Source organism: Fusicatenibacter saccharivorans, assembly GCF_027667425.1.
GTDB lineage: Bacteria > Bacillota > Clostridia > Lachnospirales > Lachnospiraceae > Fusicatenibacter > Fusicatenibacter saccharivorans.
This window is the reverse complement of record NZ_JAQEGR010000004.1, coordinates 1-57,671: the sequence shown is the minus strand read 5'-3', so window position 1 is coordinate 57,671 and position 57,671 is coordinate 1. Positions and strand designations below refer to the sequence as shown.

Genomic DNA, 57,671 nt, shown 5'->3' with positions numbered 1-57,671 from the left:
TGCAGGCACACTGGATGAAATGCAGACCGTTATAATCTCTCCACGCCTTGATATCATCCTCGCGCACCAGATACAGCGGGCGGATCAGCTCCATGCCCTCGAAGTGGATGCTGTGAAGCTTCGGCATCATCGTCTGCACCTGCGCACCGTAGAGCATTCCCATGAGGATCGTCTCGATGACATCATCGTAATGATGGCCGAGTGCAATCTTGTTGCAGCCGAGCTGCTGTGCAAAATGATACAGATGGCCGCGGCGCATTCTCGCGCAGAGGTAACACGGCGAATTTTCGACATGGTAAACCGAATCGAAAATATCGGTCTCGAAAATTGTGATCGGAATATGGAGGCTCTTTGCGTTATCCTCGATCACCTTGCGGTTCTCCGGGCTGTATCCCGGGTCCATGACAACGAATTTTACTTCGAAATCAAATTTATTGTGAAGCTTTAACTCCTGAAAGCATTTCGCCATCAACATCGAATCTTTTCCGCCGGAAATACAGACAGCAATTTTATCGCCCGGTTTTACCAGCTCGTATGTGTTGATCGCTTTCGTAAATTTGGACCAGATCGACTTTTTGAATTTTTTGCGGAGACTCTTCTCCACGTCTGCCGCCTTGTCCTGCTCCTCCGGCGCGCTCATCACATCCATCAGCCAGGCGATGTAACCGCCCTCCAGGCTCACAGCGTCCCAGCCCTTTTCCTGTAATTCTTCCGCCGCTGCGACACTGAACCGGCCGCGGCTGCAGCAGATAATCGTCTTTTTGCTCCGGTCAATCGCATCATTTGTCTCGATTTCTTCTGTCTTCATCACAAGCGCTCCCGGAATCGCGCCGTGGGAGATCTCTACCGCATCGCGGATATCGACGATCTGATAGCTTGACGGATCGAGCTCTTTTAGTTCTTTTATTGAAATACTGGTACTCATGTAATTTTTCCTTTTCTAATTTAAAATGCCTTACTTTTCTTCATTCTTTCATTGTATCGTTTTTTCTGTGACTGTCAAGAAAAAACGCGCAAAAACGGGGAGTCTCTGAACATTCGTTTCAAATCCTCCCCCACTTTTTTATTTTTTCCGAATATCCGCCATCGTCTTCAGCAGAAGTTCTTTCTTCCAGAAGACCAGCCCTGCACTTGCGAGCAGAATCGCGTAACGCAGGATTCTGTACGGGAAAATAAGATTGCAGATGATGCTTGCTCCAATCAGAAAAACGGAGCACGCCACAAGAAATCCTGGACTCATCAGATTTTCCTGGATTCCTTCGTTCACCAGAATCCGTTTGCTCACAATATAATGGCCGACCGAATACAGCATATAGCATGCCAGCGTCGTGTAACCGGCCGCGATGTAACCGAACAGGCGGATAAAAATAAAGTTCAGCACCACATTCGCTCCAGCCGCCGCCATGGATGCAGCCATCAGAAACTGTGTTTTTTCATAATAAAACTGCGGCATCGAGAGAATATTATAAATGAAGATAAAGAACACACTCGCTGCCACCGGCGGAATGACGTACACCGCCTCGCGGTACTTCGGTGATCCGAAAATCAGCACCAGCTCCGGGCTGATCAGCATCAGCGCCACGGCTATACCGACCACTACAACACTAAGAAGCTGCAGCACCTTCCGCATTGAACGGATGTCGCCCTTTTTGATCTTGCTGTACATCCACGGTGTCAATGCACTGTTCATACCGCTGATGAAAAGCTGCACCAGCATACCAATGCTGTACGCCAGCCCGTACAGCGCAACTTCCGTCTTTCCGACCATCTTGTCAATCATGATGCGATCGCCCTGATTCAGGATAATACCGGACAGATAATGCGGCACAATCGGAATTCCGATCCGCAGTGCGTAGCCCCAGTATTCCTTCGAAAAGAACTCTTTTCCTTTGCAGAACTGGAACACAATAATCGGCACGCAGATACAGATCTGCACTCCGACGATACCCAGGATCCTCATCATGGCCGTACCGCCGTTGATGCGGATCAGCACCAGGCTTGCAATCGGGTTCATCAGCGCCTGCAGAATCGTCACACAGACCAGAATCCGGTACCGATACTCAAACCGCTGCCGCCCCGACCAGTAAGAAAGCGCCGGACTCAGCAGCGCTTCCAAAAACATCAGCAAAATCATGGATTTCGGCAGATTTAAAATCTTCTCCCAGAAACCCGATGTAAAACAATACAATGCAAAAACCGCACCCGTAATCACAAGCGTCAGTCCCTGCATTGCAGATGTATATTCATCCCGCTGCTTCTCGTACTTTGCCATCGCATTGTCATAAACACCATTAAATAAATACAGCGATGTCATAATCGTCAAAATCTGCAGCCAAGACAGATAAACCGTATAGGTTCCGTACTCCTCGGTGCTCATCAGACGCGTGAAAATCGGAACTGTGATGAACGAAATGCCCTTCTGTAAGAAACTGCAGATCGTAAACCAAAGCGCCGCCTTCGCCTGGACGGAGAGAGAACGGTATTTTGAAGTAATGTTCATGTAAAATAGAACTCCTTGCTGTTGGTTATTTGCGTGTTTTATGTTAACACAAAATGGGGGGGACTGCAAGAGGAACATCCATTAAAAGCCCCCATGGTTGAACGCTTCCATTCAACCATGGGGGATTCTCACTGCTTTATGTGTTTCGATTCCCAAATGTCATAGGTATCCCTTCTTATTTTTAAATCTTTAATGGATACCCATTCATTTCCAGCCAGCATCGCTTCTTTCACACGATTCTCCAGAACCGTATACAATTCATACTCCGTTCCGCTGAACTCATCGCCTTCATCGGCCCCGTATGTATCAATCCCGGACTCATCCTGCTGTGGTTCCATGGGTTTAATATCGCCCGTCGGCAATGTAACATCCTCATTTTCGTCCGCAAACGCCTTTTGCGGCATCACAAAAATGGATGCCGCAAGCAGAAACAAAAATGCTGTCAGTTTAACGATTCTCTTTTTTCTCCTCTCCATGCGCTTTTCCTCCCTGCAATTCTTCTAAATACAGTTTTGCATCTTTTAAGAAGCTGACCGCAATCATCACGATCACAATGCCGATCGGAAATGCCGCTACGATACTGACAGACTGCAGACTGTTCATGGAACTCTCTGCAAAAAGAAGTGCAATCGGAAGCAGGATCAGCAGGATACACCACATCAGCTGAATTCCTTTTGCCGGCTCTTCGCCGTCTTCCAGTTTCCGGTAGCTGTAGCACGATGCCGTCAATGCGATCGAGTCGAACGATGTCGCATAAAATGCAACCATCGTAACTAATACAACAACCATAATCAGCGGTGCACACGGCATGGTTTTGATCATCGACACGATCAGATGATATAAATCTCCACTTTCATTATACTGCGAAATGAAATCAATTGCACCTGAAATCTGCTTTCCCATCGAATAATTTCCAAGAATAATAAAGCTGACAAGCGTGGAACCCACACCAAAACCGTATCCGCCGAGAATCGTCTGGCGCACGGTTCTTCCGCGGGAAATGCTGCCAATGAAGAACGGTGCTGCCACACACCATACCATCCAGTATGCCCAGTAATAAATGGTCCAGTTCTGTGGGAAGTTTGTCGTACGCATCGGGTCCGTATACGTTGATAAGCCGATAAAGTTCTGAATCATTTTTCCAAGAGAAGAAAATCCAGTTTCAATAATATACCGCGTCTCTCCCCCAAACAGCAGGACGAAGGCAAGGAGTCCGAAAAACAGATAAATGCACACCTTGGCCAGAATGCTGATTCCTTTGAATCCATGCAGAAGAGAATAGGTATAAACACAGCAGGTGATCAGAAGAATGATAATATTAATCACAGTTCTGCTGACTTCCATATGGAACAGCTCGCCGATGATTTCCGCCATCAGAGGAGTTGCCACACTAAAAGTGGTAGCAGTTCCGGCCAGCAATGCAAAGACAGCCAGAAGGTCAATCAGACGGCCGCCAATTCCATCTGTCTGTTTTCCCAGAATCGGACGGCACGCCTCGCTGTATTTCTGACGGTTTCGTTTTCTTACATGAAGCATAAAGCCAAACGCAACAGCCAGTACCAGATAGAATCCCCACGGGATAAAGCTCCAGTGAAACAGTGGAAATACGCCTGCCCAGTCCTGAATGCTGCCAAGTTCTGCGATGTGAGGATCTGTTGCGTACAAAATCCACTCAGAGAACGAATAAAACAGAATATCTGCTGCCAGACCACAGGTAAACATCATGCATCCCCATGCAAAAAAGGAATATTTTGGCTTCTCATCCGGCTTTCCAAGCACAATATTTCCGTATTTGGAGCCTGCCAGAAACAGAGACAGAAAGAAAATGCCAAGTCCGATGACCAGGTAATACGTTCCAAAGGTGTCTCCAAACAGAAATCGAATCTGGCCAAGTACCTGATTCGACTGCTCCGGTGCAAAGAAAAATACGATACATAGAGCAACGATCAGCGCCAGAGGCACCAGCGTAATCATCCAGTCGATTTCTTTTTTCTTCTGTTGGTTCTTACTGTTCATTTTCTTCCCTTTCTGCGTAATCCGCATACGATGCATCGAGTGCAACAAGCTCGCTGAAATTGTCTACTTCTATGATATCCTCTGCCTTCATTGGCCGGATGCCAAGCTGATACTCTTTCGGGTAGCAGAACATTGCCACATCGTCCCAGTAAATCTGACGGTTTTTCTTTACTTCAAACTCCTGCTCCAGATGGCCTTTTAACCGCTTTCCATCTTCTGCTGTCCATCGGGAAATGCTGTAGAGCTGCCAGCCGCCCTTTCCGCCGGTTCTGCTGCAGCCTGTCACAATGCCGTTTTCCACGGTCTGCAGCCACTCGTCGGTCTCATCATCCGTCCACACGCTGTTGTAACCGGATCGCTCAAACTCCGGTGCCAGAATTTCCGGATGATAGATGATCTGGTCACCGTCAAGAATAAACGCATTTTCCAGATGTTCCCGCGCCACATACAGCGATGCGATGTTGTTGCAGGTATCGTACCACGGATTGTCGATCAGCTTCAGACCCGGGTACTCCTCTTCCAGTGTCTGGAACTGTTCCTTGAGGTAACCGACTACCACGTAAATTTCTGTGATTCCGTTTTTGTGCAGTCCATCGATGACGGTATCAATCATCCGCACACCGTTTACCCGGACCAGCGGTTTTGGTGTTTTTAACGTTACCGGCTTCATCCGGTTTCCGAGGCCTGCCGCCATAATAATGGCGCGCTCTACTTTGTACATATTTCTTTTCCTTCCTCTCCCAGTTCCTGCTGGACAATTTTGTAATAATCTTTTGCGTAACGGTACTGCCGCAGGGAATATTCTCCGAATTCCACGCCTAATTTCCGTTTATATTCGCACCAGTTGCTCCAGAGCAGACCGCAGACTGCGATGTAGCAGTAGATTTTTATGCGTGTTCTGTCGTCACAGTTTCCTTCAAAATAAAGATCAATCAGATGGTCCACCTGCTCTTTTTTGTAGAGAGAATAGATACAGAACATCGCAATATCCACATGCGGATCCTGCATTCCGGCGTATTCCCAGTCGATCAGGCGGATCTCCTCTTTTCCGTTTTCTTCCACAAACAGAAAATTGTCCGGCACGGCATCAATGTGAGTGAGCACCCACTCTCCGGCATTTGCTTCGATGTAATCCTTTAACTGAAGCACATGCGCTTTCGTCTTTTCGTAATCTTTATATGCTGACGGAGTTCCTTCCCAGAGGCTTTCATAGTATTCCATCTGTCCGAACAGGTCGAAGGAATGGTCTACTCTTAATTTCTGCCCGTGAAACTCCCGCAGTTTCTTCATGCATTTCTGAAGATCTTCCTCATTTTCTGCATCGCAGACCCGCGCACCTTCGAGATATTCTGTGATTTTGTAGCCGTTCTCCGGGTTAATATAGGCAATCTCATCACAGATCCTGCGGCCGGCGATCGTCTGATATACAGCGGCTTCCTGCCTGCGGTTGATCAACTGATCGGTTCCCTCTCCCGGAATTCGCATAATGTATTTTTTATCTTTACAGGAGAATAAAAAGGATCGGTTTGTCATTCCTTTTTTCAGAACTGTAATGTTTGTCACTTCGTTCTGCTGTGCTCCAAGTGCTTCACAGATTACCTGAATCGCATCCGTCTGCAGCTGGCTGGAATCGCTGTCAATCTCACGCAGCTGCTCATAGGTATTGATTTCTACGGCATCGGCAGCATGTACAACACGGGCCGTCACAATCATTCTGTCTTTCCGGTATAAGGTTTCCTCCCAGAACGCTCCGTCGTATCGGGAATCTCTTCCCAGTTCTTCCAGACGCTCCCGCACGATCTCCGCTTCTGTTTCCAGCAGATAACAGATGCCGATCATCGCGTTTCCGCCTGCCTGTTCTTTCTGTACGACCAGCTCCTGCTTCCGGTTTACGCGGACGGTACTGTCATCATCCACCAGATCGCTGACCATGTACCAGGAATATAATTCGTTTCTGCTGTATGGATTCTTTTCACACCAGATATCACAGGGAATGATGTAGCTGTTTGATAAATGGGCTGCCGCCGTTTTCAGGGAATGCAGATTGTTTTTCGACACATAGTCCGGAGCGACGATCAATTCTACGCCGTATTCATCGATCAGATATTCATACTGCTCTTTCATAAATCCGACAACGACGTAAATCTCTGTAATGCCGACTTCATGAAGCTGACGGATTGTGCGCTCTATCAGCCGCTCTCCCTTGATTTCCAGAAGTCCTTTCGGTGTCTCTGTATTAATCGGAACCATCCGCATACCAAATCCGGCGGCAAGGATAATGGCGTTTTTCGGCGCTTTCTCTTTTGCCTCACGCAGTGTCTTTTCCGTCGGACGGATCTCTTCATCCAGGTAACCTTCTGAAATCAGTTCCTTGATCGAACGATTGACGATTCCAAGCGAATGGCCGGTCTGTGCGGCAAGGATACGCTGATTGATGAAGGGTTCTTTTATCAGGTTGTTCAATATATCTTGTTTTGAGTTGTTCATATACTTCCTTCTTTCATTTTTCATGAACTTTTGTTTTCGATTATACCATAACTTTATGACTTTTTCAATCCCCTGTGTGTTAGGATAGTTGTCAGTGAAAGATAATTACTTTTGTGGTAGTATATATGTGAACTTCCTATAAAATTAACTCTCATAAAATTCCTTTTAAAGTATGCTACAACTGGCTTAAAGCAAGAACATGTCGAAACGAGAGTTAATATTTCAGGAAGTTCACATAAAAAGGTCCAAATAATTAACATTATTTGGACCACCTGTCAAAGGAAGCCTTTTTCCTTTTCGCCGTCATCAGGACTTCTTTGCGCTTCCATTCATAAATTTTTCTTAAAATTTACCTTTATTTTACCACACTACTCCCAAAACTACAATATATCTCCATTTTTCATTTTTTTTACATAGAACCTTTCTGGCCTAATACAATCAGTACAGTTTTAAACAAAATCTTAATATCCAGCATAAAGGACCATTCTGAAATGTACTTCGTATCCAGTTTTACAACCTCTTCAAAATCTGTAATCTCGCTTCGTCCGCTTACCTGCCACATACCAGTCAGTCCCGGCTTGATTGCCAGTCTTGCTCTGTGATGGAGCTCATATTTCTCCCACTCATCCACTGTCGGCGGACGGGTTCCTACAAGGCTCATGTCGCCTTTTAACACATTGAAGAACTGCGGGAATTCATCCAGCGAGGTTTTGCGGATAAAGTTTCCGATTCCTTTGCCTGGTCCTTTTTCGCTTCCGATGACACGCGGGTCATTCTCCATTTTGAACATCAGACCATCGCTGACGCGGTTCTGTTTCATCAGTTCTTTTTTCCGCTCTTCCGCATCCATGTACATGCTACGGAACTTGTAAATTTTGAATTTTCTTCCGTTCTTTCCGACACGGTACTGTGAGAAGAAGATCGGGCCCGGAGACTTGATATAAATCGCAGGGGCAACGAACAGGAAGATGATTCCGGTCAGAATACATCCGGCAAGACCGCCGCAGATGTCCATGATTCGTTTCAGCACAAGCTGTCCTGCGCTTGCCATATTGATGCAGGTGGTGACCACGGTATAGTTGCCCATGCGCTCTACAGTCTGATTTTTTCCCTGCATTTCGTTCACGTCCGCAATTTTTACGTGGATCGTAATGCCCATCTCGGCGAATGCGTCGAATACTTTCTGCGGGATTTCTCTGCCTTCCGGCAGAACGATCAGCACTTCGTCGAACCACTCACGGCAGACATACTCAGCTGCATCTGCAAGGTTCGATACCACCGGTACGCCGTGGATTTTGTGTCCGGTTCTGTCCTGGTCTACGAGAACAACGCCAGTCGGACGAACGCCGATGTAATCGAAATCCAGCATGCTCTTTACAACGGACTGTGACTGTTTTTCGGTCGTGATGATCAGAAGCGAACGGCCGCTGTGTTCCCCGCTGCTGCGTTTCTTTACCACAGCCTTCCATCCGATGCGCATCAGATAGGAAAGCATTCCGTACAGAGCACCGGTCAGCATAATGGTTGCTCTGGAGAACTGATCTCCCTCCTGAATCAGGAACAGGTAGAATACACCAAGAACGATGATGTATACCATATTTTTTACAGTCATTCCGATTTCCACGAGGTATCCGCGCTTCATGACGTTTTTGAAGGAATCGTCAAAAAACATGATCATCAGCTGGATCAGAGCGAATACGATAGCCTCATTTCGGTAAATTGGGCTTCCATATGGCTTAAAACTGTGATGTCTTAAGAAATAACCCATGACGAAAGCCAGCTGAAGACAGATAATATCAAGAACCATAAAATCCAGATGCTTCAGCCATCCTGTGGATGATTTTTTGTACATACCTTTCTCCCCTGTCGTATTTTTTTCGCCGTACTCGTAACATTCTCTTGTTTCGCATAGTTTTTCTAGCTTTTATATTACCATTTTCACTAAAACCTTCTCATTTTTTCTGGTACTATGCATTTGCAATATCTTCTGTGACGAATACAGAACCATTTTTTTCTTTATTCCAAATATTCTATCCCATTTCTACTTATTTGTAAAGGTGTGGACACACTTTTGGACATAATTATTTCACATTTTTGCAAATTATTACATTTTATATTATTTCATCACATCCAGAATCTGTAATGTTTTCATCTTCTTTTCGACATAGCGATGGAGATATGCACGCAGCAATCGTTCCAGTTCGTCCAGGATCTCTTCATTTACGGTAAAACCATACAGCTTCGCGAGCGGTGCCGCAATGATATAGCGGCATGCCAGCACGGTGCCCGGCTGCAGCGGCCATGGATCTCTGATGGTTTTTCCACAGTTTGGGCAGTAGATGGCGCTGTCGCGCAGGGAGAAAACGGTCAGATTCTCTTTCGTGCCGCACTCCATGCAGGAGAACATCTGCGGTGCTTCTCCGCTGATTGTGATCGTCCGCAGTTCGAAGATGCACCGGATCAGGCGGAGGTCCTGTTTTCCGCTGCGGATGGCGTTCATCGTCACGTACAGAAGGTTCAGCATCTGGGTTTCATCGTTTCCTTCCTGGCCGAAATATTCGGCCAGTTCCAGAAAATAAAAGCCGTAATAAACGCCGGGCTGCATCTGCGCCAGGTCGAGGAAGTATTCTTTAATGTTTGCGCCGGAGAGGGTGTAGCTGTCACGGCCCTCGTAAACCTGAAACTCGCCGAAGACGAACGGATTGGAGACGGCCATCAGCGGGCTTTTCATGCGGCGGGCGCCGCGCGCGAAGGCGGTGATTTTGCCGAGCTCCCGGGTCAGGATCACGACGCGCTTGTCATACTCTCCGACCGGGGAGGCGGATAATACCATTCCGCTTACATTGATTGGTTCTCGCATGTTTCTTCCTTATTATAATGCAATATTATAAATCGAGTTTCTTTTTATCATATCCGAAGTTCTTCACGAGGAAATCGCTGTCGCGCCAGTCTTTTTTGACTTTGACCCAGAGCTTCAGGTTGACTTTCTGCTCCAGCATCTGCTCCAGCTCATACCGCGCGTTGCTTCCGATCTTCTTGAGCATCGCGCCCTGTTTTCCGATGATGATGCCCTTGTGGGAATCGCGCTCGCAGATGATGGTCGCATCAATATCAACGATTTTTCCGTTCGGGCGGTCTTTCATCTGGTCGATCACAACGGCGATGCCGTGCGGGATCTCTTCGTTTAAGGCGTACAGTGCTTTCTCGCGGATGATCTCAGCCACGATCTGGCGCATCGGCTGATCGGTGATGGTGTCCTCATCGTAGAACTGCGGGCCGTACGGCAGATATTTGAAGATGCTCGGAATGATGTCATCGGTGTTCTGATGGCGGAGTGCCGAGCACGGAATGATCTCGGCAAACTGGAACAGCTTGCGGTACGTATCGATGAATTCCAGGATTTTGTCTTTCTCCACGGTATCGGTCTTGTTGATAATGAGGAGGACCGGCGCATTGACTTTCTCCAGGATCTCTGCGATATGGCGCTCTCCTGCTCCGATGAAGTTGCTCGGCTCTACCAGCCAGAGAATCACATCGACTTCTTTTAACGTTTTCTCGGCTACATCGACCATGTACTCGCCGAGCTTATTTTTCGCCTTGTGGATACCCGGTGTGTCGAGGAACACGATCTGTCCCTCGTCACACGTATAAACGGTCTGGATGCGGTTGCGGGTGGTCTGCGGTTTCTTGGATGTAATCGCAATCTTCTGTCCGATCAGGTGGTTCATCAGCGTGGATTTTCCCACGTTCGGACGGCCGATCAGGGCTACAAAGCCGGATTTATAATTTGCATTGTTTTCCATTGCTGTCTCTTCTCCTCATTTATAAGTTCTCTACGTTCTTAAACAGTTCTTTCTCTTTCTGAATGGCTGCTTCGCTTCCGACAACGCAGATGTTGTTCTGTTTTAAGGCTGCATCTACAAGGTCTGCCAGTGCATGAATGTCATCCAGGGTTGCATCGAGGATCTGATCTCTCTCCTGCTGGAAGTCTGCTTCGGTGATGCCGTTGAACCATGCGCTCTCGGAGGTCTGGCCTTTTGCGGACGGGTTCATCGGGACGTCGAGTTCGCTGATCGTTCCGATGATGTATTTGGTCATCTGGCGCTCGTCTGCTTCGAAATTGCGCACGTAATCGCCGATACCGCGGTATACTTCAAGGGTTCTTCCGACGTTCGGGTCACGGTAGGAAGAAATGCACGCGTTTCCGCCTCTTCCGAAAGCTCCGCCGCAGCCGTAAGCGCCGCCTTTGACACGGATGTTGATCCACAGATAGTCATAGCTCAGCATGACACGCAGGATGCGCAGGGCTCCTGTGTAGTCGTAGCCTTCGCGCTCGAAGTTTCCACAGAGTGCCACGTACTGTACCTGGCCGGAGGTCTGGAAGGCTTCGTTTTTCTGTTCAAAGTCATACACAATGCTGCCCGGCTCCACTTCGTCGGTGTACAGATTCTCTTTGAATGCTGCGATTTTTTCTTCCAGCGGTGCGTAGCCTGTCTCGTCTGCGGTATAGGAGACGGTCAGATTCTCTTTGCGGAAGATGTATTTCATCAGGATCTGCAGATTTTTAATCAGTTCTGCTTTTTTCTCATCGAAGTTCTCGTCCAGATCTTTTAAGAGCTGGCAGAAGCCGATGCCTGCGATGCGGTCCTGGAAATTGCTCATCGGGGAGTAATAGGAAGCTGCACGCATCACAGCCGTTGCATTTCCGGCGGAAGACAGGCGGTTCTGCAGGCCGGATTTCATGCTGGAGATGATCTCGTGAAGACGTTTCTCGTCATCCAGGCGGGAGGTATTCAGGATTTCCTCGATCATTTTCATGACGAAATCCAGTTTGTCGTACAGGAATTTCGCGCGGATGCCGAACATTCTGCGGCAGTCGTCATCATTTTCCGGAATGCGGAATACCTGCAGTCCGCAGTTGATGCCGCCGGTCTGTGCATTGATCTCGTTGAACAGTTCGCCGTAGGTGTAGTGTTCGGTGTCCACATAGCCGAGAACGGATTTTAATACGCCCATGTACGGGATCAGATCGTTCGGCACATTTTTCGTATCAAACAGCAAGCTTAAGTAACCGATGCCGTTCGTGAATACGTTGTGATGAAGAACCGTCGTTCCATCGACTTCATGCTCGTCATTGTAAAGTTTGACAGACTCACGTTTGATATCGCTTCGTTTCAGGAGCGGAATCGTCTCGAGTGCTTCCTCGCTCTCCTCTTCTTCCTGATATGCTGCCAGCTCTTTGGTGTCAGCAATGATTTTCTCGATCTCTTCTTTTGACAGGCTCTCTTTGTATTTCTGCAGTTTTTCTGCGGTCTTTGCATCATTTTCTGCGGCAAGACCGGTCTTTGGAATGAGGGTCACGATGGAGGCATGGGTGTTGTCCAGCAGATACGTCTGGATCAGGTTTTCGAAATAGCCTTCTTTTGCCAGTTTTTTCAGCTCATCGTAGATCGCAAGCTGCTGCAGGTAGGCGAACGGTTTGTTCTCGTCATACAGCCAGCTGTCGAAGACGTCAATGCCGTACATCAGGCCCTTCGGGAAGCTGGAGAAGTCCGCCTCACGGAAACGGAATTCGAAATAGTTGATGCCTGCCTCGATGGCTTTCTGATCCATGCCGTTTTTCACGATATCCTCGAGGGTGCCGCGGATGATGGACAGGAATTTCTCTTTCTCATTTTCATCAGCGTTCTTGGCTACGATGGAGAAGAATGGCTGCAGGATGCCGTCCTCGTAGGAACCGTAAACATCTTTTCCGATGTGTGCGTCAAGGAGTGCCTGTTTGACCGGGGCTCCCGGTGCGTCAAGGAGTGCATACTCCAGAACGGAAAATGCCACGTTTAATTTTACATCCAGACCGCTGCCGATGACCATGTTGTAGGACAGGTACGCATTGTTTTCAAGCGGATCGCCATCGAGTACCGGGTACTCGTGTACAATGTCGAGGGTCTCTGCAAATGGTTTCTGATACGGAATTTCGGATTTTACTTCTTTTGCATTAAAATGGGACAGGTATTTTTCATCCATCCATGCCAGTTTTTCTTCCATATCCATGTTTCCGTACAGGTAGATATAGCTGTTGGACGGATGGTAATAGGTCTGATGGAAATTCAGGAAGTTTTCGTAGGTCAGGTTCGGGATGCAGGACGGATCTCCGCCGGATTCTACGCCGTACGGAGTGTCCGGGAACAGGGTGTTGAAGGTTTCACGCTCCAGGACATCGTCTGCGGAGGAGAAGGCTCCTTTCATCTCGTTGTATACAACACCGTTGTAGGTCAGCGGGCCGTCTTCGCTTTCCAGATGATAGCTCCAGCCTTCCTGCCGGAAGATTTCGTCGTGTTTGTAAATGTTCGGGTAGAATACGGCGTCCATGTAGACATGCATCAGGTTCTGGAAGTCGGCATCGTTGGTGCTGGCTACCGGGTACATGGTTTTATCCGGGTAGGTCATAGCATTTAAGAAGGTGTTCAGGGATCCTTTGACGAGTTCTACGAAGGGATCCTTTAACGGGAATTCGCGGGAGCCGCAGAGGACGCTGTGCTCGAGGATGTGGGCTACGCCGGTGCTGTCGGCCGGCGGGGTACGGAACGCGATGTTGAATACTTTGTTGTCATCCTCCGTCTCGAGAAGCAGCACGCGGGCTCCGCTTTTGTTGTGGCGAAGGAGGTAGCCATGTGCGTGGATATCATCAATCTGCTGTTCCTGCAGCAGGGTATAGGCTTTGCAATGTTCTGCGTTCATTTTTGTATATCCTTTCTTGTTTTTCTTTATTATTTCCGGTTTTATGCAGTCAAAAACGGACCGCAGTGCCCGTTTACTGGGATTTTCTGCGGCCCTGTCGGTTTTTATTCTTCGTGGTCTGTTTCTGCGTCGGTAGTTTCCGCCTCATCCACATGATCTTTTACTTCGTCATTTGCAGCATTGTTCTGCGCATTTCTCTGCGCCTGAGCTGCGGCAGCCTGTGCCATCATCGCCTCGAGATTCGGGCGGACACTCTGCGCCTGGGCTCCCATGATTCTCTGGAGCTGTTCTCTGGTCAACAGAAGGTTGAAGCCGGACGGGTTGATGACGAAGCCTTTGGCCTGTTTCATCAGGTACGGCAGAAGGTGCTGGAACGGGATGGCTGCCAGACGGAGTTTTGCCTGCGGATCCGGACGGAATTTCTGGAATTCACCAATATCGGAAAACAGCGGCTGAAAGATGTCTTCGTTCTGGTTTTTGATGTACGGGATGCGCACATCCGGTCCCGGGTTGGCCGGATCGAATTCGCCCTGTACCTGGGAGATGTCGATGGCAAGGATGAATTTACTTCGCATCAGATTGACGAGCATTTCCTCTTCCAGTTCACGCAGGTGCTGCATGCGTTCGGCATCGTCTCTTTTCTGATTTGGTTTGCGGAGCTCCTGCAGGAAATAGACTACAGTGAGCTGTACGCCAGGGTTGAGGACCGGAAGATGCTGTTTGTTCATTTTTTCCATGTCCGGTTTCGGGAAGATCTGCTCCAGCTCGATGCGGCGGGTCTGACCGCCTTCGTGGAAGATGACCATGTTGACACCTTCTGCGTAGAGGCCCATATAGAAGTTCGGCATCTGCTTGCGCAGTACTTTTACGGTAAGCAGCGGGGTGTTCTTCTCTACATAGGATTTTGCAAATTCTTTGGCTGCTTCTTCTTCGGTAAACATATATACCTGATCGTCAAAGGTTTCCGGATCACACTCTACGTATGGGAGTTTCGTGATCTGGGAAAATGTGACATAGATGATTTCCATGCTCTGAAATTTCTTCATTGTGAAGCTGTTGTCTACTGTCATTTGTGGTTGAGTCCTTTCTTCGCTCTTAGAGGATATGGTATCCCTAAAATATCTATGTGACATTATATCATACTTTTGGTGGGTTGCCAAAGGTTTTCTTTTGGGGTGACGGACCGCGCAGACCAAAGCTGTCGAAACGGGGCCTGACTTTGCATGACGGCGGGAGAGGGCTTTTTGTAGTCTGTAATTGGGGCGTGCAGACTACGGAAATGTTTTTTAACACATTCTAGTTAATCGCTTTGGCATTGGGGTAGATTTTTTCCATTCGGACGTCCGGGAAATGGGCATCTATGGTCTGCTCGATGGCATTAGCTGCAGGCTTTTGGTGGGCGCGTTCGTCGTATCGGGCGAGAGCAAGGGTAGATACGAGCATGTTGGCCACCATGAACACGATCAGGATCCAAGTGATGATTTTTCCGAATTTCATCGGGATTTTTTCAATCCAGCGCGAAATGACAGGATAGAATTTTTTGAGCCAGACGACGGCGGCTATTCCCCAGAAGAAACAGTACAGGAGGTTGATACGGCCTCCGAGGTTGAAGGGAATGTCGCTGTAGTCCCAGAAGACTTTTCCGAATACGATTTCGGTGAACACACTGCAGATGTATTCGTAGGCTCCGCCGAGGAAGGTACCAAAGGCAAACAGGAATCCATCGGAGCGGTCGCGGTAGTTGTAGAGGAACCAGGTAGCGAGGGCGATGGCCAGGCCCCAGACGATGCTGAACGGGCCCCAGACAAGGCTGCTGCGGCTCATCCAGACACCGGCGGTGATGCGGCAGAATATGGTTTCTGTAATATCGCCCAAAAATGCGCCGATGATGAAGAGAAGAACGATTTTGTAAAAGCTGCATCCTTCGGCAAATACGCCGGTTTCTGTTTTCTCTTTTTTCTCCGGAACTGGCTGTACGGCCGGATAGGCACGTTCCACACGACGCTCCAGATAGCGGTAAACACGGACAGAAAGGCGTCTGGTGAAGGCGTCGATCTGATCGTTCATAGCGCTGATCCGCGGCATTTTTTTCGTGATGTGGTGCAGAACAGCATAGGAACCGACGGCATCTACTACCAATATACCAAAGAGAATCCAGGATGTGATATGCAGGAAACCGGCCGGAATTAAATGAAGAACTGTAAAGCAGAGGCGATTGCCGATTTTCATGGCAAGCAGTCCTAAAATTCCCCATAGTACAGAATACTGAAGGCAGATATAGCCGTCCATGTTCCATTTTTTATTGGAATAGTCCCACCATTTGCCATGGCCAATGCGTTCCAGCGCGTGACCGGCCAGCCACTCGGCTGCGGTAGCGATAATCATACAGCCAAGGAACAAAAAGACGGGGCTTGACTGCAGTTCATACAGATAACGTGTCATAAAGACAGCTGTGATTCCATAGATGGCGCAGAGCGGACCATTTAAGAATCCTCTGTTTACCATATGTTTTTTCCGGATCGCGGCCACAGAAGTTTCCAGAAGCCATCCAAGGAAGGCGTAAAAGAAAAACAGGCCGAGATAGTCATAAATTGTATAGTTCATGTTCTTCTCTCTATTCTTTCATTATTTTTGCTATTTTAAGGATTTTATTTTCCACTGAATCCCTTGTATACTCTCCAGTATTTTGTTTTTATTTTTATCCTGCAAATAAGATGGATTTAATTTTGCTTTTTTATACTGCAAATATGTTCCTTCTGTTTTCTGAATCAGCAATTTTGTAAAATATTGTTCCCAGCTAAAAAACTCTGTGCTGTCGATATAATCTTCTGGATTTTCCAGAATTTTACGAACCTCTTTGTCCTGTAAAAGATCTGAATTTAAAATCAGCCATTCAAAAGACTCCGGTAAATATAAATGTACGTTCTGTTTTTCCTCTATTTTATTGCTGAGAAGATTCATTTCTGCTCCAATTGCAGCACCGTCCGCAATAATACAGGTTTCTTCTGTTCCTGCCTTGCCGATCATTTCCGGTATTTTTGTTTTTCCACCAGCGCTTTCACATGTAATATTCCTTTCTGCACATACATTTTCAAAAAATTGATACCCAGAATTGGAATCTTCCGTAATTATTTTTTGTACTCTAACAGGAAGCCGTGCTGTTTTGGGATAGATCTGATACATTTTCTGATATATTTTTCTGGTATCTCTGTATTTTCCGGAAACATGCAATCCATAAATCTCTTCTACACTATACGGCAAATTATATAAGTTTTCTCTCGTAATCAATACAAAATAATTTTCTGAACCCCGTATGGCAGAAGCAAATTCTTCTGTTTTTATAAAATAATTCTCCTCGTCTATGAAAAAGATGCTTTCCCGGCTGTTTTCCAAAATAATTTTCCAATTAACACCTTCCAGCACTCTGCACGGTACTTCACAGGAAACGTTGATTCCGCTGGACTCCCCTAAATTTTCTGCCTGCCGGATCATATTTACCAGTGTTGTTTTTCCTGATGCACTATCCCCCTGGATGATTGTAATATTACGCTTTATCACAAATTCATAATGAACTCTGTTATTTTGAATAATAACTCTTTTCTTTCCCTTCATACATCCACCTATACATAAGCCTCGGCAACATCTACAAATTCGGACATATTCCGCACAATAGTCCCTGTATTTAAAATCAGGATTTCAAAAGGATCTTTGCCAAACCGCATCACATGACGCAGATTAATCGTCAGATCCTTTTGCTCTCCTAATTTTAAAATCCATTTTGCACAATTATCTCCACATACGGAGGCATTAAAGATCTTTCCGTCTGTATCGTATGCCATCAGCAGCAACGTTTTGATTCCTCCGGATAAATCTTTCGGTGGAATCGGACCAAGCACCGGGCTGTCAATCAGATGCGCACTGATTACCTCCGAGCGATCCACATCGCGGATCATTTCTTTTGCCAGTGGCGTGGTCAGCCATTCATCTTCATAACAATTATCAAAATAGGTTGGCGGATGATAGATTGCACCTTTCATTTCTCCAAGATATATTTTCAACATAATAAAATTCCTCTCGCTAACGCTCATTATATCGTGATACGCACATTATACCATATCTCAAAGCCTTCTTGCGCAAAAATGTATCGTTTGTCAACATTTTCCGGGATAAAAATGTTGACAAACGATACAAAACTATTGCCAAATGTCGCTAATTCATTTTTTCTCCCAAAAAGAAAGAAGCCATACTCTCTCAAGTATGACTTCTCTCCTTTTTCAAATTCTTTTTAAGGAAAAAGAATTACTCTTCTTCTGCGCCGTACAGTTTTACGAGTTTGTTCAGGTAAGTGTAACGGTCTTTTGCTTCCTGCTCGTTCTTGCCGAACAGTCTTTCTGCTTTCGCCGGGTTTGCACGTTTCAGAGAGTTGTAACGTACCTCGCCGTTCAGGAATTCCTGATAATCTCCTGACGGAGCCTTGGAATCCAGTGTGAATGCGCTCTTGCCTTCTGCAGCGAGTGCCGGGTTGAAGCGGAAGCAATGCCAGTATCCGGTCTGAACAGCGAGCTGCTCCTCGGTCTGTGCTTTGCTCATACCTTTCTTGATACCATGGTTGATACACGGAGCGTAAGCGATAATGAGGGACGGTCCCGGATATGCCTCTGCCTCTGCGATTGCTTTGACTGCCTGATTGTAATCAGCGCCCATAGCGATCTGTGCTACGTATACATAGCCATAACTCATTGCGATGCTTGCCATATCTTTCTTCTTGGTTTCTTTACCGCCTGCTGCGAACTGTGCAACTGCACCGGTCGGAGTAGCTTTGGAGGACTGTCCGCCTGTGTTGGAGTAAACCTCGGTATCGAATACCATTACGTTGATATCTTTTCCGCTGGCAAGTACGTGGTCTACGCCGCCGAATCCGATATCGTAAGCCCATCCGTCACCACCGAAGATCCACTGGGATTTCTTAGCGAGGAAGTCTTTGTTCTTAACGATGTCTCTGCAAACGTCGCAGTCAGCGTCTTTGATTGCTTCTACAAGTTTCTCGGTTGCAGTTCCGTTGGTTGCGCCGCATTCAAAGGTATCCAGATACTCTTTGCATGCTGCTTTTACTTCTTCCGGAGCTTTCTCAGAGTTCATAACAGCTTCAACTTTGGCTTTCAGGCCGCCGCGGATTGCTTTCTGAGCAAGAAGCATACCATAACCGAACTCTGCGTTGTCCTCGAACAGGGAGTTGGACCATGCCGGGCCCTGTCCTTTCTCGTTTACGGTGTAAGGAGTGGACGGTGAGGAGTTGCCCCAGATAGAAGAGCATCCTGTTGCGTTTGCGATGTACATTCTGTCACCGAACAGCTGGGTGATCAGTTTTGCGTAAGGAGTCTCGCCGCAGCCTGCGCATGCGCCGGAGAACTCAAGCAGCGGTTTCTTGAACTGGCTGCCCTTTACGGTATTTTCTTTGAATTTTGCTACAACGTCGGTCTTCTCCGGGAGAGCTGCTGCATAGTCGAAGTATTTCTGCTCTGCTTCGTGTGCTGCAAGGCTTTCCATAGCCAGCGCTTTCACACCCTTCTTGCCCGGGCATACGTTTGCACAGGAACCACATCCGGTACAGTCAAGCTGGGAAATAGCCATTGTGAAGGTGTAGTCCGGCATACCGGTCATCGGCATGGTCTGGATGCCTTCCGGAGCTGCTGCTGCTTCTTCTGCGGTCATGGCAACCGGACGGATAACAGCGTGTGGGCAGACGAAGGAACATCTGTTACACTGGATACAGTTTTCCGGATTCCATACAGGTACGTTTACGGCGATACCACGTTTCTCGTATGCGGATGTGCCGGACGGAGTTGTTCCGTCTACGTAGTCTGCAAATGCGGATACAGGCAGGTTGTTTCCTTCCTGGGAAGTTACTTTTGCCTGGATGGTATTTACGAATTTAACAGCGTCAGCGCGGCCGCTCTCTGCATGAGTTGTGGTCAAACCTTCGTCTTCTGCATTTTTCCAGCTTTCCGGAACTGCAACTTCTTTGATCTGTTTTGCACCCTCATCGATAGCTGCCCAGTTCTTTGCTACGACATCATCACCTTTACGGCCATAGGTAGCTTTTGCTGCTGCTTTCATGAGTTCGATGGCTTTTTCTTCCGGAATGATCTTCGCAAGCTTGAAGAATGCAGACTGAAGAATGGTGTTGATACGGGTCGGTCCCATGCCGGTCTCGATACCGATCTTAACGCCGTCGATCACATAGAATTTGATGTTATGGTTTGCGATGAATGCTTTTACCTGACCTGGCAGATGCTCTTCCAGTCCTGCTTCATCCCATGGACAGTTCAGAAGGAAGGTTCCTCCGTCTACCAGCTCTTCTACCATGTGATATTTGTTCACATAGGAAGGATTGTGGCATGCAACAAAGTTTGCTTTGTGGATCAGGTATGTAGATTTGATCGGTTTCTTTCCGAAACGCAGGTGAGACATGGTTACACCGCCGGACTTTTTGGAGTCATAGTCGAAGTAAGCCTGTGCGTACATGTCTGTGTTGTCACCGATGATCTTGATGGAGTTCTTGTTTGCACCTACGGTACCGTCTGCGCCAAGTCCCCAGAATTTGCAGTTGATGGTTCCTTCCGGAGTTGTTACCAGAGGAGCGCCAACCGGCAGAGACAGATTGGTAACATCGTCTACGATACCAATGGTAAATCTCTGTTTCTCTGTATTTTCATATACAGCAACGATCTGAGCCGGTGTGGTGTCCTTGGAACCAAGTCCGTAACGACCTGTGAATACCGGTGTGCTCTCGAATCTGCTGCCTTTTAATGCTGCTACTACGTCCAGGTACAGAGGCTCGCCAAGAGATCCCGGCTCTTTTGTTCTGTCCAGAACGGAAATCTGTTTTACAGTCTCCGGAATTGCATTGATGAGTGCTTCTGCGGAGAACGGACGGTACAGACGTACCTTTACAACGCCGACTTTCTTGCCTGCTGCTACGAGGTAATCGATGGTCTCCTCGATGGTATCGCAGACAGAACCCATAGCGATGATTACGTGCTCAGCGTCTGCTGCTCCATAATAGTTGAACAGTTTGTAATCGGTTCCGATTTTCTCGTTTACTTTGTCCATGTACTCCTGTACGATTGCCGGAAGAGCATCATAGTACGGGTTACATGCTTCTCTTGCCTGGAAGAAGATATCCGGGTTCTGTGCGGATCCTCTCTGGCACGGATGGTTCGGGTTCAGGGCATGTTTACGGAATGCATCTACTGCATCCATATCTACCATGTCTTTCAGATCTTCGTAATCCCATGTCTCGATTTTCTGAATCTCGTGGGAGGTACGGAATCCGTCGAAGAAGTTGATAAATGGAACTTTGCCTTTCAGTGCTGCACAGTGTGCAACCGGTGTCAGGTCCATAACCTCCTGTACGCTGGATTCGCAGAGCATTGCGACTCCGGTCTGACGACAGGCGTAAACGTCTGAATGATCTCCGAAGATGGAAAGTGCGTGGCTTGCAAGGGCACGAGCGGATACGTTGAATACGCCCGGGAGCTGCTCGCCGGCAATTTTATAAAGGTTCGGGATCATCAGAAGAAGTCCCTGGGATGCGGTGTAGGTTGTAGTAAGAGCTCCGGCTGCCAGTGATCCGTGTACTGCACCTGCTGCTCCTGCCTCAGACTGCATCTCAGTTACCTGAACTTCCTGTCCGAAAATGTTCTTTCTTCCCTGGGTTGCCCACTCATCGGTATGCTCCGCCATAACGGATGAAGGGGTAATTGGGTAAATAGCTGCTACGTCGGTATACGCATAAGACGCATGTGCTGCAGCCTGGTTACCATCCATGGTTTTCATCTTTCTAGCCATTTGATTTTATCCTCCTTAAAAAATGATGACCAAAAATTACTTTGGCTTTTCTCAGGTTGGTGTTCTGCCGGGTTTCGGTTGCCTCCGCGCTTCGAAAAACCCGGATAAGGGCATGGCAATGCCACTATGTCCAGTGTTTGAATTATAACACCGATTGGGCATTCTGTCCAGATTTTCTGTGGGTGTTCAGGGAAAAATACAAGTTTTTTACAACTTCTGGTAATTCCGCGTCGAATTTCTCGATAAAAAAAAGAAGGAACGGCCCGCATATTTTTTCTCTTCTGCGGACAGTTCCTTTGCTTCTTTTATTTCTGATTCTGCGCCTCAATCTGTTCTGCGAGGTCGGTGAGATAAACCCATCTCTCGGTTTTTTCTTCCAGAGCAGCTTCGGTCCTCTCTTTTTCCGCCATCAGTTCGGCGAGCTTTGCAGAGTTGGTGGCGTTTTTGAGCATCTGATCGTCAAGCGATGCAATCTTTTCCTCGAGTGCGGCGATATCGTCATCGATGGTCTCGTACTCGCGCTGTTCTTTGAACGTAAATTTCAGGCGGGTCGGACGGTTCTGCTTCCAGTCATTGTTCTTTGACTTTGCAGGTTCGTCCGCGGACGTTTTGGACGGCGCTGCTTTTGCCGTTTCTTCCGCACTTCCGCCGAAACGGCGTTCTTTTGCTTCGAGGTAATCGGTGTAGCCGCCCTCGTACTGCAGAAGATTTCCGTTTCCGTCGAATTCAAAGATGCGGTCCACGACGTTATCCAGGAAATAGCGGTCGTGGGAAACGGTGATGACGATGCCGACGAACGTGTTCAGGAAATCCTCAAGCACGGTCAGGGTCGGGATATCAACGTTGTTGGACGGCTCGTCGAGGATCAGAACATTGGCGCCGCTCACCAGGACGGATAAGAGATACAGTCTCCGTTTTTCGCCTCCGGAGAGTTTGGAAATCGGGGTGTACTGCATATCCGGTGTGAACAGGAAGCGTTCGAGCATCTGCGATGCGCTGATGCGGCCGTCACGGGTCTGGACATACTCAGCGATATCTTTCACGTAGTCGATCACGCGCTGATTCGTATCCATGTCCGGCTCTTCCTGTGCCAGATAGCCGATGCGGATCGTGTCGCCGATTTCGATGGTTCCCGCATCCGGCAGGACTTCTCCGGTGATCATCCGCAGCATTGTGGATTTTCCGCAGCCGTTCGGGCCAATGATGCCGACACTCTGGTTCCGCAGGAAGATGTATTCGAAATCTTTCATCAGCGTTTTATCGCCGAAGGCTTTGCTGACGTTATGGAATTCAATCGTTTTCTTTCCCATGCGGGTCTCGACAGCATCCATCTCCACGACAGCGTCTGCGGTCGGTGCCGTGCCATTTTTGAGTACTTCGAGACGTTCGAGTCTTGCGCGCTGTTTTGTGCTTCTTGCGCGGCAGCCGCGTTTCGCCCATTCGAGTTCCATGCGCAGGATGCTCTGGCGTTTCCGTTCAGAGGCGAGTTCCATCTCCTCGCGCTCAGCTTTCAGTTCCAGAAAACGGGAATAGTTGGAATCGTAGCTGTACATTTTTCCGTGGCTGATTTCGAGGATGCGGTTCGACACTTTATCCAGGAAATAACGGTCATGGGTGACCATAAAGACGGTTCCGCGGTAATTTTTCAGGTAATTCTCGAGCCAGGAGAGCATCGCATTGTCGAGATGGTTTGTCGGCTCGTCGAGGATCAGGACGTCAAAATCGGACGCAAGCACTTTTGCCAGGGCAACCTTGCGGCGCTGGCCGCCCGAGAGAGTGTCGAGTTTTGCGTCGTATTCGGTGATACCGAGCTGTACAAGGTTGCTCTGCACCTGCCATTCCTCCTCATCACCGGAAAGGGCGTAGGACAGCACGGTGGCATCCTTTGGAAATTCCGGTGTCTGCGGAAGATAGGCCATTTTGAGGTTGTTCTGGCGGATAATCTGGCCGGAATCCGGGGTCTCCTCTCCTGCTGCCATGCGCAGCAGCGTGGATTTTCCGGTTCCGTTGATTCCGACGATGCCGACCTTGTCGCCCTCCTGCAGGCCGAAGGAAGCATCGTCAAAAATCAGTTTATCGCCGAACAGTTTGCTGATGTGTTCGATGTTGATGATATTCATTTGCACAGTTCTGCAACGGTCTGGTTGATGACTTTTCCGTCTGCTTTACCTTTCATATCTGCCATAACGGCCTTCATGATGGCACCTTTGTTCTTGGTTGCCAGAACGTCTGCGAATTTCTCCTGGATGTAGGCTTTGACTTCGTCTGCACTCATCTGTTTCGGTGCATACTCGCTGATGACGTCATAGCGGAACTGATACTCTGCTTTTAAGTCCTCACGGGATGCCGGGCAGGTATCGATCTGCTCTTTTACGGTCTTCAGCTCTTTTAAGATGACGCGGTCTACCAGCTCCGGTTTGATGTCATCGCGGCAGCCCTCGTCGATGGCTACTTTCTTTGCTGCGGAGATCAGGGAAGAGATGGCCTCTTTTCTCGCTTTGTCTTTGGCTTTCATTGCTGCTATCATATCACTTCTTAAAGTTTCTAATTCCATGGTGTTGTTCCTCCTGTACTAAATTTTGTCCGGTTTCAAGTATAACACTTCTCTTTTTGCTTTTCCAGTCACTTTGTAGGATAGCTCCCTTATTTTTCCCACGGCAGACGGTGTTTCTTTACCTGGATTGCCTGATGCGGGCACATTTCCTGACAGCAGAAACAGCGGATGCACTTTTTATAATCGTAGACCGGCGGATTTCTGAGGCCGTTATCAAAGCGGACGGCTTTCCCTTCCACCGGGCAGCTCTCGACGCAGACGCCGCATTTTTTACATTTTTCTTCTATGATATAGGGGCGGCTCTGGAAGACCCCGAGGATCTCGAGCAGGTCGAGGGCTCCTTTTTTGCGGGCTTTGCGGCGGTCGACGTTGAAGTTTGGATTTCCGTACTTTCTTTTCAGTTCTTTCTCGGATATGGTGCCATCCGCTGTCACGATTTCGATGCGGTCGTCGTGCCACGTTCCAAGGCCGAGCGTTTCCCCGTAGAGATTTGTCGGCACATACGACGGATCGAGGTTCACCAGATGGCAGAACACGGTATCCAGCGCGATCGGATCGGTGGACATAAGAAGAACTCCCATCGAAACCGGATCGCCGGAAGTCGGACCATTGCCTTCCATTGCTACGATTCCGTCGCAGATATAGAGGCGCGGGGCGACTTTCTGGTTCAGCTCGATCAGCATGTGTGCGAAGCTCTCATCGTTCGGATACTGCGTGTGGCCGAGTTTTTTGTAGACGCCGCTGATGCAGCCGTACTGGTTCTTGACAGCTCCGGTGATGCGTTCCAGCGCGTGGGTTTTCATTTTACTGACGCTGATGAGGGCGTCGCAATCGAGTGCATCTTTCGCAATCATCAGAAATTTGCCATCGGCGGTTTCTACGCGCTCGCTCGTAAGGAAATCCTTCAGCGGAACGTTGTGTTTTTCCAGCACCTCTTTCAGCCCGGCTTCCTTTGCAATGCCCTCCGGGGTGCCAAGGCCGCAGGAATCGCCGCAGGAAATATTCTCATAGCCATTTTCCTGCAAAATCGTGATCAGGGCATCCATAACTTCCGGGTCGGTCACGACGGCGCGTTCGCGTTTTGCGGAGCGGACGAGGTTTGGTTTTAATAAGATATTCTCTTCTTTTCCGATCAGAGATTCCAGGCCGCCAATTGCTTCCAATCCCTTTTGCAGGCTTTCCTTTACGTGCGCCGGCTCATAGTCGGGACAGGCAACCACTGCCACTTTGCTTTTTTTCATATTCACCTCATGTTTTTCTATATTTCAAAAGAAGCTGCGATCCCCTTACCGGTTCTCACAGCTTCTTCGTATATTCACACAGAATATGTTTTTACTTATGCTACTTTGCTTTTTGCAAGCTCAGCCAGTGTTGCAAATCCTTCTGCATCGTTAACTGCCATGTCAGCCAGAACTTTACGGTTCAGCTCAACGCCTGCCAGTTTCAGACCATACATAAATTTGCTGTAGGACAGACCGTTCATTCTTGCTGCTGCGTTGATACGAGCGATCCACAGCTGACGGAACTGACGTTTTTTCTGTTTTCTTCCTGCGTAGGAGCTGGTCAGTGCGCGCATTACGGACTGTTTTGCTACTCTATACTGTTTGCTTCTGGCTCCTCTGTAACCTTTAGCCAGTTTTAATACTCTGTTATGTTTTTTCTTAGCGTTCATGCCGCCTTTAATTCTTGCCATTTCTTATTTTCCTCCTTGATCTGTTGGGCGTAACTCTACCTTGCAAAAATTACATGTAAGGTAAGATTTTCTTCATGTTCTTTACGTTTGTTGCATCAACAGTAGTCTGTTTTCTCAGGTTTCTTTTTCTCTTCTGAGATTTCTTGGTTAAGATATGGCTCTTGTAAGCTTTATTTCTTACTAATTTTCCTGTTCCTGTTGTTTTAAAACGCTTTGCAGCTGCTCTGCTTGTTTTTACCTTTGGCATTTTAATTTCCTCCTTGATATTGATTCAAATGTATTTTAACGTTTAGCCGTCAAAAACATGGTCATGCTTCTGCCTTCCACCTTCGGCGCTTTGTCAACCGTTGCAATATCGGACAGACTCTCTGCAAATTCATCGAGGATGTATTTGCTGCTGTTCATATGTGCCATCTCACGGCCGCGGAAACGAAGTGTTACTTTTACTTTGTCTCCCTTTGTAATGAACTTGCGGGCTGCACCTACTTTGGTATTAAGATCATTGGTGTCAATGTTTGGAGAAAGGCGAACTTCCTTGATTTCAATTGTTTTCTGTTTTTTCTTTGCTTCTTTTTCCTTGCGGGCCAGTTCATATCTGTACTTTCCGTAGTCGATAATTTTGCAAACCGGCGGTTTCGCTGTCGGAGCAATTTTCACAAGATCCAGACCTGCTTCCTGTGCTTTCAGGTACGCATCTCTGGCAGACATAATTCCAAGCTGTTCTCCGTTCTGACCGATCAGACGAATTTCTCTGTCTCTGATCTGCTCATTAATCATTAATTCGCTAATTGTAGTGCACCTCCATCATTATAAAAGACTGTGTTCCCGCTTTTGCGGTGTAACGAAATCAAACTCGGCTCACCGGACCGGATTTGACTGATAACGCAAGAAAAGTGGATAGACAGACTATCCACTTAACATTGTACATAAATCTCTACACAAAGAGAACTTAAGATCAATATTGGACCGTAGTCGCGTGTTTGCGCTAGGGTGAGAGTGGATACTCTACTTTCTTTTTCTCAGACTATTGCAGTATAGCACTCTCCCATCCTGTTGTCAATACTGATTTTCGCATTTTTTCGTATTTATCTCCCGCAGCTACAGCGGAAGGAGCTGCACTCGGTTTCCTGGCAGCTGCATGCGCTGTCTCCGGCGATATGGATGTCTCCGGCTTCGCATTTACAGTTGTCGTTAAAGGTACAGTTCTGCGCCTTGCAGTCGACACCGATTTTCGTACAGCCGCAGCCGGTGGAGTTGGACATCGTGCCCTCACCGCGCTCCTTGAAGCTCTCGCAGCACGTTTCCATGGAGCTTTTGGCTTCGCTTCCGCCTACGCGGATATCTCCTTTGGAACAGAGCTCGTTCTGGTTGTAAACACAGGTCATAGCGGAACAACTTAATGCTGGCATAATAAATTACCTCCTGAAATTTAGTTTTCTGCGGTTTCGCCCGCATAGAAACCATTATTTCCAAGAGGTAATTTTTTATGCTTTATTTATTTGATAATACCAGTGTCCAAAGTTTGGAAATCCGACGCAAGCAAAGCTTGCACGAGGATTTTTAAATTTTGGACACGCCAAAACATGAGTAAGTAGCCATTTTTCGAAGAAAAATGAGCGGAGTACGAATGTTTTGAAGATTGCGGGAGTACGAAGTACGGAGCAATCTGGTATCATAGGTGTCAATTTTTTTGACACCTACCTTATTTATTTTCTTTTGTTTCAACAGTAACCGGGCGGTTAACGCGGCCTGCGATTTCTTCTTTGATATCTGCGATAAACTGCTCCAGGCTTCTCTGGCCTTCATCACCTGCAAAACGGCTTCTGACAGATACAAGACCTGCCTCTTCCTCTTTTGCTCCGGCGATCAGCATGTATGGAATCTTCTGTCCCTGTGCCTCACGGATCTTATATCCAATCTTCTCGGAACGGGTATCCATCTCTGCGCGGATGCCTGCCTCGTGAAGGGCGTCCAGAACCTTCTTGCCGTAATCTGCGTATTTGTCGGAGATTGGCAGAACCTTTACCTGTACCGGTGCAAGCCAGGTTGGGAATGCACCTGCAAAGTGCTCGATCAGGATACCGATGAAACGCTCAACAGAACCGTAAACAACACGGTGGATCATAATCGGACGATGTTTCTCTCCGTCTGCTCCTGTGTATTCCAGTTCGAATCTCTGCGGCAGCTGGAAGTCAAGCTGGATGGTACCGCACTGCCACGTTCTTCCGATGGAGTCTTCCAGATGGAAGTCGATCTTCGGGCCATAGAATGCGCCGTCGCCTTCGTTGACTACATAGTCAAGGCCAAGATCATCGAGTGCGCCACGGAGACCTTCGGTTGCTACCTCCCAGTCCTCATCGCTTCCCATGCTGTCTTCCGGACGGGTGGACAGCTCTACGTGATATTTGAATCCGAACAGTTTGTAAACCTGGTCAATCAGGTTTGCAACGCCTTTGATTTCGTCTTTGATCTGCTCCGGTGTCATGAAGATATGGGCATCGTCCTGGTTGAAGCAGCGTACACGCATCAGGCCGTGCAGCTGGCCGGATTTCTCATGACGATGTACCAGACCAACCTCTGCCAGACGCAGCGGCAGATCACGGTAGGAACGAGGCTCGGATTTGTAAACGAGAACGCCGCCCGGGCAGTTCATCGGTTTGATTGCATAATCTTCCTCGTCGATGACGGTGGTATACATGTTTTCTTTGTAGTGATCCCAATGACCGGAGGTCTCCCACAGGCGACGGTTCAGGATGATCGGAGTGGAGATTTCTACGTATCCTGCTTTTCTGTGGATTTCACGCCAGTAATCCATCAGCGCATTTTTCAGATCCATTCCTTTTGGAAGGAAGAACGGGAATCCCGGGCCGTCCTCACTCATCATAAACAGGCCGAGCTCTTTTCCGAGTTTTCTGTGGTCACGCTTCTTTGCTTCCTCGATCATGTGGAGGTACTCTTCAAGCTCTGCTTTCTTTGTGAATGCAGTTCCGTAGATTCTCTGCAGCATCTTGTTTTTCTCGCTGCCTCTCCAGTATGCGCCTGCAAGGCTGGTCAGTTTGAAGGCTTTGACCGGCTTTGTGCTCATCAGATGAGGGCCTGCGCACAGGTCCGTGAATTCGCCCTGGCGATAGAAGCTGATGACTGCGTCTTCCGGCAGATCTTCGATCAGTTCTACTTTATATGGCTCTTCTTTTTCTTTCATGAAGGCGATGGCTTCTGCTCTCGGCAGTTCGAAGCGCTCCAGTTTCAGATCCTCTTTTACGATTTTCTTCATCTCTGCTTCGATTTTTTCAAGGTCTTCGCTGGTGAGCGGAGTCTCTCTGTCTACATCATAGTAGAATCCGTCTGCGATGGACGGTCCGATTGCAAGCTTGGTCTCCGGGTACAGTCTCTTGATTGCCTGTGCCATGATATGGGATGTGGTGTGACGGAATGCTGCTTTTCCACCTTCATCGTTGAAGGTCAGAATGGAAAGATTGCAATCTTTGTCGATCACGGTACGAAGGTCTTCTACTTCTCCGTTTACTTCACCTGCACAGGCCATTCTTGCAAGGCCTTCGCTGATGTCTGCTGCGATCTCAATGATGGATTTCGGTTCGGAGTACTCTTTGGCACTTCCATCTTTCAGTGTGATGATCATTTGCTTTTACCTCTTTCTTTGTATATTTTTTCTTAAGCGCATCTGTGGGATAACTGTTCCGAGCTACATCTCGATGTGGCTTCTCGCCATATGAAATTCAGGAAAAAAGCGCTCACTCATGCAAGCATGCTTCGCGATTTTTTCTTCCCTTTTGCATGGCTCTGAATTGTCACAAAAAAAGTCCCTTTTGACACGCCTGTGCTGTCAAAAGGGACGATGTATTTTCATTCACCGCGGTTCCACCCATTTTGTTTTTTCAAACCACTTCATTTGACGATAACGGAATCACCGGGCCGGATTGGGGCCGCTCAGAGCTGGTCTTCGATCACGTTCCTGCGAAAACCCTTGCACCACCAGATGGGGTTTCTCTCTGTCACATTCGCTGTGATTTACTCGTCTCTTCTACGCTTTGTTTTTTTGCTTCGATTGCTTTTTCGGCTCTCGATATTTTTAGATTATACCACCCATTTAGTGGTTGTCAAGTCCTGCATTGGCTGAAACTTTATTTTTCCGGCGTTTTTTGTACCTCCGTCTGCATGGCGAGTTTCTCTTTTGCCTTCTCCGGCATTTCCAGCAGCCCGAACGCGTAAAAAATCCCGTAGATATACGTAATTCCGCGGATATCCCCCAGATCCTTCGGGCGATCGACAACTGGTCTTGCACTTTCTTCCTGCAGTTCCAGCACCTTATGATACGCAGCCCGGACGGAACTCCAGACAAGGCTTTTACTTTTCTCCCGGCGGTCGATCCAGAGTTCTTTGGTGTAGGTGCCGCTTCTTCCATATTTCATATGGTAGGAATACGGCAGACCGGAATACGTATGGAATTCAAACTCCTGGAACGCGACAACGCAGTCCCACAGGGCTTCTTCTGTCCGTTCCTCATGAAGCCTCCAAAGAGCCTGTTCTCTTTTTTCCTGTAAATTTTCCTGTGATTCTTTGTTCTCTTCCATCTTTTTTGTCTTCTCCGTCGTATCCTTTATTCCACCAGAAATTGATCCAGCTCTGCCGCGACCACCGGATTGATTTTTACCTGAGGATGATCGATTTTTCTTCCCTGTGTGACGACCATCTCTACTTTGCGGAGAGCACGAAGATCCTCAAGCGGGTTTTCGACGGTCACGATAAGATCGGCGGATTTGCCGGGCTCGATGGTTCCGGTTTCGGCTCCGATTCCGGCCATTTCGGCGGCGCGGGCGGTTGCGGTGTAAAGCGCGAAGGCGTTGGAGACGCCGACATATTTATGGATGTAAAAGAGTTCCCGCCAGAAGTCGTACTGCGTGATCCACGGACAGCCGACATCGTTTCCGAGGACGACGGGGATGTCGTTGGCGATGGCTTTTTTCGCACAATCTATGATTCCTTCGAAAACAACGTTACCATTGAACTGCTCTATCTCAGTTGCGTTGGTGATGGAACGGTCGAACAGCGCATACGGCAGGGCCGGGGACAGTGTCGTACATAGAAATGCATTCTTTTCTTTGAACAGGCGAATCATATCGTCATCCATTTTTGCACCGTGCTCGATCGAATCCACACCGTTTTCCAGTGCCACGCGGACACCCTGCGGCGATTCGACATGGGCGGCGACTTGATAGCCGAGTGCATGCGCCCGGTTACAGACGGCTTTTACCATTTCCGGTGCCATTTTGAGTTCTCCCGGAACGCCTTTTTCTTTGGCATCCAGCACACCGCCGGTGATCATCAGCTTGATCAGGTTGACATTTTCGCATTTTGCCTCATCTACATGGGCGACTGCCGCATCGATACTCTCTGCTGCGATCGCTACCGAACCTGCCATGTGCCCGCCCGCTACAGAGATTCCCTCGTTTGCGGCAAGGATTCTCGGGCCGGTCTTTTTACCGGCTTTGATTTCATCGCGCAGCCGTGTATCGAAAGTGCCAAGACCACCGACCGTGCGGATCGTGGTAACGCCGCTTAGCAGTTCATCTTTTGCGAAGCCTGCTACCATGCGGTAGGCGATCGCGCGGGAAATTCTGTTGCTCATCAGGGTTTTGACGAGTTTTGCGTTGTCGCGCTGCTTCTTCTGCGGTTTTCCATTGCCTGCGAGATGGACATGCATGTTGATCAGTCCGGGCATGATGTATTTTCCCTGCAGATCTATCTCCGTATAGCCGGAAAGTCTGGTTTCTTCCGGGACAATCGCTGCGATTTTTTCTCCTTCCGTCAGAATGATCAGACCGGTCTGAACCTGCATATCTTTCGTTCCGTTTAGGATTTTTCCGTTTTTGTAGGCATATTTCATACTCAATTCCCTCTTTTCTGCCAAACGTATTATGTTTTATTTTAACACGTCAGAGAGGGATTTTGCGACAGAAAAATCGTTTTTCTCTGTTTTTTATTTTTCTTTTATTCTGCCCCGCATAACTGCCCTCACACCGCCGAACAGAACACCGGCAACAGCCCATAGGATCCAGGTTTTATCCCATTCTCTCGTCTGGAAGCTCCATACAAGATAGATGGCGGTGACAATACACCAGTAGGCGGTTGTAAAAACTTCTGTTTTCTTTTTGTATCGTTTTTCTTCCGGTGTATATTCGCCTTCCTGCAGCAGGATGACGTAGCTTCCATTTATGGTGCTGACCCGCACAATGAAAAAGACACCAACGGCGACCAGAAGCAGCAGGATGGATACGGTGGCTGTGATGATGTAGTCCGGCTGGCTGAATGCAATGGCAGCGAACATCGGGATAACTGCCAGAATACAGAGGGTAACACCGGCGGCGATTCCTCTGGTAAAGGTGCTTTCGTAGTCCTTTTTCCGTTCCTGAACAAGGCCGGTTACACCATAGGCAGTTTCTATTCTCTCCTTTTCCAGATATTCATACTGCTGTCCGTGAATACTGTAGGATACGAAAATCACAACAGCAGCGGCAACCAGCAACAACAAAACGGAGATGCCTGCTCCCGTTGCCATGTTTTCGCTGATGTTTTCTATATGGGAATCGGAAAGTCCGGCAAGGAAGATCAGCAGCGCCGGGCTGATGATACAGAGCGCAACAGCTCCGGCGAGTGTCGGCCCTGTTTTCCGTCTCCATTCCATGAACGCGTTTGCTTCTTCCATCGATACACTCCGCACGGATGACTCCTCTGCGGCGTATTCCAGTATTTCTGTTCCTGTCTCTGATTTTAATTCGTCTTTTAACAGATAGTCGGTGCTGACACCAAAGATTTCAGCAAGACGGAGCACTTTCTGCAAATCCGGCGTGGACTGTGCACTCTCCCATTTGGATACCGCCTGCCGCGAGACGGAAAGTTTCTCCGCCATCTCTTCCTGTGACCATCCATTTTTCTTTCTCGCTTCTGTGATTTTTTCTGCCAAAATCATATTTGTTTTCTTCTGTTTTCCAGCTCTTTTTCAGTAATCTTTTTGCTGCAGCTCACAGCCATTCTATTCATTTCTGTTTTGGAAATGGATTGGCTGTTTCTGCTTCAAATCCTATCATTTTTTCCGGTTGCCTTCTACCAAATCGGGCTGGAAATGTGTCAACTGGCGGTTACAGATGCTTATTTTTCAAGGATTTCCCGCATCTGCTGCATAATTTTTTTAATTTCATAAACCGATACGCTGTTTACGACTTCAAAATTGATCTGCTTTTCTTTTCCGCTGTATTTCACTTCATACTCTCTGGCTTTTTTTTCGTCATGGTCTTTGTACCGTGCTTTGCCGATCAGATAAGCATCTGAATTGGCCGTCTCGGGGTAGCCCGGGCCTTTTTCCAGTTCAAACAGCTCTTTCTTTTCTTTTAGATTCTTTTCCAGTCTGCTCAATTTTTCCAGAAACACCTGACAGACTTCAGGATAATGTTCTCTGATGTATATCAGATTTTTGTGCAGACATGTTGCGCTTTTTTCCATCAGATGACGTTCTGTTTCGTTCGTCAGATAATCAAACTCTCCCAGCTGTACTTCATCCCCCTGAATGGACCGCGCAAGCTGTTCAAACCAGTACATCTGCCGCGGCATACTGTCCGGGAACATGAAATATGTTGAAAACTCATGATCAATCATCGGCGCCAGACGCAGAATCTTATCGTCTTCACGGCAGACAAATGCGATGTTTTCGTAATGGTAGTTCTGATCGCCTTTCAAAATCGAAACGAGAATCTGCAGTACCAGCTCCTCCGCCATCGCCGGGTGGGTCTGGAAATAGTCGGATTCGAGGATTTCGGTGTAGTCGTAGAACATCTGGCAGTAATTGACGTAGTCATCAATATGGACTTTGTCGTCAGGATATTTTCGAAAGAACTCCAGCAGATTCAGCAGATGTTCTCCTTCCCCGTAAATCATCGGTGAAACTGTTCCATAATCGTAATATTTCTCCACCTCCGCCTCATACCCTTCGCAAAACGCAAGCTGATACTGCGGCGCCGGCATAAAATACGCATCAATCACCCATGACCAGAAAACCTCAGCATAGGCGAACAGCGGCGTAGACAGCGGTTTAGATTTTGTAAGCGGTTTAAAAACAACATCTCCTTCAAAAACCGGAAAATGCTTCTCCCCTTTCACAACCCCCACTGCCTCCGCTTTCAGATTGCCGGAACGGGCAGAATACTTATATTTCTTTGGCAGATAGGATGGTTTCTGTTTCATCTTAATCCTCCTGCAATGCTGCCAGATATCCCAGGATTCGTTCTTTTTTTCTGTCTGACAGATTCCGAAAGCCTTCCAGAATGATTTTTTCTGTTTCATTTCCTGCGCTCATTTCCGGATTTCTCGCATTTCGCTCTGTCTCATTCTCCCCCAGAAGTTCATACGGCGTAACCTTCAGCACTTCGCAGATTTTCAGTATTTTATCCGCCGACGGATTCGTGCCCTTTCTTTTCCAGTCGCTGATGGTGCTCTGGGAAATTCCGGTTTCTTCGGAGAATTCTTTCTGGGTCATGCCGTTTCGAAGAATTAGCTCAAAAATTTTTTCACTGATCATTTTGTATCTCACCTTTTTCACTTAGATTTTGTTTTACTATACCATAAAATTTCCTGCCCGTCATTTCCTCCAATGCTGAAAAAACGCCTCTTCCTGCGCTGTGCGGATTCCGTATTTTCTTCTGGCGATGTAGAATTTTGATTTCCAGCTTGAGGTCTGCACCGGGATTGCGGTGATGTGATGGAGGCGGACGATGTCCATGTAGGGGAGGATAGATATTCCAAAACCATTTTCCACAAGGCCGGTGATGACTTCGATTTCTTCGGCCTCACACACGGGTTTTACCTGGATGCCCTGTTCGGCGAAGATCTGCTCTTGGAGGCTGCGGAAGCCGCTCGTCCTGGAAAACATGACCTGCGGATACTTGGCTGCTTCTTTTAGTGTGATGTTCTCTTTCCCCTCCAGCGGATGACCTTCCGGGACGGCGGCCGCGATGTAAGATTCCCGGAGGGGATAATATTCGAGTTCTTCGGATTTCAGCAGTTCTGAGCAGAAGCCGATATCGTATTTTCCATCCAGCAGACCCTCCTCGATCTCTGGGGTCAGGCGGTTGTAGATGATAAACGGGAAGGTCGCGCCGAATTCCCGCAGCATATGTGGTATTGTTCCTGCCGCGAGCGGATATACGGTTCCGATCCGCACTGTCTTTTCTTCCGTCCGAAGGCCTGCCGCCCGCTCCTCCATTCGAAGATATGCGTCCAGAATCTCCTCGACATCCTGCATCAATTCTTTTCCGTAGCGGCTCAGGCTCACGTTTCGTCCTTCTTTCTGGAAGAGCGGAACACCGTACTCGTCCTCCAGTGTCTTGATCGCATGGCTGAGCCCCGGCTGGGAAATATTCAGCGCTTTTGCCGCTTTTCCGTAGTGCTGCAGTTTTGCCAGCTCTGCAAAATATTTTAAATACTCGATATTCATAGATAGCCTCTTTTCCTGTTCTGCATCTATCATACCACTTTTCATTTAATTTTAGAATCAATTCATTCAAAATAATCATTTGTTTTTATCGGTTTCTGTGTCTATAATAAGCATAGTTTCAAGACCTTAACGTAATTTCATTCTCAGGAAAGAAGGATTTTTACTCATGAATACCAGAAAATTTCATCTTCCAGGCGAAGCGGCGCTTCTGATCGTGCTTCTGATCAACCCTCTTGCCATTGATCTGATGTCAAAAAGCGTATTTGGAATTTCAACAATTTCCTCCGTGCCGCTCATCCTCAGCACAGCGTTTCCAGTTTTCAGTTTCGGAACGTGGAACTATATCTTTCAAACGCTGCTTGTCATCACCCTGATGGTCCTGAAGCGTTCGTTCTGTCCCGGCTATCTGTTTTCTTTTGTTGTCGGCATCGGATTCGGAAAAATGATCGATGTACACAATACCTGGGTTACCCTGCTGCCAAATGTTCTGTCGCTGAATGTGGTCTGCTTTTTCACCGGATTTCTTCTGATGTGCTTCGGCATCTGCCTCGCCAACAACTGCCTGCTGCCGATTGTCCCGACCGATATTTTTCCGCGGGATCTGTCGGAACTTCTGCATAAAAAGTATAACCAGATCAAGACAACCTTTGATCTCACCTGTCTGACAACGACCGTAATCCTGTCCCTTGTAATCCTTCACCATCTTTACGGAATCGGCATCGGAACTTTCTTCTGTGCTTTTATGACGGGACGAACCGTATCTCTGGTTCAAAAATTCATTGGAAATCATGTAGAATTTTACCGTCTGACGAAAAAAGAAATGGTAATGCCTGGGAAAAAGATGCGCCATGCATAAAAAAACTGCCCGAATTCCAGTTTTTCTGTTGAAATTCGGGCAGTTTTTTATGCGTTCTGCTCCGCTTCTACTTCCCGGTTGATCTCATCCTCGCTGTCAGCCATGGCCTGCATTGTCATAGTCAGCAGTTTTTCCAGCGGCCAGCCAAGCTGATCGGCGCCCCTCTCAATGACCTCTCTCGAACATCCTGTTGCAAAGCCTTTGCTCTTATATTTCTTCTTTAAGGATTTCAGTTCCATGTCTTTTGTGCTCTTCGAAGGCCGCATCAGCGCAGCTGCCCAGATCAGTCCCGTCAGCTCATCTGCTGCAAACAGAACTTTTTCCATCTCATGCACCGGCTCCACATCCAGTGTGACGCCACACTCAATGGTAATGCCGCAGCCATGGGAAACGACACCATGAATGATATCTTCCGACACGCCGCCTTCCCGCAGAAGCTCCGGTGCTTTCAGGCAGTGCTCTGCCGGATACAGCTCAAAATCAATGTCATGCAGCAGTCCGACAATACCCCAGTGCTCCTCTTCTGCCCCATAGCCAAGCTCTCTTGCATACCATTTCATCACGGCCTCTACGGTAAGCGCATGCTGAATATGGAAGGGATCTTTGTTGTATTTTTTTAATAACGTAAATGCCTCATCTCTTGTAATTTCACTCATGCTTGATTTTCTCCTTCCCTTTTCTCTTTCCAGAATCACCTGGATTAGATTTGAATTATAATTTCGTCCATTATAATCCTGTATTCATAGTAATTCAATAGGTTTATCAAGACTTTTTTGTACATCATATAAAAAGGCGCCGTTCCCTCACCTTTCAGAGAGAGGGCACAGCGCTTTTCTTATTTTTCAAATTCTACACTTTACAGCAGTTTCGGTTTCAGCCGCACATCGAAGCTGATTTCGGTTTCTTTCAGCTGATATTTTTCCAGCAGCATCGGTCCGCAGCTTGCCGATCCGATCCCGGCCTGGCGGTAGTCGATGCAGAAAACAGTGCTTCCGCACGGCCGAAGCTCATAGTTGTGGGCTTTCGCGGTCAGCTCCTCCTGCGTGTAAATAGATGCCTGGAATGAGAAGGTTTTCTCGCCCACTGCCGTCAATACCGCACGATCACTGGCAAGACTTGCATAATCGCAGTCGTAGTGGCTGCCGTTCTCCTGCGGGCGGATATAGTCTTCCTGCTGTTCTGCCGGTGTGCTGTGGAAAACGCCGTGATAGCTTGCCTGGTGCTTATCCACGTAGCTCTCCACCGGACCGAGACCGCAGTAGGTCAGTTTTGCAAACGATTTCGGCAGGAACAGGCGCAGGCCAAAACGCGGCAGAACCGGGAATACCGGGTCTTTCTTTGCTTCTACATGGACATCGGTCGTTCCGTCGCTGTAAATTGTCCATTTGATCACACCTGCAAGGATCCGCTGCAGAGCCGGAGACGAAATCGAATAGCTTGTCTCGATCTCCACGCAGCCGTTTTCTTCTTTTGCCGTTGTCTCATACGCCCGCGTCACGGTGCGGTCATACTGAGCACGCATCCAGGTATTCTTGATATTGCGGTCATTGTCTGTCGGCGCACGCCAGATGTTCAGCTCCATCGGGCGGTCGAGCAGATTCTGGTTGGCATAGCACATTTCCTCGAACAGGCCGGTGAATTTATTATAGGTATAGCTGAACTGTTCCGTCGATACCGTCAGATAATGATCGTCCTCTTTCCATCCAAACGAAGCCGTTCCCTCCGGGCGCTTCATCATCTCTTTTGCCTTCTGGTTCTGATTGTCTTTCGTTTTCACCGGAACTTCTTCAAATCCCAGTTCGAACTGCTCCGGCAGCACCTCAGTGGCCTGTTTCTGATACCAGGTAACCTTCAGCGCACATTTTCCCTGCTCCGGCACGGAAATGGCAAGCGGAATCGTCTTCTCACAGCCTGCCGCAAGCTCCAGCAGTGCTTCATCTGTAATCTTGCCGCTCTCCGTCACTTCGCCGTCCACAAGCACCTCATAGCCGAGCACAGCGTAATCTTTCAGATTCACAAAATTCATATAGTTTTTGATGGTCAGTGTACCCTTTTCGGCATCATATCCCGTCACGCGCACCGGACGATACACGTTTTTAAATTCCATCAGTCCCGTATGCGGTGTGCGGTCCGGATAAACAAGTCCGTCCATGCAGAAGTTGCCGTCGTGCGGATACTCGTTGTGGTCGCCGCCGTACGCGTACATCTTCTTTCCCTCGATCGTTTTTCCCATATCAATCGCGTGGTCGCACCACTCCCAGATAAAGCCGCCGCACATCTTCTCCTCGCTGTGGATCAGTTCAAAGTAGTCTTCAAGATCTCCCGGGCCGTTGCCCATCGCATGGCAGTATTCGCACATGATATACGGCTTATCCCCGTACTCCACCAGCTCTTTTTTGATCTCCTCGAGTGATGGATACATGCGGCTGTAGAGGTCGAGGTTGCTGTAATCGTATTTCTTCGGATCATCCACATACCGTGCCGACTCATAGTGCGTCAGACGCGTCGGATCAAATTCCTTCGTCCACTTTAAGGCCGCCTCGAAGGTACAGCCGTATGCGCACTCATTTCCCATCGACCAGATGACAACGCTCGGGCGGTTTTTATCGCGCTCCACGCAACGCTGTGTGCGGTCTACGGTTGCCTCGGTAAATACCGGATTGTTCGCAATTAGTTTATTCCAGTTCTTCGCATACTCTTCCCAGCTCGTGTAATCCGCATAAATTGCCTCTGTGCCGTGGCTCTCATTGTCCGCCTCATCGATGACATAAAAACCGAGACGGTCATAAAGCTGATAACAGTACGGCGCATTCGGGTAATGGCTGGTCCGGATCGCATTGATGTTGTGCTCTTTCATTACCTTCAGATCTTTTTTGATCTGTGCAAGGCTGATTGCAAATCCCGTCACCGGATCGCTGTCGTGGCGGTTTGTTCCGTGGAATTTGATCTTCACGCCGTTCAGGTACAGCACACCGTCCTTCGCGTGGATCTCACGGATGCCGACATGATCAGTGATCACCTCACCCGCCGTCTCCAGCACCAGCGTATACAGATACGGCTCCTCGGCATTCCACAGATGTGCATCTTTTACATGCATCTGAACCGTATCGCCGCCAAACGCTGCCTCTGCCACAAGATGATTTTCTGCATCAAACAGCTTTGCCGTTCCTTCCTGCGGTTCCCCGTCATTCCAGGTAATCGCAATCGAAACTTCTCCATTCTGGTACGATGCGTCCGGCGCTGCCTTTACAAAGTAATCGCGGATGCCTTTTTCTGGTCTTGCAAGCAGATAGACATCGCGGAAAATGCCGCTCATGCGGAATTTGTCTTGATCCTCGAGATAGCTTCCATCGCACCATTTCAGCACCAGTACGGCGATGGTGTTGGTGCCATCTTTTAAGAAGTCTGTTACATCAAATTCACTCGTAGAATGAGACACCTGGCTGTAGCCGACGAAGCTGCCGTTCATCCACACGTAGAAACAGGAATCCACGCCCTCAAAATTCAGAAATGCCCTCGGTGCTTCCTCCTGTTTTTTCCACTCGAACGTTCTCACGTACGCACCGCACGGATTCTCATACGGCACATACGGCGGATCCACCGGGAACGGGTAGCGGACGTTCGTATACTGATGGTGGTCATGGCCATAATTCTGCCAGACGGACGGCACCGGAATCGTCTCGAATGCAGAAGTGTCGTATCCTTCTGCGAAAAACTCCTCTTTTACATCGTAAACACTGGTAAAATAGCAGAATTTCCAGTCGCCGGAAAGCAGGAAAAAGCGGTCCGACGCCTCCCGGTTCTCCACCAGGTCCTCCATGCGGCGGGATGCCGGAATGTAGTAGGCACGGTTCGGCATGGTATTCACATGCAGGTGATCGAAATCTTCGAAATATTTTGGAACAATCATCTCTTTTTAAGTCCTCCTTATTCTGTCTTTTGTTTCCAATATCGGCACCGAAACACACGCGTTCCCGGTGCCGATCAGGTTTTCTGTTATTCTTTTACTTTTTCCATGCAGGAAGAACGCCTTCGTAATTCATGCCATAACCGTAGTCATAGTTATGTCCTTCGCTGTCAATATAGGTTTCCATATCCAACGCACGGTCCTCGCTTTGCTCCTCAACCGCATCCATATCCTTCGGCATCTGGATCGGCAGACGGCCGGTCGGGTTGTAACCGCCGAAGACAACGTCGAGCACAGCGGCTCTCGAAACACCGAACTCTGCGACGATCGCATCGGCTTCGGCTTCAAATTCATGCATCACCATCGGGTTGTTGACGGTTGCGCAGACGATCACCGGCTTGTCGCCCATCGCGCGGCGGCATTCGAGAATATTGTCGAGATCAGCCTCGTTGTAGGCAGTGTTTGTCTTTCCAAGATAGCTGCGGTTCGTGAAATTCTCGCGGAAATCACCGCCGGCAATGCTCACCTCACGCGCTTTTTTCGCCGTATACGGGCGGTACTGCAGTGTAATCGGCAGATAGCCGTTGCCGCCGTTCGCAAGATCTTCGGTGGAATACGGGTTGCATGCCGGGCTTTCGATAAATACCAGCGCCACATCGGCCTCCTCCGGTGATGCCACGCGTGTACCGTACTTGGACGGCAGTCCATCCGGCAGCGGATCTTCGGTTTTTGCCGGCAGATCGATGCGGAAGAACGCTTTGGACGGTCCGATCTTTCTCTCCGGAATATAAACCTTCAAACCTTTCTTCAGCGGCAGCACACCCTTCTGTCCTTCCGGCGCGCGTTTCGCACTGTTTTTCAGCAGGACGATGGATTTCTGCTGTGCCTCATAGCCATGGCGGCAGAACTCTTCGCATCCTACAATCTTTGCGGATTCTTCCGGATCAAGATACGGGTCCTCAAACAAGCCGCAGTGGAAAATGTTGATCAGAAGACGTTTGGCGGACAGCTCCATGCGCTCACGCATCGCTTTCTCGCCGTATTTCTCACAGCCGATCTTATACGCCTCGACAATCGGACCGGACTCGCTGTTTCCGCCGAACTGGTCAACGCCGTTTGTGATCGCCAGCAGACACCGTTCTGCCTCGGTCATATCCTGCACGCCGTAGCAGCGGCTTCCAAATCCCTCAATCGTCTTTTCCGGATCCTGGGTGATGCCCCAGTCGGTGCAGACAATGCCTTTGAATTCATATTTTCCGCGCAGCAGATCCTTGATCAGGTACTCGCTGTAGGAGTTTCCGACGTTCTTGCCGTTTTTCTTGTCCACGCCGTAGGATACGGTGTAGTACGGCATAACCGCGGATGCGCAGTCGGTCGGTCCGTCCAGGTGGAAGGCTGCCTCGGTAAACGGTTTTAAATGGTCCTCAAAATTTCCGGTCGGATAAACGGCAAACTGTCCGAATGCATAGTGTGCATCGCGTCCGGCCTCTCCGGTGCCGCCGCCCGGCCAGTGTTTGACCATCGTGTTGACGCTGTCTTTTCCCCAGCCGTCTGCTTCCCCTTCCGTTGTCTGCATACCGTCACAGTACGCTTTGGTAAGCTTTTTGGACATCTCCACTTCTTCGCCTAACGTATCGACAAACCGCATCCATCTCGGCTCGGTGCAGAGATCAATCTGCGGTCCAAGTGCCGTTGTGATACCGAGTGCCCGATATTCGCGGGAAGCATCTTTTGCAAACTGTCCGGCTACTTCCGGATCGAAGCAGGCTGCAAAACCAACGCCCTCCGGCCATTTGCTGATCTCGCTTCCGCCGCTCTTGAACTCCGCGCCGGAATCCTTTGCTCCGTTCCGCGGATCAGAGGAGAGGTTGATCGGAATACCATACGGCAGTGTCTCTGCCCGTTTCTGCAGCTCATTGCTCCATTTTGCGGAAATCTCCGGGCTTTCCACGTTCGTCAGCAGGATATGGCGGATGTGCTCGTCCTCCAGAAATTCCTTCTGCTGGTCAGAAATGGCATACGGCTCTTTGCCGGATTCGAGATACGTTTTTCCGTCAAACGTTCCCTGGAATGGTCCGCCCGGCATCGGCGGTACCGCCTGGTGCGGCGAGTACAGCATAAGACCTGCAATCTCCTCAATCGAAAGACGACCCGCAAGGTCTGCCGCTCTCTCCTCATCGGAAAGACGCCAGTCCTCGTACGGCAGCAGTTCGCCGGTTTTTGCAAGATCTTTAAAGTAATATCCATCTTTTTCCAATACCTTTACACCGGACTCCTCCGCCCAGGCAATCGTTTTTCCGCCTGCCTGTGTGATGCGGTGGATTCCGTTTTTCGTTGTTTTCTCCATAAGTTTTCTCCTTTTTCCTGTTGCATTTATTTCAGTGTAAATGCAGCACTGTTTTCCGTCGTGCTGCTGTCACCGACAAATACGGTAAACGTTCCAGGCTCGCTTCCAAAGGTTCCGTCGAGACGGTAGCAGCGCAGATCTTCTTCGGTAATATAGAAGGTCACTTCCTGCTCTTTGCCCGGAGCAAGCTCTACTCTTCGGAAGCCTTTCAGCTCTCGCACCGGACGAACCACATCGGAATAATCATCACGGATGTACAGCTGTACAACATCACAGCCAGCCGTATCACCTGTATTTTTCACGGTCACATGCGCTGCAATTCTACCGTTTTTATCCATCTCGTTCTGATCCAGTGTTACCGCGGAAATATCAAACGTGGTATAGGAAAGTCCGTAACCAAACGGATACAGCGGTGCGTTCGGAATATCGAGATATTTGGAGCGGAACCGCTCTTTCATGCCCGGCAGATTCGGTCTTCCGGTGGAATACTCGTTGTAGCTGACCGGCGCCTGGCCCACGCAGTACGGGAAGCTCATCGACAGATGGCCGGATGGATTTTTCTTTCCGGTCAGGACATCCACAACAGCGCTTCCGCCCTCGGTTCCCGGGAACCATACCTCGAGAATGGCTTTTGCTTTTGCACTGATCTCACGCAGATCGAGCGGACGGCCATTGAACAGAACAACAACAACATTCGGGTTAACGGCCAGCACTTTTCGGAACAACTCCATCTGGATCTCCGGCACATCGATCATGGCACGGCTTGTCGCTTCACCGCTCTGCAGATAATGCTCGCCAAGCGGCATGACCACGAGATCTGCCTCTTTTGCAGCCTTAAGTGCGCTCTGCTCCATGACAGCAAGCTCCTCCCCGCTGTATTTTTTCGGCGTTGTCTCGGTAAATCCAATCAGCTCCACATCATTTCCGATCACCGGGCATCCCTCATCATAAGATGTGCGGGACGCATCGAATACCTTTTCCGCTGCTTCCCGGATCGTCACACAGTCTTTGCTGTCACCGGTAAAAGACCAGCTGCTCTTGATTTCATGATTATCGGTATACGGTCCGACAAAGGCAATTTTTTTCGTCGTATCGAGCGGCAGAATGCCGTCGTTTTTCAGCAGAACGAAGGATTCCTCTGCCGCTTTTTTCGCCAGTGCGCGGTGCTCCGGGCAGAGATTGTACTCTTTTTCTTTCTCTGCATCCGCATCTTTATACGGATTTTCAAACAGTCCCAGCTTGTTTTTCAGTTCCAGAATACGCAGGCAACACTCGTCGATCAGGCGTTCTTCTACTTCGCCATCCTCGACCATCCGGCACAGGTTTGCCGCATAAACGGACGTCATCATATCAATATCCACGCCTGCCTCCAGCGCTTTTTTCGCTGCATCGGCGGCATCTTTCGAGCTTCTGTGGGCAACGGTTTCCAGAATGGCTGCAAAGTCAGAAATCAGCACGCCGTCAAATCCCATCTCGCCGCGCAGGATATCGCGCATCAGCCATTTGTTGGTGCTCGCCGGAACGCCGTTGATCGTGTTGAATGATGTCATCACCATCGCTGCGCCCGCATCAATGCCTGCTTTGTATGCCGGAAGATAGAATTCACGGAAGGTATGCTCTGAGAGCTCTACGGTGTTGTAATCTCTTCCTGCGACTGCTCCGCCGTAGCCTGCAAAGTGTTTGATGCAGGAGGCAACTTTTCCCGGTGTTTTTAAATCATCGCCCTGGAAGCCTTTTACGATCGCCTCGGAAAAGCGGCTGTTCAGGTACGGATCTTCGCCTGTGGATTCCACAACGCGGCCCCATCTCGCATCGCGCACAAGGTCAACCATCGGAGAAAAGGTAACGTGAAGTCCGGCCGCGGATGCTTCTTTTGCGGCTGCAGACGCGCACTCGCCGGAGAGCTCCGGATCAAAAGTGGCTCCCTGCGCCAGCGGCGCCGGGAAAATGGTCTTCATGCCGTGAATGACATCCATCATGAACAGCATCGGGATGTGATGCGGCTGTTTTGCCATATAGTCGTCCTGCAGTTTTTTCATCGTATCGGCGCCTGCTGCTCCCAGAATGGAGCCTGCCATCTCCAGATCCTCTTTTCCGATTCCCATATCGTTTGCCGGACCGGTCAGGACGCTGTTTTCATCTCCCAGATAAAATGCTCCGCTTAACTGAAGCATCTGGTCCACTTTCTCTTTCAGCGACATATCCGCCAGCAGCTTTTCCAAATCTGTCTGTTTCATTGAAAAACCTCCTGTTTTTTATTTTCAGAATTTTTGGTTTTCTATCCCATTTGTTTCTATTTTACGGCATAACTCTGCATAAAACAATCTATTTTTTTGACTCTTTTCTCTACGATTTTAACAAAAGAAGCGCGCCTGCCATCGCTTTTTCCGTTCTGGCAGACACGCTCCGTTTTTTATAATTTGATTCCTTTTAATGCCGCGGCAAATGCATTGTTTACCGGCTCTTCGGCCTCTTTTTTCTGTTTCTTCATATAAGCTGCCACATCGCGCTTCGTCACGCCTCCGCCCTCTTTTTTGCGGCGCTCCTGGAATTTTGTCATGCGCTCCTTGTGCCCGCAGGAGCAGACAAACGTCGCATCCTCGCCCTTTCCGATCATCTCCATGCGCTTATGGCAGACCGGGCATCTCGCATTCGTCGTGCGGGAAACCGTCTCGCGGTAGCCGCACTCTCTGTCCTGGCAGACGAGCATCTTTGCATTCTTTCCATTGACTGCCAGCAGCCGTTTTCCGCAGTTCGGGCATTTCTTGTTTGTCAGGTTATCGTGGCGGAATGTTCCCTCTTCCGTTTTGATCTCCTCAATCAGTTCCACCGTGTAGCTCCGGATCTCTTTCATAAAGGCATCGCGCCGCTTCTTTCCCTTTGCGATTTCGTTTAACTGCATCTCCCAGCTTGCCGTCAGCTCCGGCTTTTTGAGATCCGCCGGAACCAGCTTCAGAAGCTGGCGTGCTTTCGAGGTCAGATAGATCTCATTGCCTTTTTTCTCCAGCAGAAAGCTGCGGAACAGCTTCTCGATGATATCCGCACGGGTCGCAACCGTTCCAAGGCCGCCCGCCTCACCGATCGTTTTTACCAGGCTGCTGTCGCGGTTTTCCATGTAGCGGACCGGATTTTCCATCGCGGAGAGCAGCGTGCCTTCCGTGAAGCGTGCCGGAGGTTTTGTCTTTCCTTCGCGGAGACTGATCTTCGGCTGCCCGATCTTCATGCCTGCCTCCAGAAGCGGCAGATTCTGCTCCCGCACCTCTTCTTTCGCCTCATCCTCTTCGTCGTACCGGTTATCCTCGTACGCCTCCTGCCAGCCTTTCTCGACCATGCGCTTTCCGCGCGCAGTAAAGCATTCCTTTTCGATGGAAGCCTGGATCACCGTCTCTTCATATACACACGGCGGCAGCAGTACCGCAAGAAAACGGCGCACCACGAGATCATAAATGCGGCGTTCCTCATTGGAAAGTGCAGAAAGCTGCACATACTGCTCCGTCGGGATAATGGCGTGGTGGTCGGAAACCTTTGCATCATTCACAAAACCTGGCTTTTCCTTCAGCGGACGGCGCTTCGCCTGCTGTGCCAGCGTCTTGTACGGCCCGATACTCACGGCATCGAGGCGCTCTTTTAAAGTCGGTACAATATCCTTTGTCAGATACCGCGAATCCGTCCGCGGATACGTGAGGACCTTGTGCGTCTCATAGAGGCTCTGCATCAGATTCAGGGTCTGTTTTGCCGAATAACCGAACCGTGCACTGGCATCGCGCTGCAGCTCCGTCAGATCGTAGAGCAGCGGCGCCTCTTTCTGTTTTTTCTTCTTTCCTACTTTTTGCAGGACAAGCGGATACCGTTTTGCTTTTTCTGCGATCTGCTTTGCCTTTTCCGGATCAGAAATCCGTGTTCCGCCCGATTTTTCATCCTTCCAGGTGTATACTGCGCCGCCTGCTGCTGCCGTTACGGTGTAGTACGGCTTCGGGACAAATTCTCGGATTTCCTGCTCGCGCTGTGCAATCATGGCGAGCGTCGGTGTCTGCACACGGCCGCAGGAAAGCTGTGCATTGTATTTGCATGTCAGTGCCCGCGTTGCGTTAATGCCGACAAGCCAGTCCGCCTCTGCACGGGAAACAGCAGCCCGGTAGAGATTATCGTACTCTTTCGCATCTTTCAGGCTGGCAAATCCCTCACGGATTGCCTTGTCGGTAACGGACGAAATCCAGAGACGCTTACACGGCTTCTGATTGTGCGCCTTGTCAAGAATCCACCGCGCCACCAGCTCGCCTTCACGGCCGGCATCTGTCGCAATGACCACCTCACCGACATCTTTCCGCGCAAGCTGTGTCGTCACAGCGTGATACTGTTTTCCCGTCTGCGGAATGACCTTGATCTGCAGTTTCTCCGGCATCATCGGCAGAACTGCCATATTCCATTCCTTATACTTTTTATCATAGTCCTCCGGGTCTTTTAAGGTCACGAGGTGGCCGAGCGCCCAGGTCACAATATACTGGTTTCCTTCCAGTGCTCCGTTTTCTTTTTTCGCACATCCGAGCACGCGTGCAATATCGCGTGCCACAGATGGTTTTTCTGCAATTACCAGAGTTTTCATGAAATGTCTGCTCCTTTTATAGCTCTTTATACTGTTTTATAATTTCATCCCGGTCTTTTCCGAGAATAAAGTAATAATCGATCTGTCCGTCCCCGGCGGTATGAAGATACGTTCCAAACGTCCGCACATTGCACAGCAGTGCCGTTCTGGAAGCGGCGGCTGCAATACCATAGCCGCGGTTTGAGACGACAAGCGGCATCCGCGCCTGCTTTCCGCCAAACGAGACGTAGCGCGCCTTCGCGGTCAGATCCAGCCACTCTGTCGAGAGAATGCCCTTGGCTTTCAGCTTTTCGGAACCGCTCCAGTCAAAGAATGTCCATGTCATGCCGCCGTCGATCATGCGCGGCTCGTCTCGTTTCTCGGAAAGAACCAGTTTGTGATCCGGCGTAAAGAACTGCACCGCGCCGTCCTTTTTTTCCACCATGACACGCAGCTTCTCTGTCTCAACAAGAACCGCCGTCTTCGATTCCTTTGCACTCCAGGGGAACGAGGTATCCGCCTTTGGCTTCCAGTACGTGTCCTGGACTTTTGCCGTCACACCTTTTACGAAGCTGATGCGGATGACCTCCGGCGTAATCGGCGTGATGCGCAGAATGCCGTACATGCTCGCCATCTCAACCGCTGCTTTTCCTTTCTTTGCCCATTTCACCGCGCACTTGATCCTCGAATGCCCCTTCATGCGCAGCAGTTCATTTTCCGGAATTGCCCCAAAAGCGTAGGGCGATGTATTCATGTGCTCTGGCTGTTCAGCTTTTTCTGACTGTATTCCTGCAGTCGCCGGTCTGCTGCCCGGTGCTTTGCCGCCTGTCTTTCCACGGTAGGCGGCACCGGCAAAGACAGCAGAAACTCCTTCCGGCGCACGCTGCTGCATCGTCTTTGCGGCAATTTCTTTTCCTGTTTCTGCCGCTGCTTTCCGCATGCCCGTACTGCTTTTTGGCATCACCGCTGTTCCCGTCGTGCTTGTATTTCCAGGCGCCCTTCCCGGTATCTGCTCCGGCTTAATTACAATCCTTTTTGGTCCGTGGCTGTTCCGCTCGTCCATCTCCTGGATGCCGATCGCGCGGTTCTCCTCACGCGTCTCTTTTTGCGTCAGCGAAACCTTCTCATACTCCTTCGCCTTCGTCAGCGTCTCCATGGCAAATTCCTGGTTGTGACGGCCCTTTGGCGCTTTCTTTGCAAGGATTCCTGTGAGTTTTCCCGTATACAGCACTGCCAGTTCATGCAGCGCACGCGTTGCCGCTACATAAAGCAGCTTTACCTGTCCGTCATTCTCCGGATATTTTTCTTCTGTCGGATCAAGAAGCAGCACCGCGTCAAACTCGAGTCCCTTCGTATACGCAACCGGAAGCACCATCACGCCCTCGCCAAATTCTGCCGTCTCGAGATTCTCCTCCACAACCGGCACATATTTTTTCAGCTTCCGCGCCGTCGCAGCCGCTTCTGCCTCATCCCGGCATACAACGGCAATTGTCTCATATCCCTGCTCCTGCCACGCTTTGATCTTCTGCACTCCAGCTGCCAGGAGCGTAGCCTCATCCGCAAACGCTTCCTTTTGCACCGCCGTTCCGTGCCGCAGCACCGGCTCCACCGGATAGATCGCAAAGTCCCCATGCCGCAGAATCTCGTTTGCAAAATCGGAGATCTCCACCGTATTCCGGTAACTCTTCCGCAGAACGCCGAACGCATCGTACGTGCCGGTCAGAATCAGCTTTTTCAGCTCCTCCCAGTCGTTCAGGCCGTAGGAAAAATGGATATTCTGCGACGTATCTCCCATAATGGTATACGTACAGTCACGCAGACAGTAATGAAGCACCTGGTACGCCATCATCCCGAAATCCTGCGCCTCATCGATGACCACATGGCTCGCCTCACGCACCGGATCGTTCTCCTTGATCCGCTTGTAGAGGTACGCCAGCGCCGCCAGATCATAGACATCAAAGGAGTTTTCCGGCATTTCCACTGCTTTTCCTTTTTCCGCCTGCTGTTCCAGAAACTGCGAATAGAGATCAAAAATGGATCCCTTCCATTTTCCATCCCCGAAATATTTCTCATATTTCCGCTTCAGCGCTTTTTTCTCGCGCGCCGGAAACGTCACTTCTTTTCCCGAAACCTCGTTCTCAAATTTTGCCAGCAGGATCTCGTTCAGCATGCACATCTTTCCTTCCATGGAAAGTGTGGACTGCTCCCTGCAATAGTTATCAATATACTCGGCGTCCAGAAGCAATGTTCCCGTTTTTTCCAGCCGCACCGGCTCCCGCGGAATCTGCTCTGCCTCGTACGTACGGCAGAAATTTTCCAGATCGAAAAACCAGCCGCTTCCGCCCTTTATGCTGTTTTTCTCATCCGCGCGGTCGATGGTGTGTACCATGTACTTTTCTTCGTCCCAGTCCTCATACAGAAGCCGGATGAAAAGCTGCTCCATCGTCATCTGACGGATGCCGTACACATCGAGTTCCGGCAGAACGCTGGTAATGTAGTTCAGCAGAATGCGGTTGCTTCCAATGATATAGAAATCCTCCGGCCGGAAGTCCTCCTCGTAATTATAGAGGATGTACGAAATCCGGTGCATCGCCACCGTCGTCTTTCCGGAGCCAGCCACGCCCTGTACGATCAGATTCGTCTTCGGGGATCTGCGGATAATGAGGTTCTGCTCCTGCTGGATCGTCGCAATGATCTCACCGAGCACCGCTTTTTTGTTCTTCGCCAGATACTTTGTCAGCAGCTCATCGTTCGCTACCACATCGGAATCAAAAAAGTCTTTCAGATGGTCATTTTCAATCTCATACGTCCGCTTTCTTTTCAGATCAATCGAAAAAGTACCCTCTGAACTCACCGTATAGCTGCACGGCCCGGTGCTGTTCTCATAATAGACGGAAGAAATCGGCGCCCGCCAGTCCAGCACAACCGGTTCCGCCTTCTCATCGGAAATGCCGACGCGCCCGATGTAATAGGACTCTAAAAACGAAAGCCGCGGATCCTGAAAATCAATCCGCCCGAAATACGGCTTCTTTCTCGCTTTTTCCAGCCGCGCCATGCCGTGCTGGTACGCATTCAGCTTCGCCGTCGCGTTGTTCCAGAGCGCCAGGCCTTCCGCCTCTTTTGCGTCGTACGTCTCCATCAGATCCGCCAGATCCTCATTCGCCGACCGGATATCCGCCTTCGCCTGTTCCAGATTCTGCTCGGCAATCCCGATCACCTTCGCAAGCTGTGCTTCCTCCTCTTCCCTCGTAAGTCCGGGAATCTCTGATTTTCTGATGCTTCTTTCCAGTTTCTCTTCTTCCACTTTGTGCCTCCTTTTTTACGAAAAACTTCTTCTACATCAGCCCGTTCTTTTGATTCTCTTATTTCCATCCCAATAGACTTTATTTTACCATGCACACGTCTCCCCGGCAAGATACTTCACCCGCTTTTTCGTGCATCAAAAAAGACACCATGCATCTTACACACAGTGCCTTTCCGACTTTTTTTCTTACTGAAGGTAATCCTTAAATTTCTTTTTAAATGCTTCGATATCGTTCGTATGGGCTTCCACAACCGCATCCGGGTTTCCGGCGATCATCAGGACACTCATCAGGGATTTCGCATCAAAGACGCATCGTCCTATTTTTACGTCAACGTCGTAATCCAGGCGTTTCACCATATTTACAAATTCTTCTACACTCTCTACTTCATCAAACTTTAACGGTAACGAAATCATATTTTCTGCATCCTTTCTGCTTTTTGGTCTTTTTTTCATGATTTTGAATTCTTTCTTTTATTTCCTTCAAAATCGGTCAAAAGCTTACACGATATTCCTTTTTTGCTGTTTTTTCTGAAAGTAGTAATGAAATCGCCTTCATTTTCGACTGACACTAAAATAGCATACATCTGTCTCACTGCAAATATCCGTTTTAGACAAAATTCGACGTAGTTTTACAGCAATTTGCTCATATGTTCCGTCTGATTCGTTAAGTTGTTTCTTTTCCGGCACTTTTTTCGTCTGATCTGACGGGCCGGAAGGCCTTACTTGAGAATCACTCTCATGAAAAGTTATTCGCTGAAAATAATATTTCGGATCTTCCGGGACAGGGTGTACGTTCCGGCATCTTTTTTCTGGGTCATCATCAGAAATGTCATATTCTGCTCCGGCACGACTTCCATGTAGCATCCAAGCCAGCCGTCCCAGCCGAACTCGCCCTTGCTTCCCAGCGTTACCGCACGCGTCGGATCTACCAGAACACGCATCAGATTTCCGTAGGAAAATCCTTCCAGGCCGATCCAGTTATCAAAGCCTGCCTGCTGTACTGCGCTTAATGTGTGGCCTCCCAGAAATTTTACCGTCGCCGGACGGAGAATCTGTACACCGTTGTAGGTGCCGCCGTTCAGCAGCATCTGCGTAAATTTCGCATAATCGTCGATGGTAGATGCAAGGCCTGCTCCGCCTGCCTCATATGCCGGGCGGTACGCCATATCGTTCTGAATGCCAAGGTTATTGTCCAGATAACGGACGGACGGCTGTCCCTCCCTGCAGTCATACACCTTCGCCAGACGATCCTGCTTTTCTGCCGGAACCCAGAAATCGGTATCGTTCATGCCGAGCGGCTCGAAAATTTCTTTTTTCAGAAAATCCCCAAAGCGCATGCCGCTTGCCACCTCAATCACCGCACCTACGACATCCGCCGACGTTCCATAACTCCAGGACTGGCCCGGCTGATACAGAAGCGGGACTTTTCCAAGACGGTTTGCAAATTCTACTGTACTGATCGTTCCGCCGTTTTCTTCCTTAAGTCCGTGGATCACCTCCTGAAAAAGTGCATCGGTCTGCCGTCCCGTCTCATCCGTTCCGCCGTACGTCAGCCCGGATGTCATATTCATAATATCCTCCAGAAGGATCTCCCGCTCCGCTTTTTCTATCTTCCCATCCGCTGTACATACAACCGGGTTCCGGAAGCCCGGCAGATACTTGCTGACCGGATCCGCCAGATCGACGATTCCGCGCTCTACCAGAATCATCATGGCCGTCGCGGTAATCGGCTTGCTCATGGAGTAGAGACGGAAAATATTATCGCGGGAAACCGGCTTTTTTGCTTCGATATCCGCATATCCGCTCTCCAGATAAACCTGCTCCTCTCCGTCTTTGATCACCATCAGAAGACAGCCCGGTGTCTCTCCTTTTGCAACGGACGCATCCATCACCTGCTGCAGTCTTTTCTTTATCACCTGTTCCATGGTATGTCCTAACCTCCATCTAAATTTCATTGTTTTTTCCTATTTTACCTCTCTTTTTGCCCCCTGTCATCTTTTATCTTGCTTTTCTTCTTCTATCCTCATTGTCTTTTTTTTCTGAAATCTTACAACTTTTCTGAAATTAAGAAAAACCATCAAAAACCATCATTGCCCTATTCCGAAAAATATGCTATTCTATATGTATATATATTTATGAATCTTCAGCTATTTAGAAAAACGAGGTGAACATCTTGCTGAAAACGAACGAATCCGCAGAAAATTATTTGGAAACTATTTTAGTCTTAAGTCAGAAAAAACCCGTTGTACGCGGTGTTGATATTGCAGAAGAACTTGGCTTTAAAAAATCAAGTGTCAGCGTTGCCATGAAAAACTTAAGAGAAAAAGAGCAGATCCGCGTAACGCCGGAAGGCTACATCTACCTGACCGACAGCGGACGCGCGATCGCAGAGATGATCTATGAGCGCCACCAGCTCCTCTCCCGCGGCCTGATGAGCCTTGGTGTTGATGAGCAGACCGCCACGGAAGATGCCTGCCGCATCGAGCATGTCATCAGCCAGGAAAGCTTTGAAGCGATCAAACGTCATCTGCACATGACTGCCGAAAAATAAACATGACAAAGAAAACGCTGCCGGAGTTCTCTTCTCTCCGACAGCGTTTCTCTTTCCGCCCGAAAGTCTCCCATTTCTTTGCCGGAGCCTTTCGGGTTTTCTTTTTACAGCATAAAAGTATACGTTCCGCTTCCCAGTTCCACGGTATCCGCCGGATCCTGCGTGTTTTTAAACAGGGTTGCCGTTGTATTGACCGGAATCGTAACCTGATACTCTATTTTGCCACCTTTCCGCTCCCATCCGGCAGAAATCACGCCGTACGGGCTGTCTACGGAACCTTTCATAAACTCGAGCGGGCCCGGCTGCGGTTTCAGCAGAATGTGCTGATAACCCGGTTTTGTCTCGTCTCTCTGGATACCAAGTCCCGTGTGATACAGCCAGGAAAGAACGCTTCCGAGAGAATAATGATTGAACGAGTTCATCGCATTCTGTCCGCCGAAGCCTTTTTCCTTCGTGTAGGAATCCCAGTGCTCCCAGATCGTCGTCGCTCCCTGGGTCACCGGATACAGCCACGATGGGAATGCCGTCTGCAGCATCATCTTCCAGGCATCCTCCACAGCGCCCTGCTCGGTCAGCATCTGGTTCAGAATACCCGTTCCAAAGAATCCCGTTCCGACCGTATGGCCGATCGCTCTCGTCTTTCGGATCAGATGCTCTCCTATTCTCTTTCTGTCTTCTGCCACACCATAAGACAGTGCAATTGCATACGAGCACTGCGTATCACACAGCGTTCCGTCCGCATTGCAGGTCTTTCCGGAATCCGGAAGTACAAATGTCTCATTCCAGAATTTCTTCACCTTCGCAGCAAGCGCCTCATACTGATGCTGCTCCTCTGTTCTTCCGAGCGCACCGGCAATCCGGCTCATCAGATCGGCTTCTTTATAATAGAATGCATTCCATAAAAGCAGCAGATCCGTCTCTTCCGGTGCCAGCCAGTCGCCAAGCGGTCCGATCGCCGGATTTACCTTCGTTCCCGGCAGACCCTTATCCTTCATATAGTCCATATATTTCTGCATGCCAGGATAAAATTTCTCCAGTGTGCGGATATCCCCATACTGCTCATACAGTTCCCACGCCATAAAAATACTCGCACACTCATACGTAATGCCGCCGAATCCGCCGCCCACCGGTGCAATCTCCGGGTACTGGCCTTCCGGTGTCTGCAGATCACGCATCGCCTGCAGGTTCCGCTCATAGAATTTCTTCAGGCTGCTGTTGTTGAGCGCCGTATGGCAGAAAATATGCGTATCGCCCGCCCAGCCCATGCGCTCATTTCTCTGCGGGCAGTCGGTCGGAATGTTGATAAAGTTGCATTTCTGTGACCAGGAAACATTCTCGGCAAACCGATTCAGCAGTTTATGGCTACTCGTAAGGCTTCCATGGAATTCCGTCACAGAAGAATACTGAAGACTCTCTACTTCTTCCAGCTCCGGCGCATGCTCCACACCGCTGATCTCAATATAGCGGTAGCCGTGGAAGGTAAACTTCGGCTGGAACACCTCTTCCCCGCCGCGGCAGATATAAACATCCGTACTCGTCGCATCCCGGTAATTTTCCAGCATCATCGTGCCTTCTTTTCCGGCATACTCCGGCAGATCCGGATAAAGCACCTCCGCATAGCGGATGATGATCTTTGTGCCCGCCTTCTCATGCAGTGTAATCCGCGGTACACCGGCCATCTCCTGTTCCAGATCGTAGAGATACACACCCGGGAACAGCTCTTTTCTCGTCTTTGCCGTTCTCCGGTCTACAATCCGCACCGGCGCATCGTACTCACCGATATATTCCGGCTTCTGCTCATGAACCGCTGGCCAGGACCGTCCAAAGCCCGGCATCGTGCAGAACTCTTCGATCATGACGGTATCCACAACAACTGGCTTTTCCCAGGTGCTGTCATCAAACTCCGGCAGAGAATAAGTTTCGTAAACCTCTGCCCGGCGCGCATCGTACTGCTCTCCGGCAAAGTAGCTGGAAAACAGGTAAGGACCTTCTCCGAAATACTTCCAATCCTCGGTATTTGTTCCAAAGACCTCGCGGCTGCCGTCCTCGTACTTCATGACAACCTTGGCAAGCAGACTCTCCTTGTCTCCAAAGTAATTGAAGTTCTTCACCACAAAGGTCTGTGCCTCGCTCCACCAGCCCGATGCCAGCGCCACGCCGATTCCGTTTCGGCCCGGTTTCATCAGCCCTGTGATATCGTATGTCTGATAGTTCATTCTGTGGTCATACTGTGTCAGACCCGGACGCAGCAGATCTTCCGTGATCTCCTGTCCGTTGATCCGGCAGTCGTAGATACCGCGCGCAGTAATATAAAGGCGTGCCGATACCAGTTTTTTCTCTTTCTGGCAGGAAATACACGACCGCAGCATTGGAATTGAATGATGGGACGGATCTGCCGTAATCTGGCTGTCTTCTACTTTAAAGTATCCGTTTTCCACCGGAATCTGATCCGCAAAGATACTTTTTTCCCCATCCAGCCGTCCTTCCGGCGTCTCACGAACAATTTCCGCGGATGGTTTTCTTACGTTTCTTACGGTCAGATTCTTAAAATATCCTGTCGTCCCTTTTCCTGCATAAAATCCGATCTCATTCAGTCTCGGATACGGCAGCACATCGTTATTTCCTCTCGGATTCAGCTGGCGGCCTGATACTTTCGTTCCAAAAAATCCATGCTCTTCAATGGCATCCACGAGGATGCCGTCGACATAGGCGTATGCCACATTGCCGTCAACCTCTACGGTCAGCTTATGAAAGGCATTGGCATTCTCTGGTGTCAGGATTTCCTGTGTTTTCTCTTTCCAGTTGACCAGTTTCGTAACGGCAAACGGTTTTTCCGCTGTATCCTCCGGCGCATAGCCCACGCGGTAAATTTCGAGGCGTGCATCTCCCTCCTCAAGGCACACAGCATAACGGATATAGTTCTCCCCTTCCATGCCAAGCTCATTTTTCGTATGATCGTTCAGACGGAAGTCATTGGCTCCAAAGACGATACCCGCTTCTCCCTTCCCGCCTTCCATCCGAAATTCACTCTCGATCGTAAAAACACCGCGGTTTTCCGCGCATACCGTCGCATGCGGTGCGCCGATCCACTCAGCTCCCTCCCATGCTGCATACAAAGAATCCATAAGGCCTGTCTCGAAGGAACTTTCTGCTTCTGCTTTTCCGCCGTGGTTATCCCACACCTCTGCTTTTACCTCATATTTGGTACAGGGCTGCAGTGCTTCTCCTTCATAACCAATCCCTGTTGATACGCCGGTTTCCATTTTTCCGCTGTCCCACACAGTATCTTCTCCGGTGCGCACAACGATCCGGCATGCGCTCTGCATCAGATTCTGTTCTCCTTCTTCTGCCGTCAGCAGCCAGGAAAATGCCGGTTTTTTCTCATCCAGCCCGATCGGTGCCATCTGATCTTCAATCAGAATTCTCTCTATCTTCATTTGGTAACCTCCCATTGCAAGTTTTGCCTTCTTTGCTGATTGTATTATACCGTCCAGCAGCTATTTCTGTTAAGATCAGTTTTTGCCCAAAAAAGCGTCTTTATTTGCATCTTTTCCGGTGTTATAATAAAGGAAATTATGAAAGAGAGGTACCATCAAATGAAAGTATTATTAATCAACGGAAGTCCTCACGCAAAAGGCAGCACTTATACTGCCCTGCACGAAATGGAAAAAGTCTTTACAGAAAATGGTATTGAGGCGGAAATCGTACATATCGGAAATAAAGATATCCGCGGCTGTGTTGCCTGCGGTGCCTGTTCCAAGCTCGGAAAATGTGCTTTTTCCGATATGGTAAATGAGGTTGCTCCGAAATTTGAAGAGGCTGACGGCCTTGTTGTCGGAAGTCCGGTTTATTATGCATCTGCAAATGCAACACTTATTGCTTTTCTTGACCGGCTGTTCTACAGCACACACTTTGACAAGACCATGAAAGTCGGCGCTTCGGTTGTCTCTGCACGCCGCGGCGGTCTTTCCGCTACCTTTGATGAGCTGAACAAATACTTCACCATCTCCGGCATGCCGGTTGCTTCCGGCCAGTATTGGAACAGTATCCATGGAAATAATGCGGACGAGGCACAACAAGATCTCGAAGGCCTGCAGATCATGCGTACCCTTGCACGGAATATGAGTTTTCTGATGAAGAGCATCCAGCTCGGAAAAGAATCCTTGGGTCTTCCGGAAAAGGAACCGCGCGTCGGCACAAACTTTATCCGTTAATTTATCTGTTAAGCAAGATGCCGTATTTCAGACTTTTTTCTATGTCTGGAATACGGCATCTTTTATAGCTGGAAGAAATTTTATACACGAAAAAAGCCTGCTTCCGCAGACTTTTTAAAGCGACCCGGATCGGGATCGAACCGACGACCTCCGCCGTGACAGGGCGGCGCTCTAACCAGCTGAGCCACCGGGCCAGACATATACAGAATATAAAATATAGAACTAAAGTGGACCTTCAGGGACTCGAACCCGGGACCGACCGGTTATGAGCCGGTTGCTCTAACCAACTGAGCTAAAGGTCCAAAGAGCCGATGATCGGACTCGAACCGATAACCTGCTGATTACAAATCAGCTGCTCTGCCAATTGAGCCACATCGGCATACATAACAAATATTTTATATTCAGTGACTCCGACGGGAATCGAACCCGTGTTACCGCCGTGAAAGGGCGATGTCTTAACCGCTTGACCACGGAGCCATATTTACTTTTTGAAAGAACTGACCTGTAAGAGTTTCTTACAGGTCGCATTCACTCCCCGAGTTGGGCTCGAACCAACAACCCTTCGG

General features: G+C 49.0%; 41 protein-coding genes and 4 tRNA genes (1 of these 45 running past the window's edge). 3 read left to right on the top strand and 42 right to left on the bottom strand.

Annotated elements, in window-relative coordinates:
- The 29 genes from PGS38_RS04755 to PGS38_RS04615 all read right to left on the bottom strand — a co-directional run.
- On the bottom strand, nucleotides 1–925 hold the 5' portion of the coding sequence (locus PGS38_RS04755; RefSeq protein ID WP_118640332.1) for a PP-loop family protein. It extends 275 nt beyond the left edge of the window; only the first 925 of its 1,200 coding nucleotides appear in the window; the start codon lies at nucleotides 923–925; the stop codon falls past the left edge of the window.
- Nucleotides 926–1,063: 138 nt separating this feature from the next.
- Nucleotides 1,064–2,500, bottom strand: coding sequence for a lipopolysaccharide biosynthesis protein (locus tag PGS38_RS04750; protein ID WP_158581772.1), 1,437 nt, complete (start codon nucleotides 2,498–2,500; stop codon nucleotides 1,064–1,066).
- 128 nt (nucleotides 2,501–2,628) lie between these two features.
- Nucleotides 2,629–2,976, bottom strand: coding sequence for a hypothetical protein (locus PGS38_RS04745; RefSeq protein ID WP_055227906.1), 348 nt, complete (start codon nucleotides 2,974–2,976; stop codon nucleotides 2,629–2,631).
- Entirely contained in the window at nucleotides 2,948–4,516 is a 1,569-nt protein-coding gene (locus PGS38_RS04740) for a BCCT family transporter (RefSeq protein WP_055227905.1), read from the bottom strand. The genes PGS38_RS04745 and PGS38_RS04740 overlap by 29 nt, the downstream gene beginning before the upstream one ends.
- A complete protein-coding gene (locus PGS38_RS04735) occupies nucleotides 4,506–5,237 on the bottom strand; it encodes an NTP transferase domain-containing protein (RefSeq protein ID WP_118640329.1) in 732 nt (243 codons plus the stop codon). The genes PGS38_RS04740 and PGS38_RS04735 overlap by 11 nt, the downstream gene beginning before the upstream one ends.
- Complete coding sequence (locus PGS38_RS04730) at nucleotides 5,225–7,003, bottom strand: phosphotransferase (protein ID WP_117760618.1); 1,779 nt, start codon at nucleotides 7,001–7,003, stop codon at nucleotides 5,225–5,227. Before PGS38_RS04730 ends, PGS38_RS04735 begins: the two co-directional genes overlap by 13 nt.
- Nucleotides 7,004–7,412: 409 nt before the next feature.
- Complete coding sequence (locus PGS38_RS04725) at nucleotides 7,413–8,855, bottom strand: sugar transferase (protein WP_117509402.1); 1,443 nt, start codon at nucleotides 8,853–8,855, stop codon at nucleotides 7,413–7,415.
- Nucleotides 8,856–9,119: 264 nt separating this feature from the next.
- Nucleotides 9,120–9,863, bottom strand: coding sequence for a DNA repair protein RecO (gene recO / locus PGS38_RS04720; RefSeq protein ID WP_117509403.1), 744 nt, complete (start codon nucleotides 9,861–9,863; stop codon nucleotides 9,120–9,122).
- Nucleotides 9,864–9,888: 25 nt separating this feature from the next.
- Nucleotides 9,889–10,806: a GTPase Era gene (gene era, locus PGS38_RS04715; protein WP_117509404.1), complete on the bottom strand. Its 918-nt coding sequence runs from the start codon at nucleotides 10,804–10,806 to the stop codon at nucleotides 9,889–9,891.
- A gap of 19 nt (nucleotides 10,807–10,825) precedes the next feature.
- Nucleotides 10,826–13,741 (bottom strand): insulinase family protein, encoded by a 2,916-nt coding sequence (locus PGS38_RS04710; protein ID WP_270475985.1) that lies wholly within the window; start codon nucleotides 13,739–13,741, stop codon nucleotides 10,826–10,828.
- Nucleotides 13,742–13,845: 104 nt separating this feature from the next.
- Entirely contained in the window at nucleotides 13,846–14,811 is a 966-nt protein-coding gene (locus tag PGS38_RS04705; RefSeq protein ID WP_158568537.1) for an SseB family protein, read from the bottom strand.
- 226 nt (nucleotides 14,812–15,037) lie between these two features.
- Nucleotides 15,038–16,345 carry a putative ABC transporter permease gene (locus PGS38_RS04700; protein ID WP_270475984.1) on the bottom strand — a complete coding sequence of 436 codons (1,308 nt, stop codon included), beginning with the start codon at nucleotides 16,343–16,345 and terminating at the stop codon, nucleotides 15,038–15,040.
- 30 nt (nucleotides 16,346–16,375) lie between these two features.
- A complete protein-coding gene (locus PGS38_RS04695; RefSeq protein ID WP_055227896.1) occupies nucleotides 16,376–17,353 on the bottom strand; it encodes a hypothetical protein in 978 nt (325 codons plus the stop codon).
- Between the two features lie 8 nt (nucleotides 17,354–17,361).
- Complete coding sequence (locus PGS38_RS04690; protein WP_055227895.1) at nucleotides 17,362–17,802, bottom strand: DUF4869 domain-containing protein; 441 nt, start codon at nucleotides 17,800–17,802, stop codon at nucleotides 17,362–17,364.
- A 238-nt stretch (nucleotides 17,803–18,040) separates the two neighbouring features.
- Nucleotides 18,041–21,592: a pyruvate:ferredoxin (flavodoxin) oxidoreductase gene (gene nifJ / locus PGS38_RS04685; protein WP_270475983.1), complete on the bottom strand. Its 3,552-nt coding sequence runs from the start codon at nucleotides 21,590–21,592 to the stop codon at nucleotides 18,041–18,043.
- Nucleotides 21,593–21,897: 305 nt separating this feature from the next.
- Nucleotides 21,898–23,712, bottom strand: coding sequence for an ABC-F family ATP-binding cassette domain-containing protein (locus tag PGS38_RS04680; protein WP_270475981.1), 1,815 nt, complete (start codon nucleotides 23,710–23,712; stop codon nucleotides 21,898–21,900).
- Nucleotides 23,709–24,146: a GatB/YqeY domain-containing protein gene (locus PGS38_RS04675; RefSeq protein ID WP_055221697.1), complete on the bottom strand. Its 438-nt coding sequence runs from the start codon at nucleotides 24,144–24,146 to the stop codon at nucleotides 23,709–23,711. The genes PGS38_RS04680 and PGS38_RS04675 overlap by 4 nt, the downstream gene beginning before the upstream one ends.
- An 89-nt stretch (nucleotides 24,147–24,235) precedes the next feature.
- Nucleotides 24,236–25,387 (bottom strand): DUF362 domain-containing protein, encoded by a 1,152-nt coding sequence (locus tag PGS38_RS04670; protein WP_270475980.1) that lies wholly within the window; start codon nucleotides 25,385–25,387, stop codon nucleotides 24,236–24,238.
- Between the two features lie 95 nt (nucleotides 25,388–25,482).
- A complete protein-coding gene (gene rplT, locus PGS38_RS04665) occupies nucleotides 25,483–25,839 on the bottom strand; it encodes a 50S ribosomal protein L20 (protein ID WP_022461741.1) in 357 nt (118 codons plus the stop codon).
- A 49-nt stretch (nucleotides 25,840–25,888) separates the two neighbouring features.
- Entirely contained in the window at nucleotides 25,889–26,086 is a 198-nt protein-coding gene (rpmI, locus tag PGS38_RS04660; RefSeq protein WP_022461742.1) for a 50S ribosomal protein L35, read from the bottom strand.
- 35 nt (nucleotides 26,087–26,121) lie between these two features.
- Nucleotides 26,122–26,616: a translation initiation factor IF-3 gene (infC, locus tag PGS38_RS04655; RefSeq protein ID WP_022461743.1), complete on the bottom strand. Its 495-nt coding sequence runs from the start codon at nucleotides 26,614–26,616 to the stop codon at nucleotides 26,122–26,124.
- A 308-nt stretch (nucleotides 26,617–26,924) separates the two neighbouring features.
- Nucleotides 26,925–27,248, bottom strand: a complete 324-nt coding sequence (locus PGS38_RS04650; protein WP_055266509.1) for a DUF1540 domain-containing protein — start codon at nucleotides 27,246–27,248, stop codon at nucleotides 26,925–26,927.
- Nucleotides 27,249–27,541: 293 nt separating this feature from the next.
- Nucleotides 27,542–29,479 (bottom strand): threonine--tRNA ligase, encoded by a 1,938-nt coding sequence (gene thrS / locus PGS38_RS04645; protein ID WP_270475979.1) that lies wholly within the window; start codon nucleotides 29,477–29,479, stop codon nucleotides 27,542–27,544.
- Between the two features lie 502 nt (nucleotides 29,480–29,981).
- Entirely contained in the window at nucleotides 29,982–30,431 is a 450-nt protein-coding gene (locus tag PGS38_RS04640; RefSeq protein ID WP_243001876.1) for a hypothetical protein, read from the bottom strand.
- A gap of 26 nt (nucleotides 30,432–30,457) precedes the next feature.
- Nucleotides 30,458–31,744: an amidohydrolase family protein gene (locus PGS38_RS04635; protein ID WP_270475978.1), complete on the bottom strand. Its 1,287-nt coding sequence runs from the start codon at nucleotides 31,742–31,744 to the stop codon at nucleotides 30,458–30,460.
- A gap of 93 nt (nucleotides 31,745–31,837) precedes the next feature.
- Nucleotides 31,838–32,827 (bottom strand): helix-turn-helix domain-containing protein, encoded by a 990-nt coding sequence (locus PGS38_RS04630; protein ID WP_117802020.1) that lies wholly within the window; start codon nucleotides 32,825–32,827, stop codon nucleotides 31,838–31,840.
- Nucleotides 32,828–33,006: 179 nt separating this feature from the next.
- Nucleotides 33,007–34,095 (bottom strand): hypothetical protein, encoded by a 1,089-nt coding sequence (locus tag PGS38_RS04625; protein ID WP_022462416.1) that lies wholly within the window; start codon nucleotides 34,093–34,095, stop codon nucleotides 33,007–33,009.
- Nucleotide 34,096: 1 nt separating this feature from the next.
- A complete protein-coding gene (locus PGS38_RS04620) occupies nucleotides 34,097–34,429 on the bottom strand; it encodes a helix-turn-helix domain-containing protein (protein ID WP_022462417.1) in 333 nt (110 codons plus the stop codon).
- 60 nt (nucleotides 34,430–34,489) lie between these two features.
- On the bottom strand, nucleotides 34,490–35,344 hold the full coding sequence (locus tag PGS38_RS04615) for a LysR family transcriptional regulator (RefSeq protein ID WP_022462418.1): 855 nt from the start codon (nucleotides 35,342–35,344) through the stop codon (nucleotides 34,490–34,492).
- A gap of 166 nt (nucleotides 35,345–35,510) precedes the next feature.
- Here PGS38_RS04615 and PGS38_RS04610 point away from each other — a divergent pair, with 166 nt between their 5' ends.
- Entirely contained in the window at nucleotides 35,511–36,200 is a 690-nt protein-coding gene (locus PGS38_RS04610) for a DUF6198 family protein (RefSeq protein ID WP_022462419.1), read from the top strand.
- Nucleotides 36,201–36,247: 47 nt separating this feature from the next.
- Here PGS38_RS04610 and PGS38_RS04605 read toward each other — a convergent pair whose 3' ends face one another.
- From PGS38_RS04605 to PGS38_RS04570, 8 genes are all read right to left on the bottom strand, one after another.
- Entirely contained in the window at nucleotides 36,248–36,856 is a 609-nt protein-coding gene (locus PGS38_RS04605) for a hydrolase (protein ID WP_270475977.1), read from the bottom strand.
- A gap of 200 nt (nucleotides 36,857–37,056) precedes the next feature.
- Nucleotides 37,057–40,110: a glycoside hydrolase family 2 TIM barrel-domain containing protein gene (locus PGS38_RS04600; RefSeq protein WP_270475976.1), complete on the bottom strand. Its 3,054-nt coding sequence runs from the start codon at nucleotides 40,108–40,110 to the stop codon at nucleotides 37,057–37,059.
- 94 nt (nucleotides 40,111–40,204) lie between these two features.
- Nucleotides 40,205–42,454, bottom strand: a complete 2,250-nt coding sequence (locus tag PGS38_RS04595; protein ID WP_270475974.1) for a glycoside hydrolase family 3 protein — start codon at nucleotides 42,452–42,454, stop codon at nucleotides 40,205–40,207.
- A 26-nt stretch (nucleotides 42,455–42,480) separates the two neighbouring features.
- A complete protein-coding gene (gene bglX, locus PGS38_RS04590) occupies nucleotides 42,481–44,691 on the bottom strand; it encodes a beta-glucosidase BglX (RefSeq protein ID WP_270475973.1) in 2,211 nt (736 codons plus the stop codon).
- A 176-nt stretch (nucleotides 44,692–44,867) separates the two neighbouring features.
- The gene (locus tag PGS38_RS04585; RefSeq protein WP_117804774.1) at nucleotides 44,868–47,057 is read right to left on the bottom strand and encodes a DNA topoisomerase III; all 2,190 of its coding nucleotides are present in this window, start codon (nucleotides 47,055–47,057) and stop codon (nucleotides 44,868–44,870) included.
- A 16-nt stretch (nucleotides 47,058–47,073) separates the two neighbouring features.
- Complete coding sequence (locus PGS38_RS04580; protein WP_243002047.1) at nucleotides 47,074–50,340, bottom strand: 3'-5' exonuclease; 3,267 nt, start codon at nucleotides 50,338–50,340, stop codon at nucleotides 47,074–47,076.
- Between the two features lie 186 nt (nucleotides 50,341–50,526).
- Entirely contained in the window at nucleotides 50,527–50,754 is a 228-nt protein-coding gene (locus tag PGS38_RS04575) for an HPr family phosphocarrier protein (protein WP_147326098.1), read from the bottom strand.
- A 332-nt stretch (nucleotides 50,755–51,086) separates the two neighbouring features.
- Nucleotides 51,087–52,295, bottom strand: a complete 1,209-nt coding sequence (locus PGS38_RS04570) for a serine hydrolase domain-containing protein (RefSeq protein WP_243002049.1) — start codon at nucleotides 52,293–52,295, stop codon at nucleotides 51,087–51,089.
- 221 nt (nucleotides 52,296–52,516) lie between these two features.
- Here PGS38_RS04570 and PGS38_RS04565 point away from each other — a divergent pair, with 221 nt between their 5' ends.
- The gene (locus tag PGS38_RS04565) at nucleotides 52,517–52,891 is read left to right on the top strand and encodes a metal-dependent transcriptional regulator (RefSeq protein ID WP_055221737.1); all 375 of its coding nucleotides are present in this window, start codon (nucleotides 52,517–52,519) and stop codon (nucleotides 52,889–52,891) included.
- A gap of 104 nt (nucleotides 52,892–52,995) precedes the next feature.
- Here the strand turns inward: PGS38_RS04565 and PGS38_RS04560 are convergent, their stop codons facing one another.
- Complete coding sequence (locus tag PGS38_RS04560) at nucleotides 52,996–56,328, bottom strand: alpha-L-rhamnosidase (RefSeq protein ID WP_270475972.1); 3,333 nt, start codon at nucleotides 56,326–56,328, stop codon at nucleotides 52,996–52,998.
- 159 nt (nucleotides 56,329–56,487) lie between these two features.
- On the opposite strand from PGS38_RS04560, the gene PGS38_RS04555 reads away from it, so the two are divergent.
- The gene (locus PGS38_RS04555; RefSeq protein WP_118640321.1) at nucleotides 56,488–57,105 is read left to right on the top strand and encodes a flavodoxin family protein; all 618 of its coding nucleotides are present in this window, start codon (nucleotides 56,488–56,490) and stop codon (nucleotides 57,103–57,105) included.
- 120 nt (nucleotides 57,106–57,225) lie between these two features.
- Here the strand turns inward: PGS38_RS04555 and PGS38_RS04550 are convergent.
- The 4 genes from PGS38_RS04550 to PGS38_RS04535 all read right to left on the bottom strand — a co-directional run bounded on the left by PGS38_RS04550 (nucleotide 57,226) and on the right by PGS38_RS04535 (nucleotide 57,582).
- Nucleotides 57,226–57,299, bottom strand: a tRNA-Asp gene (locus PGS38_RS04550).
- Nucleotides 57,300–57,333: 34 nt separating this feature from the next.
- Nucleotides 57,334–57,407, bottom strand: a tRNA-Ile gene (locus PGS38_RS04545).
- A gap of 4 nt (nucleotides 57,408–57,411) precedes the next feature.
- Nucleotides 57,412–57,484, bottom strand: a tRNA-Thr gene (locus PGS38_RS04540).
- A 26-nt stretch (nucleotides 57,485–57,510) separates the two neighbouring features.
- A tRNA-Glu gene (locus PGS38_RS04535) sits at nucleotides 57,511–57,582 on the bottom strand.
- Nucleotides 57,583–57,671: the final 89 nt, after the last annotated feature.

Excerpts from the sequence above, each read along its gene's own strand:
- PGS38_RS04750 (WP_158581772.1), bottom strand. The coding sequence starts at position 2,500 with ATGAACATTACTTCAAAATACCGTTCTCTCTCCGTCCAGGCGAAGGCG.
- PGS38_RS04745 (WP_055227906.1), bottom strand. The coding sequence starts at position 2,976 with ATGGAGAGGAGAAAAAAGAGAATCGTTAAACTGACAGCATTTTTGTTT.
- PGS38_RS04740 (WP_055227905.1), bottom strand. The coding sequence starts at position 4,516 with ATGAACAGTAAGAACCAACAGAAGAAAAAAGAAATCGACTGGATGATT.
- PGS38_RS04735 (WP_118640329.1), bottom strand. The coding sequence starts at position 5,237 with ATGTACAAAGTAGAGCGCGCCATTATTATGGCGGCAGGCCTCGGAAAC.
- PGS38_RS04730 (WP_117760618.1), bottom strand. The coding sequence starts at position 7,003 with ATGAACAACTCAAAACAAGATATATTGAACAACCTGATAAAAGAACCC.
- PGS38_RS04725 (WP_117509402.1), bottom strand. The coding sequence starts at position 8,855 with ATGTACAAAAAATCATCCACAGGATGGCTGAAGCATCTGGATTTTATG.
- recO (WP_117509403.1), bottom strand. The coding sequence starts at position 9,863 with ATGCGAGAACCAATCAATGTAAGCGGAATGGTATTATCCGCCTCCCCG.
- era (WP_117509404.1), bottom strand. The coding sequence starts at position 10,806 with ATGGAAAACAATGCAAATTATAAATCCGGCTTTGTAGCCCTGATCGGC.
- PGS38_RS04710 (WP_270475985.1), bottom strand. The coding sequence starts at position 13,741 with ATGAACGCAGAACATTGCAAAGCCTATACCCTGCTGCAGGAACAGCAG.
- PGS38_RS04705 (WP_158568537.1), bottom strand. The coding sequence starts at position 14,811 with ATGACAGTAGACAACAGCTTCACAATGAAGAAATTTCAGAGCATGGAA.
- PGS38_RS04700 (WP_270475984.1), bottom strand. The coding sequence starts at position 16,345 with ATGAACTATACAATTTATGACTATCTCGGCCTGTTTTTCTTTTACGCC.
- PGS38_RS04695 (WP_055227896.1), bottom strand. The coding sequence starts at position 17,353 with ATGAAGGGAAAGAAAAGAGTTATTATTCAAAATAACAGAGTTCATTAT.
- PGS38_RS04690 (WP_055227895.1), bottom strand. The coding sequence starts at position 17,802 with ATGTTGAAAATATATCTTGGAGAAATGAAAGGTGCAATCTATCATCCG.
- nifJ (WP_270475983.1), bottom strand. The coding sequence starts at position 21,592 with ATGGCTAGAAAGATGAAAACCATGGATGGTAACCAGGCTGCAGCACAT.
- PGS38_RS04680 (WP_270475981.1), bottom strand. The coding sequence starts at position 23,712 with ATGAATATCATCAACATCGAACACATCAGCAAACTGTTCGGCGATAAA.
- PGS38_RS04675 (WP_055221697.1), bottom strand. The coding sequence starts at position 24,146 with ATGGAATTAGAAACTTTAAGAAGTGATATGATAGCAGCAATGAAAGCC.
- PGS38_RS04670 (WP_270475980.1), bottom strand. The coding sequence starts at position 25,387 with ATGAAAAAAAGCAAAGTGGCAGTGGTTGCCTGTCCCGACTATGAGCCG.
- rplT (WP_022461741.1), bottom strand. The coding sequence starts at position 25,839 with ATGGCAAGAATTAAAGGCGGCATGAACGCTAAGAAAAAACATAACAGA.
- rpmI (WP_022461742.1), bottom strand. The coding sequence starts at position 26,086 with ATGCCAAAGGTAAAAACAAGCAGAGCAGCTGCAAAGCGTTTTAAAACA.
- infC (WP_022461743.1), bottom strand. The coding sequence starts at position 26,616 with ATGATTAATGAGCAGATCAGAGACAGAGAAATTCGTCTGATCGGTCAG.
- PGS38_RS04650 (WP_055266509.1), bottom strand. The coding sequence starts at position 27,248 with ATGCCAGCATTAAGTTGTTCCGCTATGACCTGTGTTTACAACCAGAAC.
- thrS (WP_270475979.1), bottom strand. The coding sequence starts at position 29,479 with ATGATCATCACACTGAAAGATGGAAGTGCCAAAGAGTACTCCGAACCG.
- PGS38_RS04640 (WP_243001876.1), bottom strand. The coding sequence starts at position 30,431 with ATGGAAGAGAACAAAGAATCACAGGAAAATTTACAGGAAAAAAGAGAA.
- PGS38_RS04635 (WP_270475978.1), bottom strand. The coding sequence starts at position 31,744 with ATGAAATATGCCTACAAAAACGGAAAAATCCTAAACGGAACGAAAGAT.
- PGS38_RS04630 (WP_117802020.1), bottom strand. The coding sequence starts at position 32,827 with ATGATTTTGGCAGAAAAAATCACAGAAGCGAGAAAGAAAAATGGATGG.
- PGS38_RS04625 (WP_022462416.1), bottom strand. The coding sequence starts at position 34,095 with ATGAAACAGAAACCATCCTATCTGCCAAAGAAATATAAGTATTCTGCC.
- PGS38_RS04620 (WP_022462417.1), bottom strand. The coding sequence starts at position 34,429 with ATGATCAGTGAAAAAATTTTTGAGCTAATTCTTCGAAACGGCATGACC.
- PGS38_RS04615 (WP_022462418.1), bottom strand. The coding sequence starts at position 35,344 with ATGAATATCGAGTATTTAAAATATTTTGCAGAGCTGGCAAAACTGCAG.
- PGS38_RS04610 (WP_022462419.1), top strand. The coding sequence starts at position 35,511 with ATGAATACCAGAAAATTTCATCTTCCAGGCGAAGCGGCGCTTCTGATC.
- PGS38_RS04605 (WP_270475977.1), bottom strand. The coding sequence starts at position 36,856 with ATGAGTGAAATTACAAGAGATGAGGCATTTACGTTATTAAAAAAATAC.
- PGS38_RS04600 (WP_270475976.1), bottom strand. The coding sequence starts at position 40,110 with ATGATTGTTCCAAAATATTTCGAAGATTTCGATCACCTGCATGTGAAT.
- PGS38_RS04595 (WP_270475974.1), bottom strand. The coding sequence starts at position 42,454 with ATGGAGAAAACAACGAAAAACGGAATCCACCGCATCACACAGGCAGGC.
- bglX (WP_270475973.1), bottom strand. The coding sequence starts at position 44,691 with ATGAAACAGACAGATTTGGAAAAGCTGCTGGCGGATATGTCGCTGAAA.
- PGS38_RS04585 (WP_117804774.1), bottom strand. The coding sequence starts at position 47,057 with ATGAAAACTCTGGTAATTGCAGAAAAACCATCTGTGGCACGCGATATT.
- PGS38_RS04575 (WP_147326098.1), bottom strand. The coding sequence starts at position 50,754 with ATGATTTCGTTACCGTTAAAGTTTGATGAAGTAGAGAGTGTAGAAGAA.
- PGS38_RS04570 (WP_243002049.1), bottom strand. The coding sequence starts at position 52,295 with ATGAAATTTAGATGGAGGTTAGGACATACCATGGAACAGGTGATAAAG.
- PGS38_RS04560 (WP_270475972.1), bottom strand. The coding sequence starts at position 56,328 with ATGAAGATAGAGAGAATTCTGATTGAAGATCAGATGGCACCGATCGGG.
- PGS38_RS04555 (WP_118640321.1), top strand. The coding sequence starts at position 56,488 with ATGAAAGTATTATTAATCAACGGAAGTCCTCACGCAAAAGGCAGCACT.